The organism is Paenibacillus sp. EPM92 (genome assembly GCF_016586185.1).
GTDB lineage: Bacteria > Bacillota > Bacilli > Paenibacillales > NBRC-103111 > Paenibacillus_G > Paenibacillus_G validus.
The window spans coordinates 1-49,966 of sequence record NZ_BCPS01000026.1; the positions used below are offsets into that span (position 1 = coordinate 1).

The 49,966-nt window shown below is 56.1% G+C and carries 35 protein-coding genes and 1 pseudogene; 24 read left to right on the forward strand and 12 right to left on the reverse strand.

Features of this window, described 5'->3' with window-relative positions; genetic code table 11:
* Nucleotides 1–125: 125 nt before the first annotated feature.
* The 11 genes and pseudogenes from hpf (at nt 126) to argH (ending at nt 14,541) form a co-directional block, all read left to right on the forward strand.
* Nucleotides 126–680, forward strand: coding sequence for a ribosome hibernation-promoting factor, HPF/YfiA family (gene hpf, locus JMF85_RS05295; protein WP_054800137.1), 555 nt, complete (start codon nt 126–128; stop codon nt 678–680).
* Between the two features lie 353 nt (nt 681–1,033).
* Nucleotides 1,034–3,537 (forward strand): annotated as a pseudogene (gene secA / locus JMF85_RS05300) (preprotein translocase subunit SecA).
* A gap of 103 nt (nt 3,538–3,640) precedes the next feature.
* A protein-coding gene (gene prfB / locus JMF85_RS05305; protein ID WP_141336200.1) for a peptide chain release factor 2 occupies nt 3,641–4,760 on the forward strand; the annotation gives its coding sequence in 2 pieces (ribosomal slippage) (nt 3,641–3,712 and nt 3,714–4,760; 1,119 coding nt in all).
* Nucleotides 4,761–5,057: 297 nt separating this feature from the next.
* Nucleotides 5,058–5,939: a YitT family protein gene (locus tag JMF85_RS05310; protein ID WP_230876240.1), complete on the forward strand. Its 882-nt coding sequence runs from the start codon at nt 5,058–5,060 to the stop codon at nt 5,937–5,939.
* A 145-nt stretch (nt 5,940–6,084) separates the two neighbouring features.
* On the forward strand, nt 6,085–7,134 hold the full coding sequence (gene argC / locus JMF85_RS05315; protein WP_141336199.1) for an N-acetyl-gamma-glutamyl-phosphate reductase: 1,050 nt from the start codon (nt 6,085–6,087) through the stop codon (nt 7,132–7,134).
* Nucleotides 7,135–7,156: 22 nt separating this feature from the next.
* Nucleotides 7,157–8,386, forward strand: a complete 1,230-nt coding sequence (gene argJ / locus JMF85_RS05320) for a bifunctional glutamate N-acetyltransferase/amino-acid acetyltransferase ArgJ (protein ID WP_201317863.1) — start codon at nt 7,157–7,159, stop codon at nt 8,384–8,386.
* A 378-nt stretch (nt 8,387–8,764) separates the two neighbouring features.
* Entirely contained in the window at nt 8,765–9,547 is a 783-nt protein-coding gene (gene argB, locus JMF85_RS05325; protein WP_127608678.1) for an acetylglutamate kinase, read from the forward strand.
* 34 nt (nt 9,548–9,581) lie between these two features.
* Entirely contained in the window at nt 9,582–10,772 is a 1,191-nt protein-coding gene (locus tag JMF85_RS05330; protein ID WP_127608679.1) for an acetylornithine transaminase, read from the forward strand.
* 68 nt (nt 10,773–10,840) lie between these two features.
* On the forward strand, nt 10,841–11,800 hold the full coding sequence (argF, locus tag JMF85_RS05335; RefSeq protein WP_127608680.1) for an ornithine carbamoyltransferase: 960 nt from the start codon (nt 10,841–10,843) through the stop codon (nt 11,798–11,800).
* Nucleotides 11,801–11,873: 73 nt separating this feature from the next.
* Nucleotides 11,874–13,112, forward strand: coding sequence for an argininosuccinate synthase (locus JMF85_RS05340; protein WP_127608681.1), 1,239 nt, complete (start codon nt 11,874–11,876; stop codon nt 13,110–13,112).
* A gap of 13 nt (nt 13,113–13,125) precedes the next feature.
* Nucleotides 13,126–14,541 (forward strand): argininosuccinate lyase, encoded by a 1,416-nt coding sequence (gene argH / locus JMF85_RS05345; protein ID WP_201317864.1) that lies wholly within the window; start codon nt 13,126–13,128, stop codon nt 14,539–14,541.
* 125 nt (nt 14,542–14,666) lie between these two features.
* Here argH and JMF85_RS05350 read toward each other — a convergent pair whose 3' ends face one another.
* On the reverse strand, nt 14,667–16,160 hold the full coding sequence (locus JMF85_RS05350; RefSeq protein WP_201317865.1) for a VanW family protein: 1,494 nt from the start codon (nt 16,158–16,160) through the stop codon (nt 14,667–14,669).
* Nucleotides 16,161–16,540: 380 nt separating this feature from the next.
* On the opposite strand from JMF85_RS05350, the gene ftsE reads away from it, so the two are divergent.
* The 5 genes from ftsE to JMF85_RS05375 all read left to right on the forward strand — a co-directional run bounded on the left by ftsE (nt 16,541) and on the right by JMF85_RS05375 (nt 22,426).
* Nucleotides 16,541–17,227: a cell division ATP-binding protein FtsE gene (ftsE, locus tag JMF85_RS05355; protein ID WP_054798385.1), complete on the forward strand. Its 687-nt coding sequence runs from the start codon at nt 16,541–16,543 to the stop codon at nt 17,225–17,227.
* The gene (gene ftsX / locus JMF85_RS05360; RefSeq protein WP_127608684.1) at nt 17,217–18,134 is read left to right on the forward strand and encodes a permease-like cell division protein FtsX; all 918 of its coding nucleotides are present in this window, start codon (nt 17,217–17,219) and stop codon (nt 18,132–18,134) included. Before ftsE ends, ftsX begins: the two co-directional genes overlap by 11 nt.
* 31 nt (nt 18,135–18,165) lie before the next feature.
* Entirely contained in the window at nt 18,166–19,392 is a 1,227-nt protein-coding gene (locus tag JMF85_RS05365) for a murein hydrolase activator EnvC family protein (RefSeq protein WP_127608685.1), read from the forward strand.
* Nucleotides 19,393–19,530: 138 nt separating this feature from the next.
* The gene (locus JMF85_RS05370; RefSeq protein WP_127608709.1) at nt 19,531–20,985 is read left to right on the forward strand and encodes a S41 family peptidase; all 1,455 of its coding nucleotides are present in this window, start codon (nt 19,531–19,533) and stop codon (nt 20,983–20,985) included.
* A 148-nt stretch (nt 20,986–21,133) separates the two neighbouring features.
* Nucleotides 21,134–22,426: a PDZ domain-containing protein gene (locus JMF85_RS05375; RefSeq protein ID WP_127608686.1), complete on the forward strand. Its 1,293-nt coding sequence runs from the start codon at nt 21,134–21,136 to the stop codon at nt 22,424–22,426.
* Between the two features lie 146 nt (nt 22,427–22,572).
* Here the strand turns inward: JMF85_RS05375 and JMF85_RS05380 are convergent, their stop codons facing one another.
* On the reverse strand, nt 22,573–23,307 hold the full coding sequence (locus JMF85_RS05380; RefSeq protein WP_397375745.1) for a flagellar motor protein MotB: 735 nt from the start codon (nt 23,305–23,307) through the stop codon (nt 22,573–22,575).
* A gap of 16 nt (nt 23,308–23,323) precedes the next feature.
* Nucleotides 23,324–24,112 carry a flagellar motor protein gene (locus tag JMF85_RS05385; RefSeq protein ID WP_201317867.1) on the reverse strand — a complete coding sequence of 263 codons (789 nt, stop codon included), beginning with the start codon at nt 24,110–24,112 and terminating at the stop codon, nt 23,324–23,326.
* Nucleotides 24,113–24,381: 269 nt separating this feature from the next.
* Between JMF85_RS05385 and uvrB the strand changes: the two genes are divergently transcribed.
* On the forward strand, nt 24,382–26,379 hold the full coding sequence (gene uvrB, locus JMF85_RS05390; protein ID WP_201317868.1) for an excinuclease ABC subunit UvrB: 1,998 nt from the start codon (nt 24,382–24,384) through the stop codon (nt 26,377–26,379).
* Between the two features lie 23 nt (nt 26,380–26,402).
* On the forward strand, nt 26,403–29,285 hold the full coding sequence (uvrA, locus tag JMF85_RS05395; protein WP_127608689.1) for an excinuclease ABC subunit UvrA: 2,883 nt from the start codon (nt 26,403–26,405) through the stop codon (nt 29,283–29,285).
* Nucleotides 29,286–29,478: 193 nt separating this feature from the next.
* Here the strand turns inward: uvrA and JMF85_RS05400 are convergent, their stop codons facing one another.
* Nucleotides 29,479–31,101 carry a nitrite/sulfite reductase gene (locus JMF85_RS05400; RefSeq protein WP_127608690.1) on the reverse strand — a complete coding sequence of 541 codons (1,623 nt, stop codon included), beginning with the start codon at nt 31,099–31,101 and terminating at the stop codon, nt 29,479–29,481.
* Nucleotides 31,102–31,420: 319 nt separating this feature from the next.
* Between JMF85_RS05400 and JMF85_RS05405 the strand changes: the two genes are divergently transcribed.
* Complete coding sequence (locus JMF85_RS05405) at nt 31,421–31,633, forward strand: DUF2759 family protein (RefSeq protein WP_127608691.1); 213 nt, start codon at nt 31,421–31,423, stop codon at nt 31,631–31,633.
* 225 nt (nt 31,634–31,858) lie between these two features.
* On the opposite strand, the gene JMF85_RS05410 is transcribed toward JMF85_RS05405, so the two are convergent.
* Complete coding sequence (locus JMF85_RS05410; RefSeq protein WP_127608692.1) at nt 31,859–32,827, reverse strand: sugar phosphate isomerase/epimerase family protein; 969 nt, start codon at nt 32,825–32,827, stop codon at nt 31,859–31,861.
* 610 nt (nt 32,828–33,437) lie between these two features.
* On the opposite strand from JMF85_RS05410, the gene JMF85_RS05415 reads away from it, so the two are divergent.
* Entirely contained in the window at nt 33,438–33,755 is a 318-nt protein-coding gene (locus tag JMF85_RS05415; RefSeq protein WP_196426999.1) for a hypothetical protein, read from the forward strand.
* 111 nt (nt 33,756–33,866) lie between these two features.
* Here JMF85_RS05415 and JMF85_RS05420 read toward each other — a convergent pair whose 3' ends face one another.
* The 6 genes from JMF85_RS05420 to JMF85_RS05445 form a co-directional block, all read right to left on the reverse strand.
* Nucleotides 33,867–35,018: an MBOAT family O-acyltransferase gene (locus JMF85_RS05420; protein ID WP_141336193.1), complete on the reverse strand. Its 1,152-nt coding sequence runs from the start codon at nt 35,016–35,018 to the stop codon at nt 33,867–33,869.
* 167 nt (nt 35,019–35,185) lie between these two features.
* On the reverse strand, nt 35,186–36,115 hold the full coding sequence (locus tag JMF85_RS05425; protein ID WP_236595744.1) for a hypothetical protein: 930 nt from the start codon (nt 36,113–36,115) through the stop codon (nt 35,186–35,188).
* A gap of 6 nt (nt 36,116–36,121) precedes the next feature.
* Nucleotides 36,122–37,318 carry a class-II aminoacyl-tRNA synthetase family protein gene (locus JMF85_RS05430; RefSeq protein ID WP_127608694.1) on the reverse strand — a complete coding sequence of 399 codons (1,197 nt, stop codon included), beginning with the start codon at nt 37,316–37,318 and terminating at the stop codon, nt 36,122–36,124.
* A 6-nt stretch (nt 37,319–37,324) separates the two neighbouring features.
* Nucleotides 37,325–37,576, reverse strand: a complete 252-nt coding sequence (locus tag JMF85_RS05435) for an acyl carrier protein (RefSeq protein ID WP_054798620.1) — start codon at nt 37,574–37,576, stop codon at nt 37,325–37,327.
* 152 nt (nt 37,577–37,728) lie between these two features.
* Nucleotides 37,729–40,980, reverse strand: coding sequence for an FG-GAP repeat domain-containing protein (locus tag JMF85_RS05440; RefSeq protein ID WP_236595745.1), 3,252 nt, complete (start codon nt 40,978–40,980; stop codon nt 37,729–37,731).
* Nucleotides 40,981–41,090: 110 nt separating this feature from the next.
* The gene (locus JMF85_RS05445) at nt 41,091–42,605 is read right to left on the reverse strand and encodes a diguanylate cyclase domain-containing protein (RefSeq protein ID WP_127608696.1); all 1,515 of its coding nucleotides are present in this window, start codon (nt 42,603–42,605) and stop codon (nt 41,091–41,093) included.
* Nucleotides 42,606–42,956: 351 nt separating this feature from the next.
* Here JMF85_RS05445 and JMF85_RS05450 point away from each other — a divergent pair, with 351 nt between their 5' ends.
* Nucleotides 42,957–45,476, forward strand: a complete 2,520-nt coding sequence (locus JMF85_RS05450; RefSeq protein WP_127608697.1) for a U32 family peptidase — start codon at nt 42,957–42,959, stop codon at nt 45,474–45,476.
* Between the two features lie 261 nt (nt 45,477–45,737).
* Here JMF85_RS05450 and JMF85_RS05455 read toward each other — a convergent pair whose 3' ends face one another.
* Nucleotides 45,738–46,802 carry a glycine-rich domain-containing protein gene (locus JMF85_RS05455; RefSeq protein WP_201317870.1) on the reverse strand — a complete coding sequence of 355 codons (1,065 nt, stop codon included), beginning with the start codon at nt 46,800–46,802 and terminating at the stop codon, nt 45,738–45,740.
* A gap of 243 nt (nt 46,803–47,045) precedes the next feature.
* Between JMF85_RS05455 and JMF85_RS05460 the strand changes: the two genes are divergently transcribed.
* The 3 genes from JMF85_RS05460 to JMF85_RS05470 form a co-directional block, all read left to right on the forward strand.
* A complete protein-coding gene (locus tag JMF85_RS05460; RefSeq protein WP_201317871.1) occupies nt 47,046–48,185 on the forward strand; it encodes an ABC transporter ATP-binding protein in 1,140 nt (379 codons plus the stop codon).
* Nucleotides 48,178–48,891: an ABC transporter permease subunit gene (locus JMF85_RS05465; protein WP_174817596.1), complete on the forward strand. Its 714-nt coding sequence runs from the start codon at nt 48,178–48,180 to the stop codon at nt 48,889–48,891. The genes JMF85_RS05460 and JMF85_RS05465 overlap by 8 nt, the downstream gene beginning before the upstream one ends.
* Before the next feature lie 23 nt (nt 48,892–48,914).
* Nucleotides 48,915–49,966 (forward strand): GldG family protein (locus JMF85_RS05470; protein ID WP_201317872.1); only part of this gene is annotated, 1,052 nt, incomplete at its 3' end.

The window sequence follows — 49,966 nt, forward strand, 5'->3', positions numbered from 1 at the left end:
CTTATACTTTTAGTATGCACATAAAATTATTTAAATATTTTGTAAACTTTAATCGAGATTTTGCAGGATTTTTAATGGGCGAAGGGGAATATAGTATAGCGTAGGAATGAAAGGAGGAGTAGTACATGAAATTCAACATTCGTGGTGAAAACATCGAGGTAACGGAAGCATTAAGAGACCATGTTGAGAAAAAGCTGAGCAGGCTGGAAAGGTACATTGAAGCTCCCCCTACATCTGAAGTTCATGTAACGTTAAGCGTCGTTAAAGGCATGCAAACCGTGGAGGTCACGGTGCCGCTCACCGGGTTTATGCTGCGGGCGGAGGAGAAGCACGCCGATCTGTATGCGGCAGTCGATCTGGTCGTTGACAAGCTGGAACGTCAAATCCGCAAAGCGAAAACGAAGGCGAACCGCAAGGTGCGTCAAGCTGGAGGACTGAAGGATCTGTTCCGCTCCGGCTCCGAGCAGAGTGCGGCGGCGGTCCTTGATGAAGAGGAAGAATTCGAACTTGTCCGAACGAAGAGGTTTACGTTAAAGCCCATGGATATTGACGAAGCGATTCTCCAAATGAACATGGTTGGCCATAATTTCTTTGTTTTTGCAAATTCCGACACATCTCAAGTCAATGTTGTGTACAAGCGCAACGATGGCAAATACGGGCTCATCGAACCGGCGCTTTAATGCCGTTCTAACCCCATGCAAACAACCGAGCTTGCCTGATCGCTGAAGCGTGCATCCCTGGATGCCGCTCCCGTTCAGGCGGGCTCTTTTTTATCTTGGAAAGTTCGGGAAGCTCCAGCATCGAGGCGTACTGAAACTTTTTCGGGCCGCATGCGTTTAAAGGGTGTGACTTCCATGCCAGAACTTTAAGAGCCGTTCTATGCTTGGGCGATAAAGACGTCGTAAGTAAATTGGGCGGGATGTGGGATACTAATCCAATGGTGTTAATTCCAGTGTTTTGTTGCGATGGCTGGCGCAAACTGCTACAATTTAGTCTATGGATTACGGTTCGATAAAGGAAGGGGATTAGCAGCATGCTAGGACTCGTGAAGAAGATTTTTGGGGATTCGAATGAACGTGAATTGAAACGGATGTGGAAAGCCGTTGAGTATATCAACTCGCTGGAGCCTAGCATTGAGGTGTTATCGGACCAGGAGCTACGGCACAAAACGGTAGAGTTTCGCGCACGGCTGGAAAAGGGCGAGGAACTCGACGACTTGCTGCCGGAGGCATTCGCCGTTGTTAGGGAGGCGTCCAAACGCGTACTCGGCAAGCGTCATTACGATGTGCAGCTGATCGGGGGCATGACGCTGCACGAAGGGCGCATTGCGGAGATGCGGACAGGGGAAGGTAAAACGCTGGTAGGCACCCTGCCGGTTTATTTGAATGCCCTGCTGGGCAAAGGCGTGCATGTAGTCACCGTCAATGACTACTTGGCGACGCGCGATAGCGCCGAGATGGGCAAAATATACGAATTTCTCGGGATGACCGTCGGGGTTAACCTGCCGCAGCTTTCGCATGCGGAAAAGCAGCAGGCTTATGCATGCGACGTTACGTACGGAACGAACAATGAATTCGGCTTCGACTACTTGCGCGACAACATGGTCGTGTATAAAGAGCAGATGGTGCAGCGGCCGCTTTATTATGCGGTCATTGACGAGGTGGACTCGATCCTCGTCGACGAAGCCCGGACACCTCTCATTATTTCCGGACAAGCCGCCAAGTCGACGGACTTGTACTACATGGCCGATCACTTCGTCAGCAAGCTGAAGGAAGAAGAGGATTATATCATCGACGTGAAGCTGCGCAGTGTGTCGCTGACCGAAGAAGGCGTGGCGAAGGCGGAGAAAGCGTTCGGCATCGAAAACTTGTTCGATCATGAGCATGTAACCTTGAACCACCATATTCAACAAGCGTTGAAAGCCCACGCAATTATGCGGCTGGACGTCGATTACGTCGTGCAGGAAGGCGAGATCGTCATCGTTGACGAATTTACGGGCCGCCTCATGGTCGGCCGTCGCTATAGCGAAGGTTTGCATCAGGCGATCGAAGCGAAGGAGAAGCTGCAGGTACAGAACGAGTCGATGACGCTGGCAACGATCACACTGCAGAATTACTTCCGGATGTACCGCAAGCTGTCGGGGATGACCGGTACGGCGAAGACGGAAGAAGAAGAGCTGAAGAAAATTTACGGCCTCGATGTCATTGTCGTGCCGACGAACCGGCCGATGATCCGTCAGGATTTGCCGGACGTTGTATACAAGTCGGTAGCCAGCAAATTTCGTGCGGTTGTGAACGAGATCGTGGAACGTCACAAAAAAAGCAGCCGGTGCTGGTCGGTACGATTTCGATCGAGAACTCCGAACGCTTGTCCGAGATGCTGAAGAAAAAAGGCGTGCCGCATAAAGTTTTGAACGCCAAGTATCACGCTGAAGAAGCGGAGATCGTCTCCCGCGCCGGTCAACCGGGCGCCGTAACGATCGCCACCAACATGGCCGGCCGCGGTACGGACATCACGCTCGGCGAAGGAGTGGCGGAGCTCGGCGGTCTGCATATTATAGGTACGGAACGTCATGAAAGCCGACGGATCGACAACCAGCTGCGCGGTCGTGCCGGACGGCAAGGCGACCCGGGTTCTTCCCAGTTTTACTTGTCGCTGGAGGATGAGCTGATGCGCCGCTTCGGAGCCGAGAACATCATGGGCATGATGGATCGCCTTGGCTTCGAGGAAGATCAGCCGATCGAGAGCAAGCTGATCTCCAGGGCGATCGAATCCGCGCAGAAGCGGGTGGAAGGCAACAACTTCGATGTGCGGAAAGTGGTCCTGCAGTATGACGACGTGATGAATCAGCAGCGGGAAATTATTTACAAGCAGCGCCGCGAGGTCATTGAATCGGAAAATATCCGCGACATCGTGCTCGGCATGATGCTGCCGGTCATCGACCGGATCGTGGAAGCGCATTGCCCGGACGATCTGGTGCCGGAAGAGTGGGATTTGCAAGCGATTGTCGACTTCGGCAACGGTACGTTCCTTCATGAAGGCCAACTGACGGCTGATGAGCTGTGGGGCAAAGAGAAGGAAGATATTATTCAATACATCAAGGATTTGGTTACGCGTCTGTATGAAGAGCGGGAGAAGCAGATCGGCGAGGAGTTTTTCCGTGAATTCGAGAAGGTCGTGGTGCTTCGCGCCGTAGACAGCAAGTGGATGGACCATATCGATGCGATGGATCAACTGCGTCAAGGCATCCATCTCCGTGCATACGGCGGTACGGACCCGCTGCGTGAATACCAGTTCGAAGGCTACGAGATGTTCCAGGAGATGGTTCAGAGCATCCAGGAAGAAGTTGCGACGTACGTTATGAAGGCGCACGTGGAGACGAACCTGGTACGCGAAGCGGTCATCGATGAGCATGAGATTGCGACGAATGCCGAGCCTGCGGTCAAGAAGCCGATCGTCAACAAGGACGTTATTGGCCGCAATGATTTGTGTCCGTGCGGCAGCGGGAAGAAATATAAGCAGTGTCACGGCGTATAAGCCGCGATTGATGCAGCGAATAGAAAGGGGAGGTCGGGCCGTGGCTCCGGTCTCCTTTTTCCACGAGGACAAACAAAATTAAGCATAAGAGGTGCGATGAGATATGTTAGAAGCAGACGTGAAGCGGGATTTACAAGAAACGGCCAAACGATTGGCTGAGCTTAGGGGGTCTCTTTGACTTAGATCTGAAGCTGGAGCAAATTGCCGATTACGAAGAGAAGATGTCGGCGCCTGATTTCTGGGATGACAACGAAAAGGCGCAGAAGCTGATTGCCGAGATGAACGCCGTCAAGGGCGGTGTCGATCAGTTCCAGGCGCTTGCCAGCGAATATGAGGATCTCGAAGTGCTGGTCGAGCTGCTGCAGGAAGAGCAGGATGAGAGCATGGTTGGCGACATCACGTCGGGAATCGCCGCGCTGGTGAAGAAGCTTGAAGCGTTCGAGCTGCAGCTGCTGCTGAGCCAGCCTTACGACAAGCTCGATGCGATTCTGGAGCTGCATCCGGGCGCGGGTGGCACCGAGTCGCAGGACTGGGCGGAGATGCTGCTGCGGATGTACCGTCGCTGGGCGGAGAAGCGGGACTTCAAGGTGGAAGTGCTTGATTATTTGCCCGGTGATGAAGCGGGGGTCAAGAGCGTGACGCTGCTGATTAAAGGTTACAACGCCTACGGTTACTTGAAGGCGGAGAAGGGCGTGCACAGGCTCGTAAGGATTTCGCCGTTCGACGCTTCAGGCAGGCGTCATACGTCGTTCGTGTCCTGCGATGTCATGCCGGAGATTGACGACGATGTCGAGGTCGAGATCCGAACCGAGGACCTTAAGGTGGATACGTACCGTTCCTCCGGTGCGGGCGGACAGCACATCAACACGACCGATTCGGCGGTGCGGATTACGCACATACCGACGGGGGTCGTCGTCAGCTGCCAAACGGAGCGTTCGCAGATCAAGAACCGCGAACGCGCGATGAAGATGCTGCGCTCGAAGCTGTACGAGAAGAAGATCGAGGAGCAGCAAAAGCATCTTGCGGAGATTCGCGGCGAAGTGTCCGATATCGCGTGGGGCAGCCAAATTCGTTCGTATGTCTTCCACCCGTACAGCATGGTGAAAGACCATCGGACGCAAGCGGAGACGGGCAACGTGGGCGCTGTTATGGACGGCGAGCTGGATATGTTCATCGACGCCTACTTGCGCCAGCAGATCGCGAAACCTTCGAAAGATAGCTAAGCGCAACATAATTTCGGGATACCCAGCTGATCCTACATGAAAGCAACCGCTTGGAATGGGCGATGTCGTCCGGCCTCCGAGGAAGGATAAAGCCGACGGGGCGGATGCTAACGTGTAGGATTTTTCGCGTGGAACGGGGTGACGACCTTGGAAAAACGAAGCGAACGGAAGAAAAGCAAGAAAGCGAAGAAGGACGAGTTGAACAACCGGCCGTGGGAAGAGCTCTCGGCCAATCCGGAGCTGGAAGCGGATGCACAGGCGGCTCCAGCCCAACCGCTCGGACCCAGAGCGGATCGTTTGCGGCGAAATCGCCGTAAAGGACGCCAAGCGCTTCGGGGCGGGTGGCGGAGGGCTTGGGAATTTATGCTGCTGGCGATCGGTTCTTCCATGATCGCTCTAAGCTTCAATCTGTTTTTTTATCCCAATCAGTTGGCTTCGGGCGGCGTAACGGGCATAAGCATTATCGTCCAAAAGCTGTTTGGCGTCGAGCCGGCATTTACGCAGTGGGGACTGAATATTCCCTTGTTTCTTATAGGGGTGCTGCTGCTGGGGCGAAACTTCGGGATCAAAACGGCAATCGGCTCCGTCCTTCTGCCGCTGCTGGTCCTTGTCACGCGGAACGTGCCTTCCCTCACAAGCAATGTGCTGCTGGCCAGTATATATGGGGGGATTCTGCTCGGGGTAGGCATTGGGCTTGTTTATCGGGGACGCGGCTCGACGGGCGGTTTTTCGGTGGCGGCGCAAGTTTTACATAAGTATACGGGAATCGGATTCGGGCTGTGCGTGGCGCTGCTCGACGGGGCGGTCATCGTCGCGGCAGGCATCTTCATTTCGCCAGAGAATGCGATGTATGCGTTAATTGGCTTGTTCGTCACCAGCAAAACGATCAATGTCGTGCAGTTGGGGCTAAGTTATTCGAAAGTGGCGTTTATTATTTCGGAGGCGGCCGAGGACATTCGCGAGGTGATTTTATACGAGCTGGACCGCGGTTTGACGAAATTGCATGCAACCGGCGGATACACCGGGGAGGCGCGTACGGTACTTATGGTCGTTGTCGGCCAAACGGAAGTGACCCGGTTGAAGGAGCTTGTACGGGCGGTCGATCCCGGCGCCTTCGTCATCTTGAGCGATACAAACGAGGTGCTCGGTGAAGGGTTCAAAATCGCGGGGCAGGCTTAACGAATGAATGAGGCGGCCATGGGTAAGAGTGGCTTGCGCCCTGCCGGACATTGGGTTACGATGAAAAAAGTTGGGAAAAAAGAAATTGAATTTTTATACCTTCGAATGTATAATAATACATAGTTTTTTAAGTGGAGGGACGGCTATGTCTACGAAATTAAGAGCGGCTATCGTCGGTTCGACCGGTTACGGCGGTGTGGAACTCATTCGCTTTTTACTTGCGCATCCTTATGTGGAAATCACTTCCGTAATCTCGTCGTCTGCCTCCGGGGCGCCGATTGCGGACGGATATCCGCATTTGAATCAGATCGTGACCGAGCGCCTGGACGGTATCGACATTGAGCTCATCCGCGGTAAAGCAGACGTTGTGTTTCTCGCAACGCCGCACGGCGTCAGCATCGACTTGTCGCCGAAGCTGCTGGATGCAGGGCTGAAGGTCATCGACTTGTCGGGCGATTTCCGTTTGAAGGACGGTCAGGTGTACGAGCAATGGTATAAGCATAAACCGGCGGATGCGTCGTATTTAGATAGAGCGGTATACGGCTTGTGCGAGCTGTTCGGTGCAGACGTGCCCGGGGCGCAGTTCATCTCCAACCCGGGTTGCTACCCGACGGCGACCATTCTTGGGCTTGCTCCGCTTGCAGCCAAGCGTTGGATTGACTTGAAGTCGATCATTGTCGACGCGAAGTCGGGGGTGTCGGGCGCGGGGCGCGGACTCAGCCAAGTTGTGCATTACGCGGAAATTAATGAAAATTTTCTGGCTTATAAGGTGAACCGTCATCAGCATACGCCGGAAATCGAGCAAGCGATCGGACGTTTGGCCGGCGAAGAAGCGACGATTACGTTCACGACGCATTTGGTGCCGATGACGCGCGGCATTATGTCGACGATCTACGTGAACTTGAAGCAAGCGCGCAGCGAGGACGAAATTTTCGACTTGTTCCGGAGTTATTACGAGGGACGCTCGTTCGTGCGAATTCGCGACAAGGGCAAGTACCCGGGGACGAAAGAAGTGTTCGGCTCCAACTATTGTGATATCGGGCTTTCGCTCGATTCGCGTACAGGTCGCTTGACGATCATTTCCGTCATAGACAACATGGTTAAAGGGGCAGCCGGACAGGCGATTCAAAACTTGAACTTGATGATGGGCTGGGATGAAACGACGGGTCTGACGTTCACCCCGGTATATCCATAAACGCGGAGGACGGGGGAAGGACATGTCGACAGCGCAACATAATTTTGTGGTGGTGCCTGAAGGTTCGGTGACGACACCGAAAGGGTTTCAAGCAGGCGGACTGCACTGCGGTTTGAAAAAGACGGAGCGCCATGATCTGGGCGCGATTTATTGCGAGGTGCCGGCGAGCGCGGCGGGCGTGTACACGCTCAACCAGTTCCAAGCGGCTCCGCTGCGCGTGACGCAGGAGAGCATCGCGCAGGGAGGCAAGCTGCAAGCGATGCTGGTCAATAGCGGGAACGCGAACGCGTGCACCGGCCAGCAGGGTGAAGACGACGCCCGGGCGATGCGGGCTGCGGGCGCGAAGGTGTTCGGCGTTGCCGAGCATCTGGTCGGCGTAACGTCGACCGGCGTCATCGGCGAGCTGCTGCCGATGGACAAAGTGCTGGGCGGCATCGAGAAGCTGCGGGCGCAGGTGAAGGCTGACGGCGGAGACGATTTCTGTCAAGCGATCTTGACAACGGATCTGGTGAAGAAAGAATTGTGCGTGCAGCTCACCGTCGGCGGGCAAACGGTACATATCGCCGGAGCGGCCAAGGGCTCGGGCATGATTCATCCGAACATGGCGACGATGCTGGGGTTCATGACGACCGATGCGAACATCGAAAGCGCGCATCTCCAGAAGCTGCTGAATGATATTACGGATTCTACCTTCAATATGATTACGGTCGACGGGGACACGAGCACGAACGATATGGTCGTAGCGATGGCCAGCGGCTTGGCGGGCAACGATAGCTTGACGCCGGACCATCCGGACTGGGCGGCATTCGCCGCCGGCTTCAACTACGTCGGTGAATACCTCGCCAAAGCGATCGCACGCGACGGTGAAGGCGCAACGAAGCTGATCGAAGTGACGGTGGCGCATGCCGAATCCCGTGAAGCGGCCCGTGCCATCGCGAAGACCGTCATCGGCTCAAGCCTCGTGAAATCGGCATGCTTTGGCGCGGATGCCAACTGGGGCCGCATCATCGCAGCCGTCGGGCGCGCGGGCTATCCCGTCCAAACCGAGACGGTCGATATCCGCCTCGGCGATATTCCGGTGCTGGAGCAATCCCGCCCGGTGAAATTCGATGAGGAGCGCGCGGCCGAGTATCTCAAAGGCGAGCTCGTCCAAATTTACGTCGACCTGAACATGGGCGACGCCTCGGCGACAGCCTGGGGCTGCGACCTCACGTACGACTATGTGCGGATTAACGCCGCTTATCGGACTTAGGTTGTTGGATGTACTCGTTTGAGCATGTGGGGGCTGCGGCTTATCGCGGCCGTGGAAGGATTGTGCTTATCGAGGACGCGGCGAATCCGTCCAATGATAAGCAACCCCGTGCTCGAACTAAAGCTTCATAACGAAGGCATAACGCGGCTCCTTGCAGGCCGCCCGAACGATACACAAGAAGCAGCGCATAGCTCCCAGGCCCACGTACCGGAAGAACGCCGACTGGTAAGCGTGCACCGGCACGGTGCGAGAAGCGATCCCACACACCGACGTCTCATCAACGGCGGCCACGTGGTAGTCACGTACTCTTTCGGGGGCTTGGGGCGAAGCGCGCAGGGTCCTCCGCCTTCGGGAAGGGGGAAAGAGGGGGATGCGAACATGTTTGTAATGAAATGCGGCGGCAGCACATTAGCGGCGCTGCCGGACGTCTTTTTCGAAGACTTGACCCGGCTGCAGGCCGAAGGCGAAATTCCCGTCATCGTGCATGGCGGCGGTCCGGCGATCTCGGACACGCTGGGCAAGCTGGGCATCGAGACGGAGTTCGTGAACGGGCTGCGCAAAACGAACGAGGCAGTGCTCGACGTCGTCGAGATGGTGCTGGCCGGGCAAATTAATAAACAGATCGTGCGCAACATTCAGCGCTCCGGCGCGAACGCGGTCGGCCTGTCCGGCGTGGACGGCCATCTCATTCAGGCGCAGCCTGTGGCGAACGCGCACGAAGTCGGACTCGTCGGCGACGTGACGCGTGTGAACGCCGAGCTCATTCAAGGCATTGTCGGCATGGGCTACATGCCGGTTATTGCGCCGGTTGGCATCGGAGCCGACGGCGGACAGCGGTACAACATCAACGCCGACACGGCGGCCGGAGCGGTCGCATCGCATCTCGGCGTGGAGCGGATGATCGTCGTCACCGACGTGCCGGGCATCCTGAAGACGGTGGATGGCGAGAAGCGGGTGCTGCCTTCCGTCACCGTGCGGGAAATCGACGAGATGATCGCAAGCGGCGATATTTACGGCGGGATGATCCCGAAAGTGCGTGCAGCCGTGCAGTGCATTCAAGGCGAGGTGCGCGAGGTTGTGATCGTGAACGGATCGGAGCCGCAAGTGTTAAGCAAAGTGCTGAAGGGCGAAGGCATCGGCACCCGCATCGTCAAAGCGTAGAGAAATTATTTTCACATATAAAGGAGTGAACGACATGGGAGAGGCTCAAAGCGCATTGTTTCCGAATTACGCCAGATATCCTTTTACGTTTGTGAAGGGGGAAGGCAGCCGGTTGTGGGATGAGAACGGCAAGGAGTACCTGGACCTGATGTGCGGCTTAGCCGTCACGAACCTCGGGCATGCGCCGAAGCAGGTGACCGAGCGCTTGAAGGAGCAGGTGGATACGCTCTGGCACACGAGCAACCTGTTCCACATCCCGGGGCAGGAGAGGCTGGCCCAGCTGCTTGTGGAGAACAGCTGCACAGACGCCGTCTTCTTCTGCAACAGCGGAGCGGAGGCGAACGAAGCGGCGATCAAGATCGCCCGCAGATACTATCAGAAGGTCATTAACCAGCCGGAGCGCTACGAGATCATCACCTTCAACATGTCGTTCCACGGACGGACCTTGGCTACGTTGACGGCAACCGGGCAGGATAAGGTGAAGGAAGGCTTCTCCCCGCTGCCGGAGGGTTTCGTATATGCGCCGTACAACGACGCGGATGCGGTGGAGAAGCTCATCACGGGGAAAACGTGCGCCATCATGCTGGAACTCGTCCAAGGCGAGGGCGGCGTTATCCCAGCCGATCCGGACTTCGTGAAGGCTGTAGCGAACCTGTGCGAGCGGCACGGCCTGCTCCTCATTCTGGATGAAATCCAAACCGGCATCGGCCGGACGGGCAAGCTGTTCGCTTACGAGCACTTCGGCATCGAGCCGGACCTCGTGACCTTGGCGAAAGGGCTGGGCAGCGGCATGCCGATCGGGGCGCTACTCGGGAAAGAGAAGCTGCGTACCGCTTTCGCGGCCGGCTCCCACGGGACGACGTTCGGCGGCAACTACTTGTCCACGGCGGCCGGATTGGCGACGCTGGAGACGATGCTGCAGGAGAACGTGTCGGAGCGTGCGGCTGAGATGGGCAGTTATATCATGAGCGAGTTGAAAAGCAGGCTCGCCGGCAATCCGCTCGTCGAGACGATCCGCGGACTGGGCATGCTGATCGGCATCCAATTGACGGGATCGGGCGCGGAGCTGATCAAGTCGATTCACGAGCAAGGCGTGCTTGTCGTGCCGGCCGGACCGAACGTCATTCGTTTGGCCCCGAGCCTGCTGATCTCCAAGGAAGACATCGACCGCGGACTGGACACGATCTGCCAGACGTTGGCGAAAGCGGCGGCGGCAGCGGTATAGAGGAGCCTGAACGTTTCAAGCAAAGCAGAATTGGCGATTACTTTGTGAAAGTGAAGGGAGCTGCATCCATGACGGAAACGGCAGAGCAGGAAGATATGGCGGTACAATTGAAGGGCCGCGATTTTATCGGGTTGGTGGACTATACGTCGGAGGAAATCCGGTATTTGATCGATTTGGCGATTGAGCTGAAGCGGAAGCAGAAAGCGGGAGAGACGTACCAGCCGTTGAAGGGCAAGACGCTGGGGATGATTTTCGAGAAGTCTTCGACGCGGACGCGGGTGTCTTTTGAAGTGGGCATGTACCAGCTGGGCGGCCATGCGCTGTTTCTGAGCAGGAACGACCTGCAGATCGGCCGCGGCGAAACGATTCACGATACGGCGCAGACAATGTCCCGGTACCTCGACGGCATCATGATCCGGACCTATGCGCACCGGACGGTCATCGAGCTGGCGCGCAACGCCACGGTCCCGGTCATCAACGGGCTGACGGATCTGTCCCACCCTTGTCAGGCGCTGGCGGACTACCAAACCGTGCTCGAAAAAAAGGGCCGCCTCGAAGGCCTCAAAGTGGCTTATATCGGAGACGGTAACAACATGGTGCACTCGCTCTTGATGGGCGCAGCCAAGCTGGGTATCAACTTTGCCGTAGCGACGCCGAAAGGCTACGAGCCGGACAACGAAGTGCTGGAGCTTTCGCGCGAAATGGCGGCTAAGACGGGCGCCGGCATTTATGTAGGCACCGATGCGAAAGAAGCGGTGGCGAACGCGGACGTCGTGTATACGGACGTGTGGGCGAGCATGGGGTTTGAAGCCGAGCAGAAGGAGCGGGAAATCGCGTTCAAGGATTACCAGGTGAACGAGGCGCTCGTGAAATACGCGAAACCGGATTACTTGTTCATGCACTGCCTGCCGGCGCACCGTGGGGAAGAAGTGTCGGAAGGTGTCATTGACGGCAAAAACTCGGTCATTTTCGATCAAGCGGAGAACCGGCTGCATGCCCAGAAAGCGGTTATGGCCGCTATTATGTAATCATCGCCGGAAGCCAGGCGCGTAAGGCATAAGTGAAAGCGTGAGGATAAATCAGAAGGAGAGCGGGAACGACATGGCAAAGCAAAAAATCGTATTGGCGTATTCGGGCGGGTTGGATACGTCCATCATCTTGAAATGGTTGAAGGAAACGTACGACGCAGAAATTATCGCCTTCACCGCCGATATCGGACAGAAGGATGAGCTCGACGGTCTTGAGGAAAAAGCGCTGAACACCGGCGCGTCTAAAGTATACATCGACGACCTGCGCGAAGAGTTCGCGCGCGACTTCATTTTCCCGATGTTCCAGGCGGGCGCCCTGTATGAAGGGCAGTACTTGCTTGGCACGAGCATTGCGCGTCCATTGATCGCGAAGCGGATGGTCGAGATCGCACGCGCGGAAGGCGCTACCGCCATCGCGCACGGGGCGACGGGCAAAGGCAACGACCAAGTGCGCTTCGAATTGACAGCCGCGGCTTTGACGCCGGATGTCGAAGTCATCGCGCCATGGCGGCTGGAAAATTTCCGCGAGGAGTTCCCGGGCCGCGCCGAAATGATCGCCTTCGCCGAGAAGCACGGCATTAACGTGACGGCTTCCGCCGCGAAGCCGTATTCGATGGACCGCAACCTGCTGCACATTAGCTACGAGAGCGGCGTGCTGGAGGATCCTTGGTTCGATCCGAGCGCGCCTGAGAACAAGGACATGTTCCTGCTCAGCGTCGATCCTGCGGATGCGCCGGACGAAGCGGAATACATCGAGCTTGAGTTCGAGCAAGGCAACTGCGTTGCGATCAACGGCGAGCGGATGATTCCGCTGCACATCATGGAGAAGCTGAACGAACTCGGCGGCAAGCACGGCGTGGGCCGCGTCGACATGGTCGAAAACCGCTTCGTCGGCATGAAGAGCCGCGGCGTGTACGAGACGCCGGGCGGGACGATCCTGTTCACCGCTCACCGTAAGATCGAGTCGATCACGATGGACCGCGAAGTGATGCACTTGCGCGACTCCTTGATTCCGAAATATGCTTCGCTCGTGTACAACGGCTTCTGGTACGCACCGGAGCGTCTGGCCATTCAAGCGCTGGTGACCGAGAGCCAGAAGAATGTAACGGGTACGGTTCGCTTGAAGCTGTTCAAAGGCAACGTCATCGGCGCCGGCGTGAAAAGCCCGGTCAGCTTGTACAACCCGCACATCGCGACGATGGAAGCCGATCCGACGAAAGCGTACGACCAAGGCGATGCCACAGGCTTTATTCGCCTCAATGCGCTCCGTTTGCGCGTAGCGGCTGGCGTCCATCAGAACGACGGGAAATAGGGGGCAATAATACGTGTCGAAGCTTTGGGGCGGACGATTTACGAAGAAAACCGACCAATTGGTCGAAGAATATACGGCTTCTATTTTGTTTGACAAGGAGTTGGCCGAGGAGGACGTGCAGGGCAGCATGGCGCACGTCACCATGCTCGGCAAATGCGGAATTCTGCCGGCGGACGATGTCGAGAAAATCAAAGACGGGCTTCTCAAGGTGCAAGGGATGATTCGCCGCGGCGAGCTCGAATTCTCGGTCAGCGATGAAGACATTCATATGAATATCGAGAAAGCGCTGATCGACGAAGTCGGTTCGGTCGGCGGCAAGCTGCATACGGGCCGGAGCCGGAACGACCAAGTGGCTACCGATATGCACCTGTGGCTGCGCAAGCGGGTCGTGGAATTCGTCGGACTGCTGAACAAAGTGCAGGAAGCGCTAATCGAGCAGGCGAAGAATAACCTGGATACGATCGTACCGGGGTATACCCACCTGCAGCGGGCGCAGCCGATTTTGTTCGCGCACCATCTGCTCGCCTACGTGTCGATGTTCCAGCGCGACGCCGAGCGTTTGCAGGACAGCTACAAGCGCGTCAACGTCCTGCCGCTCGGAGCCGGGGCGCTGGCCGGGACGACGTTCCCGATCGACCGCCATTTTGTCGCCGAGCAGCTTGGGTTCGATCGCGTGTACGAGAACTCGCTCGATGCGGTGAGCGACCGGGATTTTATACTGGAGTTCCTGTCGAACGCTTCGATGATTATGATGCACTTGTCGCGGCTGAGCGAGGAATTTGTCATGTGGTCCAGCACGGAGTTCCGGTTTGTCGAATTGGACGACGCCTTCTGTACGGGCAGCAGCATCATGCCGCAGAAGAAAAATCCGGACGTTGCCGAGCTCGTGCGGGGCAAAACCGGTCGTGTGTACGGCAACCTGTTCGGACTGCTGACCGTGCTGAAGTCGCTGCCGCTCGCGTATAACAAGGACATGCAGGAAGACAAAGAAGGCATGTTCGACACCGTTCGCACGCTCCAGGGCGCGCTGCAGCTGTATGCGCCGATGATTGCGACGATGAAGGTGAATAAGGACCGGATGAGACAAGCCGTGAACCAGGATTTCTCCAATGCGACCGACATTGCGGACTATTTGGTTAACAAAGGCATGCCATTCCGTCAAGCGCATGAAGTGATCGGGAAAACGGTGCTCTACTGCATCCAAAACCACAAGTATTTGCTCGACCTGAAGCTGGAGGAGTATCACCAGTTCTCCAAGCTGTTCGATCAAGACATCTACCAGGTGCTCCAACCGGAGAGTGTCGTGAATGCGCGCAACGTGTACGGCGGAACGGCTACGGCGCAGGTGAGCGCGGCTGTCGAACGGGCGGAAGCGGCGCTTGCGGTCTCGATCGCTTGGTTTGATGAGTTTTACGCGAAAAGCAGATAAGTCGCGCCTGAAGTTATAAAGCGCAGAAAACCTGCGGAAGCGGTTCGGGTCTCTCGAAAGAGAGCGGAACCGCTTCCGCAGGTTTTTTTATTGATCGGTTTACAGGCTAGCGGCTGCCGTATGCATTAACGGAAGCTGGGCCCCTTTACGCCGTCCTCGACATAAGGGACGGGCGAATCTCCGGTAGGATGCGGGGACGAGCGATCCGCTCCGGAGCCGGAACCCGTATTGATCGCAATGACGGTCGGCTGTGCGGCATAGGTGTCTCTCGATATTTTCTCCCGGCCGATAATGTTCCCGTTCTTCTTCTGAATACGGTAAGTTTCGACAATGTAGCCGGGCTTTCCTTTGACGACGATTTCGCTTTTGCCTTTGCGCAGCGACGGGTTGTGCACATATTTTGTCGAAGGCTGCAAGGTGTCGACCGTTACGGATTCGACATCAAAGGTCGTATCGGGAGGTGTCTGCCCGAACAGCTTGACCTTCAGCTCGCTTCCGTCCGCATAGGTGCGGATCAACATATAGAAGTTCGTGCTGTTACGGAACTTGAAGTTGATATGGCCGCTGGCGAACGTCGCGTCTTGACCTAGCGGCACGTAGCTGACGGGCAGCGAATGGTTCCGCCGCTCAACAATCGTGAGTCCGGCGCGGAGCACGGCGTTGTACAGCGTCGACGAGACCTGGCAGATGCCTCCGCCGATGCCGGGGACGAGCTTGCCGTTGACGATGACCGGCGCCTCGCGGTAGCCGGCTGTTTTCTCCGTTTGTTCGATAAAGGGAGCGTAATCGAAGACGGCGCCGGGCGCGAGCAGGACGTCTTGCAGCGAGGCGGCTGTCGCTTGCACGTTATGCAGCCTACCTGCCGAGCCTGCGGCGGAACCGGCAGCCGGCGGGTAGCGGGTGGCGAATTCGCCGATTTTGCGCACAATGCCCTGCTGCTGCAGCGACTGGACCGTCACCGCCGGGTTCACCGTGCGCATCGGCACGTCCAGCGCGAGGGGCGGCGCGGAGGCCGCGTCGGCCACCTGCACCTCCCACGCGGGCAGCGCGGCAGCGAGCCGTTCCCCAAGCTGCGGCTCATCGATGCGCCGGGCCGGTTTTTCCGGCGCATAGTCGATCGTATCGTCCGGGCGGATGATCCGGACGGCGTCTTTCGGCTGTTCGCGGTACACGGGCGCGAACGCTTCCTGCAGCGCAGCTCCAAGCTTCTCTGGCGCAAGGGCCGGGCGAATCGCCCAGTCGCCCCCCCTTGCTTGCCAGCGCGCCCAGGCGCGGTGAAACAGCGAGCCTTCCCGCAGGCTTGCGATCCGCTGCCGCAGCGGTTGTTCGTCCAGCTCGATCCCCAGCTGCCCGAGCGTGAGTTGCGCGCTGCCGCCTCCGGTCCCGTCTGCCGGTGGCACTGACAGTTTCATGGACTGGCCGAGGAAAGCGGCTTTGCGCTGGCTCACTTGCGCATCGAACTCGGCGTACGTGATTCCGCCGACAGGCCAGTTTCCGAGATGAACGCCAGCAGGGATGCGGGAAGAGGAGCCGTAAGCGGCGAAAGCCGCGCAGCCGACCAAGGCCGTGGCTAAGACGCCAATGGCAACAGGACCGAGTATTCGGTTCCAGGTATGCATAAGCGGGTCTCCTTTGTCCAAATAAGCTCGTACTTAAATAGTTTCAAATATATGCGAGTGTCGGACGAAACTTGCCACTGCCTGGATCGGGAGCCGACAGTTCCCCGCTGAATCGATGCGCTTTGACCGATCGTAAAGGCAAGCGTTGCTCCGAATGCGAAATGAATTGTGGCAATATGTAGAAATTCACAACAGACTAAAGGATTTTAGGCGTTTGTGTCGAACTATTAAAGGCTAGAAGTAAATTGTCGATAAGTGATGCCAAGATAAACGGCTGCGTCGTCCTTGTCTTGCAAGGAATTGCCCGTTTGTCAAAGCTGATGCGCGTTTAAGACTAAAACTTACATGGCGATCAGCTAAAAAAATCAGGATGTGATACCGTGATCGAAATGCAGGACGTTTGGAAGACGTATCCTGACGGCACCCATGCCCTTCGAGGCATTAACGTCAAGGTGGATCAAAGCGAATTCGTCTATGTCGTCGGTCCGTCAGGTGCGGGAAAATCGACTTTCATGAAATTAATTTATAGAGAAGAGCGTCCGAGCAAGGGCGCGATCTTCGTTAACGGTTTTAATCTGGAGAAGCTGAAGCAGCGTAAAATTCCGTTTGTTCGCCGCAATATCGGCGTTATTTTTCAGGACTTTCGCCTGCTGCCTAAGCTTACGGTGTACGAGAATATCGCCTTCGCGATGGAAGTGATCGAAGCGCCGAAGAAAATTATTAAGAAACGGACGCTCGAAGTGCTGGAGCTTGTCCGACTCAAGGACAAAGTAAACTCCTTGCCGACACAGCTGTCCGGCGGCGAACAGCAGCGCGTCGCTATTGCCCGGGCAATAGTCAATAATCCGTCCGTCATTATTGCGGACGAGCCAACCGGGAACCTGGACCCGGAAACGTCATGGGGCATTATGAAGCTGATGGAAGAAATTAACTTTCGCGGCACGACGATCGTCATGGCTACGCATAACAAAGAAATCGTAAACACGATGCGCAAGCGCGTCATTGCCATCGAATCGGGGAAAATCGCGCGCGATGAAGTGAGAGGTGAGTACGGCTATGAAGATTAGCACGGCCGGACGCCACCTTCGCGAAGGGACCAAGAATGTGCTGCGTAACGGCTGGATGTCGTTCGCGTCGATCAGCTCGATTACGATCTCCTTGTTTATATTAGGCGTATTTCTGCTGCTGTCGCTCAACGTGAATTTTTTGGCGCAACAAATCGAGCAGCAGGTCGAAATTCGCGTGTATTTGGAAGTAAATACGCCGCAGGATCAAATTGCACTTCTGCAGAATGAAATTGCTGCCATGCCGAAGGTCAATAAAGTGAAATTCGTGTCGAAGGAAGAAGGACTCGAGTATTTGCGCGAGAAGCTTGGGGAGAGCGGCAAACAGCTGCTTGAAGGCTTCAATGGCGACAACAATCCGTTGAACGATTCGTTTACCGTCGAGGTGTCGGAACCGCGAGAAGTAGCTGCGGTTGCCGGCGAAATTAACAAATTGAACGAAGGCAAGCCGGCCAAGCCGATCTACCGCGTCAGCTACGGCCAAGGCACCGTCGAAACGATGTTCAAGGTAACCACGATCGTTCGTAATGTCGGTCTTGTGCTTGTCGCGGCTTTGGCGTTGACGGCGATGTTCTTAATTTCCAATACAATTAAAATAACAATTGTCGCACGGCGCCGCGAAATATCCATCATGAAGCTGGTCGGGGCGACGAACTCGTTCATTCGCTGGCCGTTCTTTATCGAAGGAGCGCTGCTCGGCATTATCGGTTCGGTCATTCCGGTCGGCATCCTGTTGTACGGCTACTGGCAGATGATGCGGTCCATCCAGTTGGACTTGAATCTGCTTCTGATCAAGCTGCTGCCCTTCGATGATATCGCATGGAAGACGTCCGTGCTGCTGATCGGCATTGGCGTTATGATCGGCATTTGGGGAAGCGTGTTGTCGGTGCGTAAGTTTTTGAGAGTGTAAGCTTGAAAGACCAACTGTTGGGGAGGAACGGGTGTTGAAACAGTCTTTTCTGCCGCTTGTCTTGTCCTTAAGCCTTATCGGAGCTACGATTGTGCCCCAGGCCGGGTTTGCATTGACCGCTTCGCAGCGCATTGAGCAGGAGCTTAACCAGCTGAAGAAAACGAAATCCGCCGTTCAGCAGAAGGTGAACGAGACGGAGAAGCAAATAACGCAAGTTACGAGGGAAAAGCAGCAAACGTCAAACGACATCAACGCGCTTCTCGACCAAATCGACAAAACGAATAAAAGCTTGAACGTATTGAACGATAAAGTGGCCGAAGTTTCGGCAACGCTGAAAGAAAACGCGAAACAGCTCGAAGAAGCCGAGACGCGGGTGACCTCCCGCGATCAGATGCTCCGGTCGCGGCTTCGTCTGATGTATATGAACGGGGTCGTTTCGTACGCGGATGTGCTGCTGAGCTCGACCAATTTCAGCGATTTTTTGGACAGGCTTGAAGCTTTGCGTTCTATCGTAAATCAGGACAAAAAGATTCTGGAAGCGAACAAGCGCGACCGCGCCACGATTGACGAGAAACGGATCGCGATTGAGAAACAGCTCGCCGAGGTAAAAAATTTGTATGCGGAGACTTCGGCGGTCAAGGCCGATCTTCTGGTCAAGGAGAAGGAGAAAGAAGTGAAGATCGCGAGCCTGACTCAGAAGGAGAAGGAGCTCGAGGATATCAGCGAGGAAGTGGAGGCACAGCTCGTGAAGGTGGCCAGCCAGGAGGCGGCCAAGCAGCGGGCGCTCCAAGAGGCCAAAGCGGCGGAGGCGGCTAAGTCGAAGGGCGCGAAGGCGGCGGGGCCGGTGTATACGTACAGCGGAGGGAAGTTTGGCTATCCGCTTCCTAAAGTCGTCAATATGTCATCAGATTTCGGAACCCGCAAGGATCCCTTTACAGGCAGATCGTCTACGCATAACGGTATCGATTTTCCTTCTCCGGCAGGAACGAGCATTCTGGCAGCCGAGGACGGCGTCGTCATCGTCGCTTCCTGGTGGAGCGGATACGGGAATACGGTGATCATTGACCACGGCAAAGGAGTATGGACGCTGTATGGTCATATCCGTAACGACGGCATCGTCGTGGAGAAGGGCGACACGGTCAAGCGGGGCCAGAAGATCGCCGAGGTCGGTTCGACCGGACGTTCGACGGGGAATCACCTTCACTTTGAAGTGCGGATTAATGAATCTCCCGTCGATCCTAAACCTTATTTAAGATAACGGACGCTGTTCATAATTCGGCAGGGCTTGTCATAAACTAGAAAGACAAGTTATGTAAGAAGTGTGAATGGACAACCGGCTTTGACTGGCAAAGCAACGGTTGCACTAGGGATCAGCAAAGGCGGTGTGGGGAGAGGCATGGTTTTTAAGGGACGTACGGTATTGGCTTTTGTACTATTGTCGATGTTCGCAAGCAGCATCATGACGCTGACAATTGTGAACCCGTCGATCTTCGCCGCGGTGAAGAACGGGAACGGAGCGGCTGCTGCGGATGCGAAGTCCGGCTTAACCAGCAAGGATATCAACAAACTGGCGACGACGTATCAGCTGATCAACGGCAAGTACTTGAACGAGGTCGATCACGAGAAAATCGTGAATGGCGCCATCAACGGCATGCTGGCAACGCTGGAAGACCCGTTCACGGTGTACATGGATCAGAACGAAGCGAAGCAATTCGACGAGAATATCACCTCTTCCTTCCAGGGGATTGGAGCGGAGGTGACCTCGGAAGACGGCAAAGTGACGATCGTGACTCCGATCAAAGGTTCGCCGGCCGAGAAGGCGGGCTTACACGCCAATGACGTGATCGTTTCGGTCAACGGCGAGAAGTTGGACGGCTTGACGTTGAATCAGGCGATCATGAAAATCCGCGGTCCGAAAGGTACGCAGGCAAAGCTGGAAGTCGCTCGTGCGGGCGTGAGCGACCCGATCCAGGTGATCGTGGTGCGTGACGATATCGATGTGGAGACGGTATTCGGCGAGATGCTGCCGGGCAATATCGGGAAGATCGAGATCCGGCAGTTCTCGAGCAATACGTCGGCGCGTTTTAAGGAAGAGCTGGCCGCCCTGGAGAGCAAGGGAATGAAGGGCCTGATCATCGACGTGCGCAACGATCCGGGCGGTCTGCTATCGGCCGTCGTCGAAATCGTGGAGCCGTTCATACCGAAAGGCAAGACGATTGTACAAATCGAGAACCGTAAGGGTGTTCGGGAAGAAACGAAATCGGAGAACGGCACAGGCAAAAATTATCCGGTTTCCGTGCTGATTAATAAAGGCAGTGCGAGCGCCTCGGAAATATTGGCCGGCGCTTTGCACGATTCCGTCGGCAGCAAGCTGATCGGCGAAACGACGTTCGGCAAAGGCACGGTGCAGGTTACGTTCGAGCAGGAGATGGGTGACGGCAGTAACATTAAGATGACCGTGTACAAATGGTTGACGCCGAACGGCACATGGATTCACAAGAAGGGTATTGCTCCCGATCTGGCCGTCGAGCAGCCGGCTTACTTCAAAGCGGCCCCTCTGACGAAAAAAGAAACGTTGAAGCCCGATTCGAACAACGAAGACGTGAAAAACTTGCAGGTCATGCTGCAGGGGCTCGGCTTGAATCCGGAACGAACGGACGGGTACTACAGCGACAAGACGGCGCAAGCGGTCAAAACGTTCCAGCGGTCAAACGGCTTGCCGGTAACCGGCGAGGTTGATAAGGAGACGGCGAACAAGCTGGAGAAAGCGATTCTTACAGCTATCCGCGATCCGAAGAACGATCTGCAGCTGAAGGCGGCTGTCGAGGCGATGCAGCAAGCGGTGAAATAACCGGATTGTCTGCCAATTTCAGGAGAGCGGCAGGAAATAGCCGGCCCTGCGTCGAAATGATTAAGAAGGCGGTTCCGAGTCGCTCGGAATTCGACCTTCTTTCTTTTTTGACCAGGGACTATTCTGATTCAGATCAAAGGAGCGCGCCATGGATTGGGTTCAGGCTTTAGGGTGGCAGGGACTGCAAGCGATCGTACAGCTATTCCTGCATCCTTTTTATTATGTGGGCATCCTCTTTATTATTTTGCAATACCGCAGACAAATCGCGATGGAACGCAGGCTGTTCTCTACGAAGCTGCACGCTCTCCTGCCGGAGACGTGGCGAATCGTGTTATGGGGATGGGTCGGGGGGTTATGCGTCTCGGTATTGATGGCAGGCATCGGAGCAACGGTTCAACAGGAGGCGGTCTTGCTGTTATGGATCGTCTCGCTGCTGCTCGTTATCGTGCGCGTCAGATACTTATGCTGGGCGTATGCGGTCGGTGTCATCGGAATGCTTCAGGTGGTGCTGTCGGCGATCCCGGGTGTGAGGCAGTCGGATGACTGGGCTTGGCTGACGAAACCGCTCTTCGCGCTGGACATACCGGCCATGCTGGCGCTCGTCGCTATCTTGCATTTGGCCGAGGCGATCTACGTAAGGAAGCAAGGAACGCGGCTCGGCATGCCGATGTTTGTCGAGGGGAAGCGCGGAAGAATCGTCGGCGGTTACCAGCTGCAGGGCTTTTGGCCGATGGCGCTGTTTCTCGTCGTCCCGCTGCAGCAAGCGGCGGGCGGGCCTTTGCTTCCGTGGACGCCGCTGCTTGGGGGCGAGCTGTGGCAGAACGGCTGGACGATTGTGGGGTTTCCCGTCATGATCGGATTTACGGAGATGACAATCTCGCGATTGCCGAAGGACAAGGCGAGGATCGGTTCCAATTTACTGATCTTGTATGCGCTAATTTTACTGGGGCTGGCCGCTTTAAGCGCATGGCTGCCGGTGCTAACGTTCACGGCAAGCTTATTTGCGATTTTGCTCCATGAGGCGATGATTGTGTATAGCCGTTGGGATGAAGGCCGCCGCCGCCCGATTTATGTACACACGGACAAAGGGCTGAAAATATTAGCCGTGCTGCCGGGCAGTCCGGCCGAGGAGCTCGGCCTTAAAGCCGGTGAGATCGTCAGCAAGGTGAACGGGGTTCCGGTTCGCAGCAAGCAGGCGCTGCATCAGGCGATGCAATTGAATCCGGCGTTCTGCCGATTGGAAGTGCTCGATGGGGCGCTGGAGAACCGCTTCTTGAAACGGGCGCTTTACTCGGGGGAGCATCATCAGCTCGGCATTATACTCGCTCCCGACCAAGATGTGCTGTACTATGTGGAGGAGAAGCAGGTATCGATTTGGGCATACTTGAGCCGCCGTTTGATCGGATTACTCCGCAATGAAAAAAATTCAAAGAGCATGTAAGGGCAGGCGTCACGACAATCCGGACATTTCGGCACGGAATAGGGATTTCGTGATCGGCCCATGCGGATACCAGCCCAACGCCCGAACGTCGGGTTGCACAACAAAGAGCCTGAGGCGAAAGCCCCAGGCTCCTTGCATAGATGGCGTTACCTTAGAACAACGATCTCAACGCGGCGGTTTTTCGCGCGATTCTCATCGCTGTTGTTTTCGGCCACCGGCCGGGTATCGGCATAAGACGTCGAGACGAACTTCTTCGGATCTAGCTGCGCGGTATAGACGAAGTAGCGCAGGACAGACAACGAACGCGCTTGCGATAATCCCCAGTTGTCTTTATACACGGAGCCGGTCGACAGCGGCAAATCATCCGTATGTCCTTCAATACTGATGACCGCGTGCAGAGTAGGAAACAAGCTTGCCAATTGGTTCAAGATCGGCAAGGCTCCCGGCTTCAGGTCGGCTTTCCCGAGATCGAATAGGAACAAGTCGTTCAAGGTGACCGCTACGCCGCGAGGCGTATTTGCCGCGGATATTTGCGCTTGCAGGTTGTTTTCCTGAATGTAGGCCTGCACTTTCTGAAGCAGGTCTTCCAGCTGTTTTTCCCGCTGCTGCTGTTCTTCCTTCCCGGTCTCCGCGTTATCATTCTGTTCCTGCTCTGTCTTGTTGTCCTCGCCGCCCGCGGACGGGTTTGCGGCACCCATGATGCCTTGGCCCTGCGGCATAATCGTATCGGCTTTCATGAATTCCATTTTCAACGCTTTCGCCAGCACTTCGTATTTCTGAACATCGATCTTGCTCATGGCATACATGATGATGAAGAAAATCAGGACGAGTGTAATAAAGTCCGCGTAGCTGAGCAGCCAGCGCTCGTGATTGGGAGGCACGGCCTGCTTCTTTCTCCTATTCCTCGCCACCGGGTTCACCTGCGCTCTCGCCTTTAATGTGATCTTGAAGGAGGAAAGAACTCAACTTTTTCTTAATCAATTGCGGATTTTCACCCGCTTGCAGAGCTAGTATCCCTTCCAGCATCAATTCCATTTCGGCGACCTGCTCCGCGCTGCGAACTTTGATTTTGCTTGCAATTGGCAGCAAAATGAGGTTGGCGGAACCTACGCCGTACAAGGTGGCCGTAAAGGCGACTGCGATTGCCGGTCCCAAGCTTCCCGGGTCATCCAAATTGCCGAGCACATGAATCAAGCCCATTACCGTACCGATGATCCCCATGGTAGGGGAGTAACCGCCGGCGGCTTCGAACATTTTGGCCCAGCCTTCGTGGTGATTTTCAAGAGCGTCGATCTCCAGTTCCAAAATTTGGCGGGTCAGTTCGGGATCGGTCCCGTCGACCACCATCATCAAGCCGTCCCGCAGGAACGGATTCTCATTCTCTTGAGCACGCTGCTCCAGAGCGAGGACGCCTTCGCGTCTGGCTACGGTCGCCATATCGACGAGCTCCTCGATAACTTGCCCCGGGTCTTGTTTCTTCTCGCGAAAGGCCATGTTCAGCGCCTTGCCAATATCTTTAATTTGTTTTAACGGAAAGCTGACAAGCACGGCGCCGATCGTGCCGCCCGCTATAATCAGCATGGAGCTTGGGACGAAGAGCGCGGAAATATGTCCGCCATCCATCATATAACCGCCAATTAATCCTCCAATACCGATGATGATCCCGATGATTGTCATCAAATCCACTTTCGTTCCACCCCTAGAGATTCAAATATGAATAACGGCAGTCACCTGTCGCTTGTCATTGGAATATCCGTTCGGAATGAACGGAAGACGAATGGGTTCGTTTGCAACAGAAACGGAAAAAAGGTATAATGTATGGGAACAAATATTCCTATTACAGGAACGCAGTCGAACGGAGTCGAAGCTACGCACATAGATGGTCTACCTTTTTATCGGAATCCGGTAACCGAAACTTTAGAAGATTTCCACTCTTTTCATGAATGGGTGATGAGATGAGCGAAGTAACCATAAGCGATAAGAAGTTCCAGCTCGTATCGGACTATACGCCTCAAGGGGATCAGCCGAACGCGATCGAGATGCTGGTATCGAGCATCCGCTCGGGACAGAAGCACCAGACGCTGCTAGGTGCGACGGGAACGGGGAAGACGTTTACAGCCGCGCATGTCATTGCTCAACTGAACCGTCCGACGCTGCTGATCGCGCATAACAAAACCTTGGCCGCGCAGTTGTGCAGTGAGCTGAAGGAGTTTTTTCCACATAATGCAGTGGAATATTTCGTAAGCTATTACGATTATTACCAGCCGGAAGCGTACATTCCTTCCTCGGATACGTTCATCGAGAAGGATTCGAGCATCAACGACGAGATCGATAAGCTCCGCCACTCGGCGACCAGCTCATTGTTCGAACGCCGCGACGTCATCGTAGTGGCTAGCGTGTCGTGCATCTACGGCCTCGGATCGCCGATGGAGTACCGCAATTTGCTGCTGTCGCTGCGGGTCGGAATGGAGCGTTCGCGCAACGACATTTTGCACCGGCTGATCGACATCCAGTACCAGCGCAACGATATGAACTTTATCCGCGGCACGTTCCGCGTCCGCGGCGACGTGATCGAAATCTTCCCGGCTTCGCGGGGGGAACAGGCGGTGCGCGTCGAGCTGTTCGGCGACGAGATCGAACGGATTACGGAAATCGATGTGCTGACCGGCGAAATCATTGGCGAACGCGACCATATTGCGATTTTCCCGGCCTCCCACTTCGTGACCCACGAGGATACGATGAAGGTGGCGCTCGTGAACATTGAGCGGGAGCTGGAGGAGCGGCTGGCCGAGCTGCGCGGACAGGGCAAGCTCTTGGAGGCGCAGCGGTTGGAACAACGCACCCGTTATGATATCGAGATGATGCAGGAGATGGGCTTCTGTTCGGGGATCGAGAACTACTCCGGACCGCTGACGTTCCGCGAACGCGGAGCGACTCCTTACACGCTGTTCGACTATTTCCCGGACGACATGCTGATCATGATCGACGAGTCGCATGTGACGCTGCCGCAAATCCGGGCGATGTACAACGGCGACCGCGCCAGGAAAGAAGTGCTGGTCGAGCACGGCTTCCGTCTGCCGTCGGCGCTGGATAACCGTCCGCTGCGCTTTGAGGAATTCGAAAAGAAAATCAACCAGATCGTGTATATCTCCGCGACGCCAGGCCCGTATGAGATCGAGAAGTGTCCGCAGATGGTGGAACAAATCATTCGCCCGACAGGATTGCTCGATCCGATCATCGAGGTGCGGCCGACGAAGGGACAAATCGACGATCTGCTCGGAGAAATCCAGGATCGCATCAAGAAGGACGAGCGGGTGCTCGTGACGACGCTGACGAAGAAGATGTCCGAGGATTTGACGGACTATTTTAAAGAGATCGGCGTCAAAGTGCGGTATTTGCACTCGGAAATCAAGACGTTCGAACGAATGCAAATTTTGCGTGACCTGCGTTTAGGCGTCTTCCATGTGCTGGTCGGGATCAACCTGCTGCGGGAAGGTCTCGACTTGCCCGAAGTCTCGTTGGTGGCGATTCTCGACGCCGACAAGGAAGGTTTCCTGCGCGCGGAGCGCTCGCTCATCCAGACGATCGGGCGCGCGGCGCGTAATGCGAACGGCCGGGTCATCATGTACGGTGACAAAATGACCGATTCGATGAACAAAGCGATTACCGAGACGAACCGGCGCCGCGCCATTCAATTGGCTTACAACGAAAAACACGGCATTACGCCGCAGACGATACAGAAGAAAGTGCGCGACGTCATCGAAGCGACAAAGGTTGCGGAGCAGAAGGCCGACTACTTGGCAGACGTCAAGGGAGCCAAGATGTCGAAGAAAGACCGTATGTCGTTGATCGAAAGATTGGAGCAAGAGATGAAGGAAGCCGCCAAAAACCTGCAGTTTGAACGCGCCGCAGAGCTGCGCGACGCCATTCTGGAGATGAAGGCCGAGCTGTAACGAAAGAGAGGATGGGAGAACGAGTGGCCAGAGACAATATCGTCATCAAGGGCGCCAGAGCCCACAATTTGAAAAATATCGATGTCACCATCCCGCGCGACAAATTCGTCGTGCTGACGGGCTTGAGCGGTTCCGGCAAATCGTCCTTGGCCTTCGATACGATCTACGCCGAAGGGCAGCGGCGGTATGTCGAATCGCTCTCGGCCTATGCGCGGCAGTTTCTTGGTCAAATGGATAAACCGGATGTCGATTCGATCGAAGGCTTGTCGCCGGCAATATCGATCGATCAGAAGACGACGAGCCGCAACCCTCGTTCAACCGTCGGTACGGTGACGGAAATTTACGATTACCTGCGCTTGCTGTTCGCACGTGTAGGGCGTCCGCATTGTCCGCAGCACGGTATCGAGATTACGTCGCAAACCGTTGAGCAGATGGTTGACCGGATTATGGAGTACCCGGAGCGGACGAGACTGCAAATTTTGGCGCCGCTCGTGTCGGGCCGGAAGGGCGAGCATTCGAAGCTGCTCGCCGACATTCAGAAGCAGGGCTTTGTCCGGGTCCGCGTGAATGGCGAAATTCGCGACTTGTCCGAAACGATCGAGCTTGAGAAGAACAAAAAGCATAACATTGAAGTGGTTGTCGACCGGATCGTCGTGAAGGACGACGTTCAGACGCGCTTGGCGGACTCGCTGGAGACCGCGTTGAAGCTGGCGGACGGTCGAGTGATCGTAGACGTCATGGAGAAGGAAGAACTGTTGTTCAGCCAAAACCTGGCTTGCCCCGAATGCGGATTCAGCATCGAGGAGCTGGCGCCGCGGATGTTTTCCTTCAACAGCCCGTTCGGGGCTTGTCCGGAGTGCGACGGTCTCGGACAGAAGATGATCGTTGACCCGGACCTGCTCGTTCCGAACCCGAAGCTCACGATTGAAGACGGTGCATTCGAAGCTTGGGCGGGCAGCACGTCGAACTACTACCCTCAGTTTCTGGCCGCGGTATGCGAGCACTATAACATCCCGCAGAACGTCCCGGTATCGGAGCTGACCAAAGAGCAGATGCAGAAGCTGCTGAACGGTACGGGCGGCGAGAAAGTGAAGTTCAAATACGAGAACGACTTCGGGCATAAGAAGGAAGCGATGGTCGCCTTCGAAGGCATCGTGAATAACTTGGAGCGCCGTTATCGCGAGACGTTCTCCGAAGGCATTCGCGAGCACATCGAGCAGTATATGAGCGCCAAGCCTTGCGCCAAGTGTAAAGGGCACCGTTTAAAGCCGGAGACGCTCGCCGTAACGATCAACGGCAAGAACATCGCGCACGTCACTTCGTTGTCGATCGGGGAGGCGCATGAATGGTTCGATTCGCTGACCTTGAACGAACGGGAGATGACGATCGCACATTTGATTCTCAAAGAAATTAAATCGCGTCTCGGGTTTTTAGTTAACGTAGGGTTGGATTATTTAGCCATGAACCGGGCGGCTGGCACGTTGTCAGGAGGCGAGGCGCAGCGGATCAGGCTGGCGACGCAAATCGGTTCCAGTCTGATGGGTGTACTATACATTCTGGATGAGCCGAGCATCGGGCTTCACCAGCGCGACAATGACCGTCTGATTCAGACGCTCGAGCATATGCGCGACCTCGGCAATACGTTGATCGTCGTCGAGCATGACGAGGATACGATGCTGGCGGCTGATTATATCATCGATATCGGTCCTGGCGCGGGTATACACGGCGGGATGGTGATCGCCCAAGGCACGCCGCAGGAAGTTATGGAAGATGCGAATTCGCTCACCGGTCAATACTTGAGCGGTCGTAAGTTCATCCCGATCGCGGCAGAGCGCCGTAAGCCGGGCGACAAGTGGCTCGAAATCCGCGGAGCCAAAGAGAACAACCTGCGCGGCGTGAACGTGAAATTTCCGCTCGGCGTGTTCAGCTGTGTGACGGGAGTTTCCGGCTCGGGCAAGAGTACACTAATTAACGAGCTCCTGTATAAGACGCTTGCCAAAGAACTGAACGGGGCAAAGGTAAAGCCCGGCGAATATAAGGAATTTAGAGGCCTGGAGCATGTCGACAAAGTCATCAACATCGATCAATCGCCGATCGGGCGTACTCCACGTTCTAACCCGGCCACGTATACGGGCGTATTCGACGATATTCGCGATGTGTACTCGAATACAACCGAAGCGAAGGTGCGGGGTTATAAGAAGGGCCGTTTCAGCTTTAACGTGAAGGGCGGGCGCTGCGAAGCTTGTCGAGGCGACGGCATCATCAAAATCGAGATGCACTTCCTGCCGGATGTATACGTGCCTTGCGAGATTTGTAAGGGCAAACGTTACAACCGCGAGACGCTCGAAGTGAAATATAAAGGGAAGAGCATTGCGGAAGTGCTCGAGATGACCATTGAAGACGCCTGCGAGTTTTTCAAAAACATCCCGCGCATTCATCGCAAGCTGCAGACGCTGCTTGATGTGGGTCTCGGCTATATGAACTTGGGACAACCGGCGACGACACTCTCCGGCGGTGAAGCACAGCGCGTCAAGCTGGCGGCGGAACTGTATCGCCGCAGCACAGGGAAGACGATCTACATCTTGGATGAACCGACGACCGGCCTGCATATCGACGATATCGACCGTTTGTTGAAAGTGCTGCACCGGTTGGTAGAGAACGGAGACTCCGTATTGGTCATCGAACATAACCTGGATGTGATCAAGACCGCCGACTACATCATTGACTTGGGACCGGAAGGCGGAAGCCGCGGCGGCATGATTGTCGCTACGGGAACGCCGGAGGATATCGTGAAAGTAGAGGGCTCTTATACCGGCAAGTACTTAAAGCCGATCCTTGAGCGGGATAAGGCCCGATCCGAGGATTACTTCAAACGTCTGAAGGCGTTGGAGGATGCAGCGGTTTAGCAAAGCCACCTGTCGTGGAAGGGACGGATTGAACGGCAACAGCCGGGCGATCCGTCCTTTATTCGCTTCTCTCGAAGGCTGGAGTATGGTTGTTCCGCGCGGACGGAGATCGTCTGGACAAGGTATCCACATCTTAAGAAAAAGCACGGGCTCGCTTCCTAAGAAGCAAACCCGTGCTTTTTAACTAACGGTATTATACGTATGCGATTTCGGCAAGAATCGAAGTCAATTTTTCTTGGAAGGCTTGAACGCCGACACGACCGACGAATTGATGGAACGATTCTTCCGGACCGCGGTTTTCTTTGAAGAACAGGATTAATTGTTCCAGAACCGGACCTACTTGATCGCCTTTCACGCGGCCTTTCAACGTCTCGTTGAATTTTGCGCCAGGTCCAAGAATACCGCCAACCGATAGATCGAATGCATCGACCATGCCTTCCGGCGTCTTCACCAAAGCGCCCTGCAAACCGATATCGGCGATGTGCTTCTGACCGCATGCGTTCGGGCAGCCGATGAAGTGAATGCGCACTTCTTCATCGAGTTCAACATTTTTGTCCAAATATTCGGCAACGGCACGAGCCCGCTCTTTCGTCTCAACGACGGCCAAATTACAGAACTCGTTGCCCGTACAGGATACCGTGCGGCTCATGAAGTGTTTCGGGTTCGGCGTCAAGCGCTCCAGAACTTTGGCAGCCAACGCTTTATCGACGTTCTCGTCCTTAACTCCTGAAATAATGATGTTTTGCGATACGGTTGTCCGGATATGTCCGTCGCCGTAAGTATCGGCGATTTCGGCCAATTCGGATAACTCATCGCCGCTCAAGCGGCCAACCGGAACGCTAAGGCCGATATAGTTCAAGCCTTCTTGTTTTTGCTTGTGCACGCCATCGAAATAGGCTGCTGTCCAGCCAACGACTCGATCTTCGCCAAGCGAAGGCATTTCGCCGATGACTTCAACCAGCTTTTCTTTGAATTTCTCTGGACCCCAATCGGCTACGAGGAATTTCAGACGGGCATGATGGCGCTTCTCGCGGTAACCGTAATCACGGAAGATCGTTGTGACGCCGATCGCGACTTTCAATACTTCCTCTGGACGAACGAACAAGTCAAGTTTTTTCGCAAGGTGAGGCTTCGCGGACAAACCGCCGCCAACCCATGCATGGAAGCCAAGCACTTCTTGACCGTCAATCACTTTGGATGCCGGTGTAAATGCCAAGCATTGAATTTCGGCATGGCCGGAGTTATAAATATTAGAAGAAATGGACATTTTATATTTGCGCGGCAGATTTGAGAAATCACGGTTCAACAAGAAGAAATCGTTGACTTCGTTAACCAGCGCCGTTGTGTCGAACAGCTCGTCTTTGTCGATACCGGCCAGCGGGTTGCCGACAATGGTACGCGGGCAGTCACCGCATGCTTCATAAGAATAGAGGCCGACTTTTTCCAGACGGTTGAAAATGTCCGGCAGCTGCTCGACAGTCAGCCAGTGGAATTGAATGGCTTGACGAGTCGTAACGTCCACCAGGTTGCGGCCGTAATCTCTGGCGATGTCCGCCATAGCACGTGCTTGAGCGGTTGTCATGATACCGGAAGGCACGCGGACACGCATCATGAAGTGACCGTCTTTCGGCTTTTGCTCATAGACGCCAGCCCATTTAAACAGATTCATATCATCCGGGGTAATCGAGCTGTAACCCTCGTGAGCGTATTTTTCGATGATAGTGCGGATGACGTCAAGACCGTCTTTCTCCAACTTTACGAGTTCCATTTTGTTTAATTTGGACGTATCGGCCGCCCAAATAGCTTCATAGGCCATGGTGTATGCTCCTCCTTGACGTGTGGAAATAATTCCGATCAAACTGGTGTGAAAAATAAACTACACTTATAGTAACACTTTTAAGAGGTCGAGTAAATCGTTTGCGATGAACAACGCTATAACGATTTATTATAATTAATGCGGGTTTGTATTATACTTTGATCGACCCGGCGGGCCTTCAGAAAAAGTTGACAATCTTGTTACATATCTATGGAATTCGCAGCTTTGGAAATATCGTTCCGGATAATTCGCTTGCAACTCGCAGCGAGTCAAGCTAAGATTAGTATAAGCATTTCTGTATATAGAAGGAGGTCTCTCCATGTTTTTGGCTGAAGAGGCAGCAAAAACCGCAAGCACATTTACTTGGTTCGATCCGTTCGTACTTCTGATTACGATCATTATCGCCATCGGTGTGCTCCGGCAGCTGGCAGCCCCTAAGAAAAATCTATTTGCCATCGGTTTCGGAGTAGTGGCGCTGCTAGTCTTTGGATTCATGGATTTTATCATGATCAAAGGCTGGATGGGGATGTAAGGCCCCCGATTCCATTCAAATAAGCGCGAAACCAACAAGAGGCTGTCCCAAAAGCAGAAATCTGCTTAAGGGCAGCCTCTTTCTTGTAGGCATCCTCGAAAATTTCAAACACAGCCAAGGCTGACTCGGCTTCTCTTGGAGCTTGGCTATTTGTTTAAAAAGTAAAACAAGGGGTATCCCTCAGCCATGTTCATGGCTTAGGGACAGCCCCTTGTTTTCTGCTGCTTACACCCACCACATTTGGCCGAGCGGTTCTTTGATCAGCACTTGCTGCAAGTTTTGGACCGCTTTGGTGAAGCCTTCTTCAACGGACATTAGGCCGTCTTCATGCTCGATGCTGACGACATAGTCGTAACCGACGAGGCGCAAAGCGCTGATGATGTCAGCCCAGGTTTTGATATCATGGCCATACCCGACGGTGCGGAACTGCCAAGCGCGGTCGAGCATATTCGTGTAAGGCTGCATATCAGTTAAGCCGTAGCGATTAACGTTGATCGGATCAATCGTCGTATCTTTCGCATGGAAGTGGTGAATCGCTCCGGCGCGGCCGAGAATTTGCACCGCCTGTACCGGATCTATACCCTGCCACCACATATGGCTCGGATCAAGGTTGGCGCCGATGACGTCGCCTGCCGCTTCACGCAGACGAAGCAAGGTAGCCGGTGTATGTACGGAAAAGCCTCCGTGCAGCTCCAAGCCGAATTTGATGCCGCGGTCGGAAGCGTATTTCCCCGTTTCCGTCCAGTACGGAATCACCTTGTTGGTCCATTGCCAATCCAAAATCTCTTGAAATTCAGGCGGCCAAGGGGCGACCGGCCAGTTCGGATATTTCGCGTCCTCGGAGTCGCCGGGACAACCGGAGAATGTGTTGACGACCGGCACTTCGAGCCGCTGCGCGAGGTCGACCGTTTTGATAATCGTATCATGGTAATCTTTGGCGACGGCTTTCTGCGGGTGCAGCGGGTTTCCGTGACAGCTCAGCGCGCTAATCGTTAGTCCGCGGGACTCAACTGCATGCTTGAATGCTTTCAGCTTGCTATCGTCCGAGAGCAGAACGTCCGGATCGCAGTGCGAATTGCCCGGCCAAGCGCCGGTGCCGATTTCGACCGCTTCAAGTCCTTGCGCGGCGATCAGATCGAGCGCTTCCTCCAGCGGTTTTTGTTGAAACAAGACCGTAAAAACCCCTAACTTCATAAGACACCTCCGAATGATGGAAATCTAAATGTACGCGTGTACAAACAACAATTCAACCAGAATTATACCATTAGTCGGCCTGGTCTTAAAGTGTCAGTTTTCGTGAACAAGGCAAGCCATCCGGTTCTATCAGACAGGATGGCGATTATCCCTAACAGTGTACCCAAAAGTAAGAACGGCTATCGGTCTTTGTCCGCCGATCAGCGCCATGATGATACCTGCAACGGAAACGGATTGCCAGAACAGCACGTAGTTTTGGAAGCTGTTAAGGTGCTGCAAAAGTGACTAAACACAAACAGACCGCCTACATGTCGATGAATGGTGAAAATTTTGTCTAAAAGAGAATGAAAATCATTCTTAAATGGATCTTACGGAAGTGAATCCCTCCTGCCAGCATCAAATGATGATCTTCAACAAATGAAGAAAGTGAAGGAAGACAGGCTTCAAAACCGCTATCGAAAACTTTTTCGAAAGATTTTCGGTTTCGACAAAACGCTCGACAGTGTTCCCGTTACTTTGTAACAGCTTTGACTTATAATGGAAAATGTCTTCGCAAAGGGCAGCTTAGATCATCACACTTTTTAAAGAGAGGGTGGTTCGTATAATAAGAATGAAGGACACACAAATCGTAGAAACTGTTACAGGCACGTGGCTACGTTTCCCAAACAGCTTTAAAAAGTTTCATTGTTTAGTGGAGCTGCCCGACCAGCTGTCGTTGAACATTAATCTCAAGTCCGGCAGCGTACATATTCATAAGATGGATGGCAATAGCGTATACCAGCCGGTTGGCGAACTGATGCTTCAATTGAATGGAAATCAAGTTCAATGCGCGGTGCAATCTGCCGGGTTAGACTTAATTGAAAGACCGGAGCGGCAAGAACGGCAGGAGCGCCAAGAGCGTCAAGTGCGGCAGTCCGACGCCAGTTAAACGGGGAATAAATATAAGAGTAGGGAAAAACGAATAAAAAGCAGCGCTTCCGGATCGGTTGACGGTTCCGGAAGATGCTGCTTTTTATTGGCGTATCGTGCCTGGACGGGGTTACCACGGCCAGTTAGCCAAGCCGCGGTAAATCTTATAGACGGCTTCGCTATTGCCGCTGTAGACGATGACGGCGGCCGTCACGAACAGCTGCGTCAACGCACAGCGACCGTAGAAGTAGGCGCGCGATACTTTGCGTTTGTTGACGGTCGTGTAGCCGAGCAAGTTTTCCAGCCCAAGCAGCAGGCCGTGGTAGACGCCCCACAGTACGTACAGCCAGCTGAACCCGTGCCACAGGCCGATCAGCACCATGACGAGCAGGGAGAGACCGGCTGCGGTCCATTTGGTCGGCGTTTGGCGCGAGACGAACATGAAGATGTGATCACGGAACCAGTCGCCCAGCGTGGCGTGCCAGTTGCGCCAATACTGCGTGAGCGTAGGCGATTGGAACGGCTTCTTGAAGTTCTCCGGGATGTTGTAGCCCATCAGTCGCCCGAAGCCGACGGCGATATCCGAGTACCCCGAGAAGTCGAAGAAGATGAGCGCGTAGAACCACACCATCAAGAACAGCGATTGGTGTGTGTGCAGCTCCTGCGCCGACACGTGATTGAACACGTCAGTCATCCAGGTGACCAGCACGATCTTTTTGAACATCCCCAAGATGATGCGCTTGACGTTCTCCTCGGTTTGCGCTGCGTCCACCTGATAGGGCTGTTTCGTATCGGCCATGAAATCGCGGAATTTCAAGATCGGGCCGGACGTGAAGGTCGGAATGAACAAAATATAGTTAAAATAGTCCAGCGCCTTAGTACGGGCTTCTTTCCCGATGAAGTACGCAAAGTAAAGGGCGTCGACCACCTTCAGCACGTTGTAAATCAGTCCGAGGGCTATGACGGCGTCGAACAGCGGATGCGTGAACAGCTCCATGCCGAACAGCCGGAGCGAGCAGACGGCTGCTACGTTGGCTGCGATGAGCAGCACGAACATGGTACGACGCCATCTCGTGGTCCGGCACAGCCAAAGAAACGCCAAGTAATTCAAGGCGGTGTAAACGAGATAGAAGACGAACAGCTTCTGGCTAAAAACGAACAGAAAGCATAGATTGAACGCCAGCAGCAAGTATCGCTTGTTGCCCGGCCAGCGGCGGGTGAGCGCAAGCACCAGCACCATGCCGATGATGGCGATCACGGCGTTCATATTCAAGTACCACATGTATAATCCTCCAAGCGCGCGGGGCGCGGCTGCGTGCATTTCGGGAAGGCGCTGGTTGCAGACCGGAAGCTTGGACTGCCGCCCCCTCGGTTAGAAACCTTCGTAGATGAACAGCCCTTTGCCGGTAAAATAAACGAGCACCAAGACGAGCATGGCCAAGTACACAATCACTTCGATGATTTGGCGAGCGAATCGAGCCACGCGTCCACCTCCTTCGTAAACACGGGCGCGCCTTCTTGACGGCTCAAGTGAACCAAGTCGTGCATATATTTCGGATCGTACGCGGTCAGCAGATCGAGCGTCGGAACGCCGGCCGCCTGCAAGCGGGCGTTAACGTCCTGCTGCAGTCCCGGCATGTAACGGGGCAGCGCGTAATCGCGATTCCAAGGCATCCAGACGACCCGCAGCGGCAAGCTTTGGGATTGGGCATACCGGATGATCCAATCGAGCGCCGCCAGATTGTCCTTGTACTCGTGCTGCGAGACCCAGCCGAACCGGCGGTCGTAATCGGCCTCCTTGGCCTTCAGCTTGTCCGCTTCGATGCGGCCGAAGTACAGCTCTTTGTCAATCCAGCGGGGCTCGTAGCGGGTCAGTTCGGCGGCGTCGAGCCGGGTGATGCCCTTGTAGAGCTGCCGGACGGCCTCCGTGCCCGAGTCGCGGAAGTAATCGCGGTATGCGTAGACGTACGGCTGGTACCACGGTTTGAACCACGGGTAGGTCGGGTCCGTCTCCAAAATATCGAGCATCGTATGAACGTCAATCCCGATGACGAGCTGGTCTTCGACGTGAAAGCGTCCTTGCTCGAGAATCGCCTTCAGATCGGTCAGCTTGCCATAGGACAAGCCCATCTCGATCAGCTTGGATCTGGAATCTTGCTCGATGTAAGCGCCGGTGACCGCCGAATTGCCGTAGAAGACCGGTCCGTGATTCTGCCACCCGTGATGATATAAAGTCTTGGTAAAGTCGTTTTTGTAAAAACGCCGCGACGTCACCATCGGATCCCAATACGAGATCAGGAGATCCGACAGCACGAAAGCGGCGAGCAGCAGCAGCACGAAGCTGTTTTTGCGTAACAGGGCGAATGTCTTTGACATCATAACGCGTTAGACCGATTTTAGCTGCCAAGCGTGATATTGCTCGCGGAACGCAGCCGGCCACTCAGACTCGTCCAGTCCGTATTGGGCCAGGAAAGCGAACGTCCACCGCTCGATACCGAAGCCGACGCAGCCGGTGACGGCGGGACGCTTGCCCGTTTTGATATTAAAGGCGTTGCCGAACGTATTGCTGTGGAAATTGACCGAGCTGCAGGCGATCGATTTCTTAATATGCGGAATGGTCAGTCTGAGCTCGTATTTCATCTCTTGATTGCGTTGGAACGAAGCCTTTACCTGGAAATCGTTCGTGAAGAACGGGTCGTTGGCGATTTCCATCACGCTGTCCACGTTCCATTCGACGGCCAGCTCTTTCAAATATTCGATAGCGCGAAGTCGGTTCTCCTTCACGAACTCCGGTTTGCCGACGAAGATGATCTCGCGCATGCTGAAGTCGAGCAAACGCCCGAAATCGGTATGGTTGCGCGATTCGAAGCGATGGCATTTGGAGATTGCCGTGACCACGACGCCATCGCCATCGAGCGTCTCGTTCTGCAGCCCTTCGTAGCAGTGGTAGCATGTCGAAGGGTTCATTGTAAACTTCGGCTTCGGCATGTTGGCGTTCAGATCCAGCGGCGCGTCGTGCTGCCAACCGCCGTTGTCGCGGACCGCTTGGGAGAACGCTTCGATGATGTCCAAATCCTCCCGCAGGTGAGTCAGAAAATGAATGTGCTCCGGGAACGAAGTGAAATGGTTCGTTTTGTTCAGCGAGTCGGCGTGAATGACGGCCGGATATTCTTCCGTGGTGACGCCTTCGAAGCGGCTGGCGATCTTGGACACGAAGCTGTAGTCGAAGAAGCGCATCAAGCTCGAGAACGGCTCGCGGAAGATGAACAGGCCCGGCTCCAGCACCTTGATGATCTTCTTGGCGGCGAGCTCGGCGATAATATCCTGCTCGTACGGGGTAACGGTTTTGTGTTCGAAAAGAATATTTTCCTTAAAGCCGAAGTCCCCTTGAGAGAAACGGTCGATCAGCTTGCGGACGCGATCTTCGATCGCGCCGTTGCCTTTCGGAGATTCGTGTACGATGCGAAGGGTCGTGCCTTCGAGCCGAATGTCCGAGATCGTCTCGTCAATGAACGAAGCAGCGTATTTCACTTGTCCGTGTTGGCTGGGGGCAAGGCCCTCCAGGGATACGATACATTCCACCTTGCGTTACCTCGCCTTCTTGAGATGAATGAACGATGCGATTTCCCGAACAGTGTTCATAGGATGCAGCATGAGATCTTGCGGCGTCACTTGGATGCCGTACGTCTTCTCAATATGCGCGATCAACGCGGTCGCGCCGATGGAATCGATAAAGCCGTAGTCGAACAGATGAACGTCAACCGTGAAGTCGTCGTCGTCATCGGCGATGTCGTAGCGGCTTTTGATATGCGATTCCAGCTCTTCAAGCAGTTCTTGCATGGGGAAGCCTCCTCAAGAATTGTAGCTTTAACGAAACAGGGACGTTGGAACGTTGGAACGTCAACAGTCGATTGTTGAATGATCGAACCATGATGCGCTATGGATGCGCCGATTTACCGGTCCTTGGAGCGGGCGACCGATCAAGCGCCGGACTACGGCTCGCTCCAAGTAATCGTCAGCTCTACAGGGTCGCCGTAATGCGTGACCGTGTATGTGCCGTCTGCTGCGTCATGCCGAACGTCCGCATCCGGCCCTTCGATGACAAGCGGCTTTGCGCTTTGCAGCTTCACCTGCTGCATGCCTGCCGCGTCGAGCCGCAGCGTCCAGCGGCCCGGGGCCGCTTTCAGCACGTACGGCACGTTCACGCGCTGCATGTGCAGAGGCGCGGTGTCCGCCGCGGCCGTGTCCGGCTTGACGAAGCGCACTTCCGTCGGCCCCGGCGCGCCGAAGTAGAGTTTGCCGCCGCGCAGATCGCGCACGTCGGCGTGCGTCGTCGGCTGCCGGCCGGTGTACGCGCTGCCCGGCTCGACGACGAGGCCGAGCGTGCCGCGGTATTCCGCCGCCTGTTCAGGTACGGAAGCTGTGTCCGGCGTAGCCGTGAACCGCGGGTCGGCCGGCAGGCCGAGCATCCTGTTCAACCGCAGGGTCACGGCGTCCATCCAGGAGCGGTGCAGTTTCACATCGGTCGTCATCGCGTTCATGAACGTACGGGCCATTTGCGGTTCCGTCATAAAATTATAGTTATGCGCTGTGCGCAGCTCGTCCAAATATTGAACGAATTCCAGCAGCTCGTTCACGCGCAGCGGAAAATGGTACTCGATATGCTCGAAATAATCGATCGGCATGTCGTTCGCGACATAGGCTTCGAACAAGTCTTTCGTCGACGTGTTCGGGTCTGTCCGCAGCACGGGCGCCGGCGTGTAGAGCATCATCGGCTGCTTCAGATCCGGCGCGCCGCCGGAGTCGGTCATCAGGAAGGGCAGCCCCCAGTTGTATTCGACGCCGAGCCGCGGATCGGCTTTGATGAACGAAGGCTTGAAGCCGAAGTTAAACCAAATGTCCGCTTCCCGTTCGTTCGTAAACGTCTGCGTTCGCGCCGGGTTGTTGATGCGCCACGTATGCTGGTTCGTGCCGGTCTGTTTCCACGGGATGCCGAGCTTGTCGAACGCCTGCCGGTGCAGGGCGATTTCCTGCTTCTCCTGCGCGTCGCTTGTATATTGGTGAAAGAAAAGATGCGGGTACAACTCCAGTCGATGTTCCGCACTATAGTGAATAAACTCGGCGAGCTGTTCCTTGTAAGGAAAGCCGGGCTCGTCGATGGGATAAGGGGCGCTGAATTCGAGCTGCCCGACGACCAGGTCGTCCAAGCCGTCGCCGTTCAGATCCGCCCACAGCGGAACGGCGTTATGGCCGCCGACAAGCGCATGGTTGCCCAGCTGATTCACGGTCGCGCCTTCCACGACGCCGGCATCGCGCCACGTCATGGCGCCTGCGGCGTCCGTCTGCTGCACGTAGACGCGCAGGTCGCCTTCCAGGCCGCCGACGACGAGGTCGGCGCGTCCGTCGCCGTCCATGTCGCGGACGGACGGCGCAGCGAACGCCGCGGGCAGCCGGAACAGCGCCTGCCCGCGCCCGAACCCGGGCGCGCCGCCGGTCCCCCGCGCGCCGGCAAACAGCGTCACCGCACCATCGGCATCCCCGACCACAAGGTCGGGGATGCCGTCTCCGGTGACGTCACCGACGGCCGCCGCCAGCGGTGCAGCGGCGCGAATCGGCTGCCCGCCGCCAAGCAGCGGAGCGGGCGCGGTGAACCGGCCGCCGGCTGCGCCGTAAGCGACGGCGAGCGTGCCGTCGGCCCGGCCGATCAGCAGATCCGGCCGGCCGTCGGCGTTAAGATCGTACGCTGCGACACCGGCGTACGGACCGCCTGCGGTCAGCGGAGCGCCGCCGGTGTCGCGGAGCGGCTCGCGCGGACCGAAGCTGAGCGGCGGCGCCTGCCCTGCAGGGAGCGCCTGCGCCGGATGGGCCTCGCCGCCGGCCGTGAGGCCGGGGTACAGATACAATCCGCCGTCGCTGGAGCCGACGGCCAAATCGATCCGCCCGTCGCCGGTCAGATCGGCGAGCGCGGGTACCGCCCGCACCGGCTGCGTAATCGGATCGCCGAGCGACCGGTACTCCGGGTACGCGGCCAGCCGGATCGGAGCGCCGTCCGCCAGCAGCCGCGTGCCGCTGGAGTAGAACGAGTTCGGCGTTTCGCCGGCGAAGGCGGGCTTCGCGTTCGTTCCCGTGTTTAGATGAACGACGACGGATTCCTGCCAACGCCCCCACGTGAACGCGGAACGGACGAGCGAGAACGACGGGATCTGCTGATGCTTCTTCAGCAATTCCGCCCATTGGATGCCTTCCCCGTCGCGAATGGCCTCCATCGCCTCAAAATGATTCTGATGCGCCATCGCAGGCCGCCCATACGGGCCGAGCGTCTTCTTCACGCTGTAACCAAGCTTCAGCTTGGATATGTAAGCGGCGTATTCGGTGCGCATCAGCGCATTGCCCGCCGAGAACGTAAAATGAAAGTACGGTTCCACGGGAAGCTGGCTGCGGTCGAAATAAAGCGCGCCGGTCTTCGGCCGGATCGCGGCATTCTCTTCGGCGGCCAGCTTATCGAAGCCAAGCGCCGGATCCATGCCGCTGCTCAAGTCGTAGCCGGTTAAATAATAGCGGTTGGGCAGCAGCGTGCCGCTCAGGAAGACGGTGCCTTCTCCGTAGCGGTTCACCGTATACAGCGAGATGCCGTTCATCGCCACAAGCGTCTTGGCCGTTGAAGGCACCATGCCCTTGCCCCAAGAAAAACGGCTCAAGCTGCCGTCCGTATCATGACGGAAGAACGTATCGGCGAACGTGCGCAGCACCTGCTGAATGCCGAGCAAATCGGCATCGACGCCGGGATACGTCCACAGGGTGGCGCCTGCTGCTGTCGGGAGCGCCTCGCGATCGGGCGCAGGCACGTCCACCAGACGAGCCGCGCCGAGAAAGGCGGGCTCGAAATCGGCGGCGAACGCATTTTCAAGGAACAAATGCCCGCCCCCCCGAACGTAAGCCTCAAGCGACTGGCGCTGAGCATCCGTTAACGACCGGTGCAGGGACGGGTCCAGGTAAATCGTGTCGTAATCGTGCAGCTTTCGCGCCGATAAACGGGCGAGATCCTGCTTCTCGAGAACGAGCCCGGCCAGCAGCGATTGGCGCAGCTGGCCATATGCGGCCGGGTCGAACGCATCGCCCTGCGTCGCATACAGCATGCGCACCTCGAGCGTTTTGTCGCCGCCAAACAGAACAACAAGAAGAACCGCAAGCGGCAGCAGCCCGAGCGCGGTTACAACCAACTTGCGGAAAGGAGTACGTTTCAAAACAAATCCCTCATTAAGGCAGCTTGCAGGCGATCCGGCCCAGACGGCCGTGCCCGTAAGCAACAAATTGGGTGTTACCCCAGACATTATAGCACGGATGGCCGCCTTTGTTAACTTTCGCGGTCGTAGTCCGGGAAGCTGACGGCTACGCGGTTGCGGCCTTCGGCCTTCGCCCGGTACAGCGCTTTATCCGCATATTCGACAAGCTGCTCGGGGGTGCCGGCCGTATCGGGAACGATTGCAGTCAAACCGACGCTGACGGTCACGTGTTCCGCGATTTTCGATTGCGCATGCGGGAGCGCCAGACGTTCGATGCGGGAACGAAACTCTTCGGCTAAGTGGAAGGCCTCCTGGAGCGATACGTTTTTCAGGACAGCGGCAAATTCCTCTCCGCCATAACGGGCGACAAAATGCCCGTGCTCGTGCAGCAGCCCGCTGGCGACGGCGGCAATGACGCGAAGCACCTCGTCTCCTCCCAGATGCCCGTAGTGATCGTTATAGTACTTGAAATAATCGACGTCGAATAAAAAGAAAGCCAGCGTCGATTCGCCGGCCGCTCCTTCGTTCCAAGCTTGCAGCAAATACTCGTCCAGCTTGCGGCGGTTCGGAATGCCGGTCAAGCCGTCGAGGTCGGACAGCTTTTGCAGCTTCCCCAGCGCGTCCTGCAGCTTTTTCTCGGTATTTTTACGGGCGGTGATGTCCCGAATGGTAATCAAATAGGCGCCTTCTTCTTGATAAACAATCGGAGAGACGGACAGCTCGACTTCGACCGTCGTTCCGTCCAAACGCAAAAACCGCTGCTCGATCAAGTCCGATTTCAGCGTTCCTGCCTTTATGGATTGCCAGTCCCGGTAGGCTTTCTCCAAGAGCGACGGATGGATGAAGTCGACAATCGGACGGTTTAAAATATCTTTCGGAGACGCGGCATGAAGCAGCTTCAAGCCTTTATCGTTGATGAACACGATGTTGCGGCCGGATATCGCCAGCGTAGCGTCCGGTGACGAAGCGATGAGGTGCCGGTATCGCTCCTCGCTTTCCTGCAGCTTCCGAATGGAGGCATGAGAACGGATGATATTTAGAAAAATGTATACCGACAGCAGTCCGACGCCCGTGGAGACGAGCCATTGATTCGTCAGAACCAGAGGCGCTTTACTCAGATTGCCGGCCTGATTCAAGTTAATCAGAATGATGATGGAGATGCCAGTCATCGCGAAGACGTTCAACCCGAAGAAACGCAGCAGGGTAAGTCCTTTGCGTCCTGCCAGGAAGCCGCATACGACGGAGATCAGAAGCATCATGCCACCCGACGTGAAGGCGGCGAAAGAGGCGCCGAACAAGCCGATGCGTCCGCAAAGGATGAATACGCCTGCGATGATGGCCGGAATCGGCCCGCCCTGCAGGGCGGCGATGACCATAGGGATATGCCGCAGATCGGCGATGACGTCCGATTCCACGTGAATGCTGAAAATCATCAGCAGAACGCCCAGCAGCCCGAAGCAGATCCCCGCGAACACTTTTGTCGGCCAGGGAGAGTCCACGTGGAGCGGTCGTTCTTTGAACCATTGTCCTATAATAAAAAAGGAAGCGACGAGTATCGACGCGTTCGCAATAAAGTCTTTGAACATGATTGGCGGTCCTCCACCATTTTAAACTTGCTTTTACTATACAGGAATCTTTTGCCCATCATAACTGGTAATAAATGGGTTCCCTCCCGGTTAGAAGGGGCGCGGGATTTCCGCCGCTGCGATAGGTGAAGCGGGGGATGGGCAGTGCTGCTCCTGTATGTAATTCGTCATGTTTTGACATCTTTCCTTTAAGTTCGAGCATGAATTGATTAAAATTTGATCCTTTCGGATCAATGAGCCGCAGGGGCGCCGAATGGTTTGCCGGGCCGCTTTCTGGTACACTAGAGAAAAAAGCGATGACCGGTAGCTGAATATAAACTGGCTGTACGGCTTGGAGGTAGGGATTTTATCATGCGGGACATACGTAAAACGGATATCGAGCTGCTCGCTCCGGCGGGGGATTGGGATTGCATGCGGGCGGCGGTGGCGAACGGAGCGGACGCCGTCTTTTTCGGGGTGGAGAAGTTTAACGCGCGGGCTCGGGCGAACAATTTTTATACGGACGAGCTTCCGGACATTATGTCGTTCTTGCACCGATACGGGGTCAAGGGGTATTTGACGTTTAACATTCTGGTGTTCGAAGAGGAATTGGATGATGCGCGGCTGCTGATCGAAGCTTGTATCGATGCAGGCGTCGATGCGGTTATCGTGCAGGATTTGGGGCTGGTGCGGTTGATTCGGGAGATCTCTCCGGACTTCCCGATTCACGGCTCGACCCAAATGACGATTACGTCGCCCGAAGCGGTGGAGTTTACGAAGCCGTACAATATGGAGATTGTGGTGCTCGGGCGTGAAAATAATTTGAAGCAAATCCGGCAGATCGGGGAGCAGGCGAAGCTGCCGATGGAAGTGTTCGTGCACGGAGCGTTATGCGTCTCGTATTCGGGACAGTGCTTGACTTCCGAAATGTGGGGCGGGCGCTCTGCGAACCGCGGCGAATGTGCCCAGGCCTGTCGACTGCCGTACGATTTAATGGTAGACGGGCAGCCGAAACCGATGGGCGATGTGGCGTACCTGCTGTCGCCCAAGGACTTGGCAGCCATTGAGCTGATCCCGGAATTGATCGAGGCGGGCGTGAAATCGTTCAAGATCGAAGGCCGGCTGAAAAGCCCGGAGTACGTGGCGAACGTCGTCGGCAAGTATCGCCGCGCGATCGACCGTTATTTCGACGGCGAGAACCCGCAGCCGACGAAGGAAGAGCTTCGCGAGCTGGAGCAAAGCTTCTCCCGCGGCTTTACGTACGGCTTCCTCAAAGGCACGAACAATAAACAGCTTGTCGAAGGCACGTATCCGAAAAGCCGGGGCGTTTACTTGGGCCGCGTCAAGCAGATTCTCCGCGACGGCGTGGTGTGCGAGCTTGAGGCGCCGTTGAAGCGGGGCGACGGCATCGTGTTCGACGCGGGCGACCCGACCAAGAAGGAAGAGGGCGGCCGGGTCTACGACCTGCGGCGCAAGGGCGCGAAGTTCGAGGGCGAGGCGCCGGGCGGCGTGATCGAGATTATTCCGGGGCGCAATGATGTTGACTTGAGCCGGGTGCATGTGGGCGACCGGATCTGGAAAACGAACGATCCGCATCTGGACAAGCGGCTGCGCCAGACGTACGAAACGGACAAGCCGTACCGCGTCTTTCCGGTGCGCGTGAAGGTGACCGGCGCGGCCGGACAGCCGCTGCGCAGCGTATGGACGGACACGGCCGCCGGGCACACGGTAACCGTCGAGTCCGAGCTTCCGCTCGTCCCGGCCGAGAAGCGGCCGATGGACGCCGCGCTGTTCGAAGAGCAGTTCGGGCGTCTTGGCGGTACGGTGTTCGCTTTGGAGTCGGTCGACGTCCACTTGAACGGCGACTTAATCTTGCCGATGCGCGAGCTGAATCAGATGCGCCGCCAAGCGGCGGAGCTGCTGCTCGCCGAGCGGGAGCGCCCGCGCGCTTATGTGAAGCGGTCGGTGGACGTTTATAGCGATACGCCTGCGGCGCCGGCGAAGCCGGCAACGCCGCAGGGCGGGAAGGCGCAGGCGCGGCTGACGGCGCTGTGCCGCAGCCTGCCGCAGGTGGAGGCGGCCGTTGAGACGAACGTCGATCTGATCTACGCCGACTTTGAATTCATCAAGCAGTTCCCGGCGGCTGTGGAAGCTTGCCGCCGGGCGGGCAAGCGGATTGCGCTTGCGACGCCGCGCATTCATATGCCCGGAGAGACGGGCTATTTCAAAAATATTTTGAACCTCGGACCGGATGCGGTGCTTGTGCGCAACACGGGGGCGGTTTACTGGTTTATGCGGTATTTGGCGGAGCATCCGAACGAGCCGCAGCCGGAACTGATCGGCGACTTTTCTTTGAACGTGGCCAACCATAAGGCGGTGTCGCTGTTCTTGGATGCCGGGCTTTCGCGCGTGACGCCGTCTTACGACCTGAACATCCAACAGATGGTCGATCTGCTGCGCCGCAGCGAGACGTCGCGGCTCGAGATTGTCATTCATCAGCACATGCCGATGTTCCACACGGAGCATTGCGTGTACTGTACGTTCATGAGTCCCGGTACGGACTACACGAACTGCGGCCGCCCTTGCGAGGAGCATCGCGCTTCGCTGAAGGACCGCGTCGGCTTCTCGCATCCGGTGCGTGTGGACGAAGGATGCCGCAACACCGTGTACAACGCGATCGACCAATCGGGCGCGGAATACCTGGCGAATTTCATGGAGCTCGGCGTAGGCCGGTACCGCGCGGAGTTTCTTGAAGAAACGCCGGAGAAGGTGCGCGAAGTGATCGGTTTGTACGAACGGGCGCTGCGGGGCGAGATTACGGGAACGACCGTTTGGAAGACGCTCAAATCGACGAACCAGCTCGGCGTGACGCGCGGACAGCTGGTGAAGTAAGCCGGCGGGGGCGGGCGCCAAGAAGGAAGCCGCGGATGGTGTAAAGCGGATGACAGCGAATGGACGGGTATTTCGAGCTGCCGACAAGGGAATAGCTTCTGCCCAGCTGCAATAACGGAATGATAGTGCCACATTCGGCCCGTTTCCGGGCTCTTCCATAAAATAGCGAAAATAGCGGAACAATGATGCTGGATTTGCCTCGAGATCAACCCTCACGGGTCGGGAGAAGGGCAATGGCGCACCAGAGTTCCGCTATTTTTATTAGTCGCCGCCTCCGCCGCATCCGGATGAACAGCTGGATGAGGAGCAGCCGGAAGACGAACCGCCGGACGAGGAGCCCCCGTCATCGCTCCCGCCGCCGCCGCGGTCGTCATTCCATGAGCCGGAGCCGCCGCTGCTGCCGCATCCGGAGGAGCTCGAGGCTGCATGCTCCTGTTCCCGGCGGCGCGCCTCCTCCTCAGCGTAGTGCTGCGCCATCAAATCGTCGAAATCGCCGAGATCCGCCGCCGAGTATACGATGAGCGCCCCGGCCAAATACGGCATGTAGCTTGCGGAATCGTGCGCGGGTTTCTCGGCGGAGTAGACGGCGCCGGTCTCGGCGTCCGCCGCTTGCTCCGTGGCTTTGCGGATCAAGCGGGCGATCGTCTCCCCGATCTCGGGATAACGTTCAGCAGCCTTGCGGTTGAACAGGCGGTCAGCGAGCTCGGCCTCGTCCGCTACCCGCAGTTCCTCCAGGCGCCCGCGGTCGAGCGGATACCGGAAGAACGGCGTCCAAATCCGTGAGGAGTACGGAGTCGGGATGAACAGATTCGCGTATACCCAGTCGAACCATGCCCGTCCCCCGGGATCCGGTTCTCCGCCGCTGTGCGGTGCGTGATGGATGACGGAGCCGACGAAAGCTTCGCTGAATCGATGGTATTCGCGGGTAAACATCAGCATTTCGTGCCAAATGTCGTCGACGGCCTCGCTGAACATCGGTACGTCCTTTAATATCGCCGTCATCAGAAAATATCGTTTTAATTCAAGGAACTTCCAGTTGAATTCGGACGTCGTCATTTGCGGGTGCTTTCGCTGCACACGTTCTCGGAGCATCGCCGGGAAATCCCCGGCAAGCGCCTGTTCGAGCCTTTCCACGGCCGGGCTCAGCGGAAGATCCGGCTGGATACCGAGCGCTTCGGGCAAAGGACCGTCTTCGTACAACGGCTGACGGCCGGGTCCTGACGTACCGCCGCGATGGCGTCGGCGCTGCGTTTGCCCGCGATTCAACAGGGCGATACTGACAAAGACGAGAATGCCGAACAGCAGGATGAGGATAGCGATGACCATGCAGTTCCTCCTTGCAAGGGATTGGATGTAGCTTCCATTATACCAAATGGCTTCGAGCTCTGCGACGAGTGCCGAAAGTTCACAAGTTAGACACATTTTTTTAAGCAAATTTTCAGCTTTGGTTAAGCTGGCATTATTGTTCCGCCCTTATCCTGTTGCTTGTGGTTAGACCGGCCTTAAGTTGGAAATGGCTGTAGGTAAAGGGCATATGAAGGATAGGTTTTAACGATGGGAGGTTTTGACGTGCTTGAGGTCAAACAGGTCAGCAAGTTGTATGAGAATCAAAGGGGCGTCCGTGACATCGATTTCTCGATGAGCCGGGGCGAGATCGTGGGGTTCCTGGGACCCAACGGTGCGGGCAAAACGACAACGATGCGCATGATCACCGGCTACTTGAACCCTTCGCGCGGATCGATTGCGATTGACGGATTGTCCATGGCGGATCATCCGAAAAAGGCGCGGCAAAAAATCGGTTATTTGCCGGAGACGCCGCCGCTTTACCCGGAAATGTCCGTGCTGTCGTATTTGAAATTCATCGCCGACCTACGGGATATTCCCGTACGGGAGCAGAAGCAGCGGATCAGCGAGGTGATCGGGCGCCTCGGCCTGCAGGGCCGGGAGCGGCAAATCATTCGCAGCCTGTCCAAGGGCTACAAGCAGCGGATCGGGCTTGCGCAGGCCATTCTGCACGGACCGGATCTGCTTGTGCTGGACGAACCGACCTCGGGCCTCGACCCGAAGCAGATTATTGAAATCCGCCAGCTTATCCGCGAGCTCGGGGAAAATCATACCGTGCTGCTGAGCACGCACATTTTGCCGGAAATCAACGCGCTCTGCAACCGGGTGCTCATTCTGCATCAGGGACGCATCGTGCTCGACGGACAGCCGGATCAATTGGCGAACTCGCTGAACGATACGTTCGAGGTGTCGCTGGAAGTGAAAGGTCCGCGCGAGACGGTGCTGGCCGAGCTTCGCGCAACGCCGGGCGTATCCTCGGTGCGTGAGCTGACATCCGAGGCCGAATCGCAGCCGGCCATAGCGGCGCCGCTTGAGGAGCGGGCAGGCGAAGCGGCTGCCGGGGAAGAAGCGACGGCTGAAGGTTCGACGTCTTTAGCGGACGGGTCCGGGTCTGAGTCGGGAACGGTGAAGGCCGTTGTCGCGGCGAGCGACCGGGAGGACATTCGCGAAGCGATCTTCTACCGGATGGCTGAGCGGAGACTGCCGATCCTGGCGATGAAGAAGGAGAGCCTCAGCCTGGAGGACATCTTCCTGAAGCTGACGACCGATGAGAAGCTGGACGATGCTGATGCCGGCTCCGATTCCAATTCCTTCGAAGTCGCCGAAGCCGAATCCGAAGAGAAGGAGGTGAACGCCCGTGCGTAGAACGATGGCCATGACCCGCAAAGAGCTGCAAATGTACTTTTATTCGCCGATCGCGTATGCGGCGTTCGCTTTCTTTTTCGTGATCGCGGGGTATTTCTTCAGCGCCAATTTCTTGTACCCGCCCTATGTGGTCGACGTGCGGCCGGTGTTCGGCAATGTGACGTTCGTGTTTCTGTTCATCATCCCGCTGCTGACGATGCGGCTCGTCTCCGATGAGCTGCGGCAGGGCACCGACGAGCTGCTGCTCACCTCGCCGGTCAGCATAACCGAGATCGTCGTCGGCAAGTATGCGTCGGCGCTGACCGTGCTGCTGATGCTGGTGGCGGGCAGCTTGCTGTATCCGCTTATCTTAAGCGCCTACGGCCCGCTCGATCAGCCGGTGCTGTGGCTGTCGTATTTGGCCATGTTCCTGGTCGGAGCGGCGATGATGGCGGTCGGCTTGTTCGCCTCTTCACTCTCGGCGCACCAGATGGTGTCGGGTATCGCGGCATTCGCCATCCTGCTCGTGTTCTGGACGATCGAGTGGCTCGGGGATACGGTAGGCGGGAAAGTCAAAGATTTTCTCGGCATGTTCTCCATCGTCAGCCGGGCCGCCGACCTGCAGAAGGGTGTGCTCGATTTCGCCGACGTGCTGTTCTACGTGACGTTCATTCTGGTGTTTCTGGTGCTTAGCATCCAAGTGCTGGAACGCAAGCGCTGGAGATAAACCGGGAAGGGGGAAGATGCGAAGTGAATAAATGGATCCGCGGAACGAATGCGACTGTATTGTCGCTGGCGGTTATCGGCATTTTTATCGTGCTGACGATCTTCTTGAATTCCGCCAAAAACATGCAGGTCGATTTGACGCAAAACAATAAATTTACGTTATCCGATCAAACGAAGCAAACGCTCAGCGCCCTGGATAAGGATATCCGGATCTTGTCGTTTACGACGACGGAGACGAATCCGTATATGAAGCGCGAAGTGGTGGAGCTTGTGGAGGAGTACAAGAAGCGCAGCGGCAGGATTACGTTCGAAGAATACGATGCCGTCGCGAACCCTGCGGTCGCGAAGCAGTACGAAGTCGACCCGGCCGGGACGCTCGTGGTGCAGAGCGGGGAGCAGAAGAAGACGCTGCCGTTCTACGACATGTTCCTGCCGAGCCAACAAAATCCGAACGGCTACAGCTTCAGCGGCGAGGAGAAGCTGACGCAGGCGCTGGTGAATTTTAACGTTAAGGAGAAGCGGAAGCTGTATTTCCTGAGCGGGCATAATGAAATTCCGCTGACGCAGATGACGCTCTGGCGTTCGGGTCTGGAAAGCGCGAACTACGAGGTGAAAGAGCTCAACCTGCTGCGCGAAGGCAAAATTCCGGACGACGCCGAGATGCTCGTCATTGTCGGTCCGGAAACCGACCTGAGCGACAAGGAAGCGGAGCTCGTCAAGGCCTATATGGACGGCAAGGGCAAGCTGTACCTTGCGCTTGGCTTTAACCCGGACATGTCTTCGAAATGGAAAAATATCGACGCGCTTATGTCCGCCTACGGCATCAAGGACCAGCATGCGGTTGCGATCGAGCCGAAGCAAAGCGCCATGTACGATCCGCTTAGCATCGTGCCGGAGTACAGCGGCCATGAAATTACGCGGAAGCTGCAGGAATATAACCTGCTGACAGTCATGACGCTGGCGGTGTCGTTGAAGGTCGACCAGCCGAATGCGGATTATCCGGCGACGGCCATTTTGTCTACGACGGATAAGGCCTACGGCGAGACCGACTTGAAGGCGCTCGCGGGCCAAGGCAC

Bases quoted from the DNA above. Each gene is read 5' to 3' on its own strand.
- hpf (WP_054800137.1), top strand. From the start codon at position 126: ATGAAATTCAACATTCGTGGTGAAAACATCGAGGTAACGGAAGCATTA.
- argC (WP_141336199.1), top strand. From the start codon at position 6,085: ATGTCTACGAAATTAAGAGCGGCTATCGTCGGTTCGACCGGTTACGGC.
- argJ (WP_201317863.1), top strand. From the start codon at position 7,157: ATGTCGACAGCGCAACATAATTTTGTGGTGGTGCCTGAAGGTTCGGTG.
- argB (WP_127608678.1), top strand. From the start codon at position 8,765: ATGTTTGTAATGAAATGCGGCGGCAGCACATTAGCGGCGCTGCCGGAC.
- JMF85_RS05330 (WP_127608679.1), top strand. From the start codon at position 9,582: ATGGGAGAGGCTCAAAGCGCATTGTTTCCGAATTACGCCAGATATCCT.
- argF (WP_127608680.1), top strand. From the start codon at position 10,841: ATGACGGAAACGGCAGAGCAGGAAGATATGGCGGTACAATTGAAGGGC.
- JMF85_RS05340 (WP_127608681.1), top strand. From the start codon at position 11,874: ATGGCAAAGCAAAAAATCGTATTGGCGTATTCGGGCGGGTTGGATACG.
- JMF85_RS05350 (WP_201317865.1), bottom strand. From the start codon at position 16,160: ATGCATACCTGGAACCGAATACTCGGTCCTGTTGCCATTGGCGTCTTA.
- ftsX (WP_127608684.1), top strand. From the start codon at position 17,217: ATGAAGATTAGCACGGCCGGACGCCACCTTCGCGAAGGGACCAAGAAT.
- JMF85_RS05370 (WP_127608709.1), top strand. From the start codon at position 19,531: ATGGTTTTTAAGGGACGTACGGTATTGGCTTTTGTACTATTGTCGATG.
- JMF85_RS05375 (WP_127608686.1), top strand. From the start codon at position 21,134: ATGGATTGGGTTCAGGCTTTAGGGTGGCAGGGACTGCAAGCGATCGTA.
- uvrB (WP_201317868.1), top strand. From the start codon at position 24,382: ATGAGCGAAGTAACCATAAGCGATAAGAAGTTCCAGCTCGTATCGGAC.
- JMF85_RS05400 (WP_127608690.1), bottom strand. From the start codon at position 31,101: ATGGCCTATGAAGCTATTTGGGCGGCCGATACGTCCAAATTAAACAAA.
- JMF85_RS05405 (WP_127608691.1), top strand. From the start codon at position 31,421: ATGTTTTTGGCTGAAGAGGCAGCAAAAACCGCAAGCACATTTACTTGG.
- JMF85_RS05410 (WP_127608692.1), bottom strand. From the start codon at position 32,827: ATGAAGTTAGGGGTTTTTACGGTCTTGTTTCAACAAAAACCGCTGGAG.
- JMF85_RS05415 (WP_196426999.1), top strand. From the start codon at position 33,438: ATGAAGGACACACAAATCGTAGAAACTGTTACAGGCACGTGGCTACGT.
- JMF85_RS05420 (WP_141336193.1), bottom strand. From the start codon at position 35,018: ATGTGGTACTTGAATATGAACGCCGTGATCGCCATCATCGGCATGGTG.
- JMF85_RS05425 (WP_236595744.1), bottom strand. From the start codon at position 36,115: ATGATGTCAAAGACATTCGCCCTGTTACGCAAAAACAGCTTCGTGCTG.
- JMF85_RS05435 (WP_054798620.1), bottom strand. From the start codon at position 37,576: ATGCAAGAACTGCTTGAAGAGCTGGAATCGCATATCAAAAGCCGCTAC.
- JMF85_RS05445 (WP_127608696.1), bottom strand. From the start codon at position 42,605: ATGTTCAAAGACTTTATTGCGAACGCGTCGATACTCGTCGCTTCCTTT.
- JMF85_RS05450 (WP_127608697.1), top strand. From the start codon at position 42,957: ATGCGGGACATACGTAAAACGGATATCGAGCTGCTCGCTCCGGCGGGG.
- JMF85_RS05455 (WP_201317870.1), bottom strand. From the start codon at position 46,802: ATGGTCATCGCTATCCTCATCCTGCTGTTCGGCATTCTCGTCTTTGTC.